55 protein-coding genes and 1 riboswitch (1 of these 56 only partly in view) are annotated in these 55,914 nt (G+C 64.0%); of the genes, 19 read left to right on the top strand and 36 right to left on the bottom strand.

The genetic code is table 11. The features are described from left to right. Positions 1–216 precede the first annotated feature (216 nt). The 4 genes from AC1DPX_RS07295 (at position 217) to AC1DPX_RS07280 (ending at position 5,655) form a co-directional block, all read left to right on the top strand. Positions 217–3,651, top strand: a complete 3,435-nt coding sequence (locus tag AC1DPX_RS07295; RefSeq protein WP_477235498.1) for a helicase-related protein — start codon at positions 217–219, stop codon at positions 3,649–3,651. 78 nt (positions 3,652–3,729) lie between these two features. Next, a complete protein-coding gene (locus AC1DPX_RS07290) occupies positions 3,730–4,116 on the top strand; it encodes an RNA-binding S4 domain-containing protein (protein WP_202359277.1) in 387 nt (128 codons plus the stop codon). A 249-nt stretch (positions 4,117–4,365) separates the two neighbouring features. After that, on the top strand, positions 4,366–4,704 hold the full coding sequence (gene fdxA / locus AC1DPX_RS07285; RefSeq protein ID WP_008873823.1) for a ferredoxin FdxA: 339 nt from the start codon (positions 4,366–4,368) through the stop codon (positions 4,702–4,704). Between the two features lie 369 nt (positions 4,705–5,073). Beyond that, positions 5,074–5,655 (top strand): CarD family transcriptional regulator, encoded by a 582-nt coding sequence (locus AC1DPX_RS07280; RefSeq protein ID WP_010911999.1) that lies wholly within the window; start codon positions 5,074–5,076, stop codon positions 5,653–5,655. 79 nt (positions 5,656–5,734) lie between these two features. On the opposite strand, the gene AC1DPX_RS07275 is transcribed toward AC1DPX_RS07280, so the two are convergent. The 3 genes from AC1DPX_RS07275 to AC1DPX_RS07265 all read right to left on the bottom strand — a co-directional run bounded on the left by AC1DPX_RS07275 (position 5,735) and on the right by AC1DPX_RS07265 (position 8,098). Then, complete coding sequence (locus AC1DPX_RS07275) at positions 5,735–6,508, bottom strand: amino acid ABC transporter ATP-binding protein (RefSeq protein WP_477235496.1); 774 nt, start codon at positions 6,506–6,508, stop codon at positions 5,735–5,737. Further along, positions 6,505–7,185 carry an amino acid ABC transporter permease gene (locus AC1DPX_RS07270; RefSeq protein ID WP_477235494.1) on the bottom strand — a complete coding sequence of 227 codons (681 nt, stop codon included), beginning with the start codon at positions 7,183–7,185 and terminating at the stop codon, positions 6,505–6,507. Before AC1DPX_RS07270 ends, AC1DPX_RS07275 begins: the two co-directional genes overlap by 4 nt. 139 nt (positions 7,186–7,324) lie before the next feature. After that, a complete protein-coding gene (locus AC1DPX_RS07265) occupies positions 7,325–8,098 on the bottom strand; it encodes an amino acid ABC transporter substrate-binding protein (protein WP_202357473.1) in 774 nt (257 codons plus the stop codon). Positions 8,099–8,421: 323 nt separating this feature from the next. Here AC1DPX_RS07265 and AC1DPX_RS07260 point away from each other — a divergent pair, with 323 nt between their 5' ends. After that, positions 8,422–9,285, top strand: coding sequence for an RNA polymerase factor sigma-32 (locus tag AC1DPX_RS07260; RefSeq protein WP_477235492.1), 864 nt, complete (start codon positions 8,422–8,424; stop codon positions 9,283–9,285). A gap of 16 nt (positions 9,286–9,301) precedes the next feature. Here the strand turns inward: AC1DPX_RS07260 and AC1DPX_RS07255 are convergent, their stop codons facing one another. The 4 genes from AC1DPX_RS07255 to thiB all read right to left on the bottom strand — a co-directional run bounded on the left by AC1DPX_RS07255 (position 9,302) and on the right by thiB (position 14,576). Beyond that, positions 9,302–10,771: a M48 family metalloprotease gene (locus tag AC1DPX_RS07255; protein ID WP_477235490.1), complete on the bottom strand. Its 1,470-nt coding sequence runs from the start codon at positions 10,769–10,771 to the stop codon at positions 9,302–9,304. Positions 10,772–11,031: 260 nt separating this feature from the next. Then, positions 11,032–11,808, bottom strand: coding sequence for a thiamine ABC transporter ATP-binding protein (thiQ, locus tag AC1DPX_RS07250; RefSeq protein ID WP_477235488.1), 777 nt, complete (start codon positions 11,806–11,808; stop codon positions 11,032–11,034). Next, positions 11,801–13,465, bottom strand: coding sequence for a thiamine/thiamine pyrophosphate ABC transporter permease (gene thiP, locus AC1DPX_RS07245; protein ID WP_477235486.1), 1,665 nt, complete (start codon positions 13,463–13,465; stop codon positions 11,801–11,803). The genes thiQ and thiP overlap by 8 nt, the downstream gene beginning before the upstream one ends. A gap of 112 nt (positions 13,466–13,577) precedes the next feature. Next, the gene (thiB, locus tag AC1DPX_RS07240; protein ID WP_477235484.1) at positions 13,578–14,576 is read right to left on the bottom strand and encodes a thiamine ABC transporter substrate binding subunit; all 999 of its coding nucleotides are present in this window, start codon (positions 14,574–14,576) and stop codon (positions 13,578–13,580) included. 43 nt (positions 14,577–14,619) lie between these two features. Further along, positions 14,620–14,734: riboswitch (TPP riboswitch) on the bottom strand. Between the two features lie 88 nt (positions 14,735–14,822). Between thiB and AC1DPX_RS07235 the strand changes: the two genes are divergently transcribed. The 4 genes from AC1DPX_RS07235 to AC1DPX_RS07220 all read left to right on the top strand — a co-directional run bounded on the left by AC1DPX_RS07235 (position 14,823) and on the right by AC1DPX_RS07220 (position 18,104). Further along, positions 14,823–15,482 carry a thiamine diphosphokinase gene (locus AC1DPX_RS07235; RefSeq protein WP_477235483.1) on the top strand — a complete coding sequence of 220 codons (660 nt, stop codon included), beginning with the start codon at positions 14,823–14,825 and terminating at the stop codon, positions 15,480–15,482. A gap of 1 nt (position 15,483) precedes the next feature. After that, positions 15,484–17,304 carry an ABC-F family ATP-binding cassette domain-containing protein gene (locus AC1DPX_RS07230; RefSeq protein ID WP_477235481.1) on the top strand — a complete coding sequence of 607 codons (1,821 nt, stop codon included), beginning with the start codon at positions 15,484–15,486 and terminating at the stop codon, positions 17,302–17,304. 144 nt (positions 17,305–17,448) lie between these two features. Then, entirely contained in the window at positions 17,449–17,691 is a 243-nt protein-coding gene (locus tag AC1DPX_RS07225; protein WP_096451168.1) for a type II toxin-antitoxin system CcdA family antitoxin, read from the top strand. Next, positions 17,691–18,104, top strand: coding sequence for a CcdB family protein (locus tag AC1DPX_RS07220; protein ID WP_477235479.1), 414 nt, complete (start codon positions 17,691–17,693; stop codon positions 18,102–18,104). The genes AC1DPX_RS07225 and AC1DPX_RS07220 overlap by 1 nt, the downstream gene beginning before the upstream one ends. On the opposite strand, the gene AC1DPX_RS07215 is transcribed toward AC1DPX_RS07220, so the two are convergent. Together AC1DPX_RS07215 and AC1DPX_RS07210 are read right to left on the bottom strand one after the other, a co-directional pair. Beyond that, positions 18,073–19,788, bottom strand: a complete 1,716-nt coding sequence (locus AC1DPX_RS07215; RefSeq protein WP_477235477.1) for a hypothetical protein — start codon at positions 19,786–19,788, stop codon at positions 18,073–18,075. The two genes, AC1DPX_RS07220 and AC1DPX_RS07215, sit on opposite strands and share 32 nt — an antisense overlap. 75 nt (positions 19,789–19,863) lie before the next feature. After that, the gene (locus AC1DPX_RS07210) at positions 19,864–21,162 is read right to left on the bottom strand and encodes an adenylosuccinate synthase (protein WP_202357463.1); all 1,299 of its coding nucleotides are present in this window, start codon (positions 21,160–21,162) and stop codon (positions 19,864–19,866) included. Between the two features lie 213 nt (positions 21,163–21,375). Between AC1DPX_RS07210 and AC1DPX_RS07205 the strand changes: the two genes are divergently transcribed. Further along, positions 21,376–22,287, top strand: a complete 912-nt coding sequence (locus AC1DPX_RS07205) for a DMT family transporter (RefSeq protein ID WP_202357462.1) — start codon at positions 21,376–21,378, stop codon at positions 22,285–22,287. Between the two features lie 54 nt (positions 22,288–22,341). Here the strand turns inward: AC1DPX_RS07205 and serA are convergent, their stop codons facing one another. The 5 genes from serA to glmM form a co-directional block, all read right to left on the bottom strand. After that, positions 22,342–23,943, bottom strand: coding sequence for a phosphoglycerate dehydrogenase (gene serA / locus AC1DPX_RS07200; protein WP_202357461.1), 1,602 nt, complete (start codon positions 23,941–23,943; stop codon positions 22,342–22,344). A 64-nt stretch (positions 23,944–24,007) separates the two neighbouring features. After that, a complete protein-coding gene (locus AC1DPX_RS07195; protein WP_477235475.1) occupies positions 24,008–25,183 on the bottom strand; it encodes a phosphoserine transaminase in 1,176 nt (391 codons plus the stop codon). 201 nt (positions 25,184–25,384) lie between these two features. Next, positions 25,385–26,245: an outer membrane protein gene (locus tag AC1DPX_RS07190; RefSeq protein ID WP_202357459.1), complete on the bottom strand. Its 861-nt coding sequence runs from the start codon at positions 26,243–26,245 to the stop codon at positions 25,385–25,387. A 252-nt stretch (positions 26,246–26,497) separates the two neighbouring features. Further along, positions 26,498–27,340, bottom strand: coding sequence for an outer membrane protein (locus tag AC1DPX_RS07185; RefSeq protein WP_202357458.1), 843 nt, complete (start codon positions 27,338–27,340; stop codon positions 26,498–26,500). 250 nt (positions 27,341–27,590) lie between these two features. Further along, positions 27,591–28,943: a phosphoglucosamine mutase gene (glmM, locus tag AC1DPX_RS07180; protein ID WP_095772060.1), complete on the bottom strand. Its 1,353-nt coding sequence runs from the start codon at positions 28,941–28,943 to the stop codon at positions 27,591–27,593. Between the two features lie 368 nt (positions 28,944–29,311). On the opposite strand from glmM, the gene AC1DPX_RS07175 reads away from it, so the two are divergent. Continuing rightward, complete coding sequence (locus tag AC1DPX_RS07175) at positions 29,312–30,148, top strand: hypothetical protein (protein WP_477235473.1); 837 nt, start codon at positions 29,312–29,314, stop codon at positions 30,146–30,148. Between the two features lie 250 nt (positions 30,149–30,398). Beyond that, positions 30,399–30,857: a hypothetical protein gene (locus AC1DPX_RS07170; RefSeq protein WP_477235777.1), complete on the top strand. Its 459-nt coding sequence runs from the start codon at positions 30,399–30,401 to the stop codon at positions 30,855–30,857. A gap of 304 nt (positions 30,858–31,161) precedes the next feature. On the opposite strand, the gene ftsH is transcribed toward AC1DPX_RS07170, so the two are convergent. The 9 genes from ftsH to ybgC all read right to left on the bottom strand — a co-directional run bounded on the left by ftsH (position 31,162) and on the right by ybgC (position 41,077). Next, positions 31,162–33,090 (bottom strand): ATP-dependent zinc metalloprotease FtsH, encoded by a 1,929-nt coding sequence (ftsH, locus tag AC1DPX_RS07165; RefSeq protein WP_019861731.1) that lies wholly within the window; start codon positions 33,088–33,090, stop codon positions 31,162–31,164. 123 nt (positions 33,091–33,213) lie between these two features. Further along, entirely contained in the window at positions 33,214–34,587 is a 1,374-nt protein-coding gene (gene tilS, locus AC1DPX_RS07160) for a tRNA lysidine(34) synthetase TilS (RefSeq protein ID WP_477235471.1), read from the bottom strand. After that, a complete protein-coding gene (gene ybgF, locus AC1DPX_RS07155; protein ID WP_477235469.1) occupies positions 34,587–35,702 on the bottom strand; it encodes a tol-pal system protein YbgF in 1,116 nt (371 codons plus the stop codon). Before ybgF ends, tilS begins: the two co-directional genes overlap by 1 nt. A 177-nt stretch (positions 35,703–35,879) precedes the next feature. Continuing rightward, on the bottom strand, positions 35,880–36,386 hold the full coding sequence (gene pal, locus AC1DPX_RS07150; protein WP_095201157.1) for a peptidoglycan-associated lipoprotein Pal: 507 nt from the start codon (positions 36,384–36,386) through the stop codon (positions 35,880–35,882). Between the two features lie 260 nt (positions 36,387–36,646). After that, a complete protein-coding gene (gene tolB, locus AC1DPX_RS07145) occupies positions 36,647–37,951 on the bottom strand; it encodes a Tol-Pal system beta propeller repeat protein TolB (RefSeq protein WP_477235467.1) in 1,305 nt (434 codons plus the stop codon). 38 nt (positions 37,952–37,989) lie between these two features. Further along, entirely contained in the window at positions 37,990–39,147 is a 1,158-nt protein-coding gene (locus AC1DPX_RS07140) for an energy transducer TonB family protein (protein ID WP_202357453.1), read from the bottom strand. A 7-nt stretch (positions 39,148–39,154) separates the two neighbouring features. Next, entirely contained in the window at positions 39,155–39,607 is a 453-nt protein-coding gene (tolR, locus tag AC1DPX_RS07135; protein WP_096451199.1) for a protein TolR, read from the bottom strand. 10 nt (positions 39,608–39,617) lie between these two features. Continuing rightward, a complete protein-coding gene (tolQ, locus tag AC1DPX_RS07130) occupies positions 39,618–40,328 on the bottom strand; it encodes a protein TolQ (protein ID WP_019861737.1) in 711 nt (236 codons plus the stop codon). Between the two features lie 266 nt (positions 40,329–40,594). Next, entirely contained in the window at positions 40,595–41,077 is a 483-nt protein-coding gene (gene ybgC / locus AC1DPX_RS07125) for a tol-pal system-associated acyl-CoA thioesterase (RefSeq protein WP_477235465.1), read from the bottom strand. Between the two features lie 57 nt (positions 41,078–41,134). On the opposite strand from ybgC, the gene AC1DPX_RS07120 reads away from it, so the two are divergent. Further along, on the top strand, positions 41,135–42,385 hold the full coding sequence (locus AC1DPX_RS07120) for a glycoside hydrolase family 5 protein (RefSeq protein ID WP_477235463.1): 1,251 nt from the start codon (positions 41,135–41,137) through the stop codon (positions 42,383–42,385). 14 nt (positions 42,386–42,399) lie between these two features. Here the strand turns inward: AC1DPX_RS07120 and AC1DPX_RS07115 are convergent, their stop codons facing one another. The 9 genes from AC1DPX_RS07115 to AC1DPX_RS07075 form a co-directional block, all read right to left on the bottom strand. Then, a complete protein-coding gene (locus AC1DPX_RS07115) occupies positions 42,400–43,296 on the bottom strand; it encodes a metallophosphoesterase (protein WP_477235461.1) in 897 nt (298 codons plus the stop codon). A gap of 158 nt (positions 43,297–43,454) precedes the next feature. Beyond that, the gene (gene ruvB / locus AC1DPX_RS07110) at positions 43,455–44,492 is read right to left on the bottom strand and encodes a Holliday junction branch migration DNA helicase RuvB (protein ID WP_010912034.1); all 1,038 of its coding nucleotides are present in this window, start codon (positions 44,490–44,492) and stop codon (positions 43,455–43,457) included. A gap of 43 nt (positions 44,493–44,535) precedes the next feature. Next, positions 44,536–45,156 carry a Holliday junction branch migration protein RuvA gene (gene ruvA / locus AC1DPX_RS07105; protein ID WP_202357449.1) on the bottom strand — a complete coding sequence of 207 codons (621 nt, stop codon included), beginning with the start codon at positions 45,154–45,156 and terminating at the stop codon, positions 44,536–44,538. Positions 45,157–45,183: 27 nt separating this feature from the next. Then, complete coding sequence (locus tag AC1DPX_RS07100; RefSeq protein WP_477235459.1) at positions 45,184–45,603, bottom strand: type II toxin-antitoxin system VapC family toxin; 420 nt, start codon at positions 45,601–45,603, stop codon at positions 45,184–45,186. After that, the gene (locus AC1DPX_RS07095) at positions 45,581–45,850 is read right to left on the bottom strand and encodes an AbrB/MazE/SpoVT family DNA-binding domain-containing protein (RefSeq protein ID WP_202357447.1); all 270 of its coding nucleotides are present in this window, start codon (positions 45,848–45,850) and stop codon (positions 45,581–45,583) included. Before AC1DPX_RS07095 ends, AC1DPX_RS07100 begins: the two co-directional genes overlap by 23 nt. A 56-nt stretch (positions 45,851–45,906) precedes the next feature. Next, entirely contained in the window at positions 45,907–46,416 is a 510-nt protein-coding gene (gene ruvC / locus AC1DPX_RS07090; RefSeq protein ID WP_010912038.1) for a crossover junction endodeoxyribonuclease RuvC, read from the bottom strand. Positions 46,417–46,643: 227 nt separating this feature from the next. Further along, a complete protein-coding gene (gene rcdA, locus AC1DPX_RS07085) occupies positions 46,644–47,177 on the bottom strand; it encodes a protease adaptor protein RcdA (protein ID WP_096451211.1) in 534 nt (177 codons plus the stop codon). 383 nt (positions 47,178–47,560) lie between these two features. Further along, the gene (locus AC1DPX_RS07080; RefSeq protein ID WP_477235457.1) at positions 47,561–47,941 is read right to left on the bottom strand and encodes a hypothetical protein; all 381 of its coding nucleotides are present in this window, start codon (positions 47,939–47,941) and stop codon (positions 47,561–47,563) included. A 93-nt stretch (positions 47,942–48,034) separates the two neighbouring features. Then, entirely contained in the window at positions 48,035–48,226 is a 192-nt protein-coding gene (locus AC1DPX_RS07075; protein ID WP_477235455.1) for a hypothetical protein, read from the bottom strand. Between the two features lie 39 nt (positions 48,227–48,265). Here AC1DPX_RS07075 and AC1DPX_RS07070 point away from each other — a divergent pair, with 39 nt between their 5' ends. Beyond that, positions 48,266–48,817: a DUF2269 family protein gene (locus AC1DPX_RS07070; protein WP_477235453.1), complete on the top strand. Its 552-nt coding sequence runs from the start codon at positions 48,266–48,268 to the stop codon at positions 48,815–48,817. A gap of 42 nt (positions 48,818–48,859) precedes the next feature. On the opposite strand, the gene AC1DPX_RS07065 is transcribed toward AC1DPX_RS07070, so the two are convergent. The 3 genes from AC1DPX_RS07065 to AC1DPX_RS07055 all read right to left on the bottom strand — a co-directional run bounded on the left by AC1DPX_RS07065 (position 48,860) and on the right by AC1DPX_RS07055 (position 51,017). Then, entirely contained in the window at positions 48,860–49,630 is a 771-nt protein-coding gene (locus AC1DPX_RS07065; RefSeq protein WP_477235451.1) for a sulfite exporter TauE/SafE family protein, read from the bottom strand. A 117-nt stretch (positions 49,631–49,747) separates the two neighbouring features. Continuing rightward, on the bottom strand, positions 49,748–50,476 hold the full coding sequence (locus AC1DPX_RS07060) for a class I SAM-dependent methyltransferase (RefSeq protein ID WP_477235449.1): 729 nt from the start codon (positions 50,474–50,476) through the stop codon (positions 49,748–49,750). Positions 50,477–50,558: 82 nt separating this feature from the next. Further along, positions 50,559–51,017, bottom strand: coding sequence for an Lrp/AsnC family transcriptional regulator (locus AC1DPX_RS07055; RefSeq protein WP_477235447.1), 459 nt, complete (start codon positions 51,015–51,017; stop codon positions 50,559–50,561). 132 nt (positions 51,018–51,149) lie between these two features. Between AC1DPX_RS07055 and AC1DPX_RS07050 the strand changes: the two genes are divergently transcribed. From AC1DPX_RS07050 to AC1DPX_RS07035, 4 genes are all read left to right on the top strand, one after another. Then, positions 51,150–52,034: a DMT family transporter gene (locus AC1DPX_RS07050; protein ID WP_477235445.1), complete on the top strand. Its 885-nt coding sequence runs from the start codon at positions 51,150–51,152 to the stop codon at positions 52,032–52,034. Positions 52,035–52,215: 181 nt separating this feature from the next. Beyond that, positions 52,216–52,749 carry a PH domain-containing protein gene (locus AC1DPX_RS07045; protein ID WP_477235443.1) on the top strand — a complete coding sequence of 178 codons (534 nt, stop codon included), beginning with the start codon at positions 52,216–52,218 and terminating at the stop codon, positions 52,747–52,749. A gap of 101 nt (positions 52,750–52,850) precedes the next feature. Next, positions 52,851–53,498, top strand: a complete 648-nt coding sequence (locus AC1DPX_RS07040) for a thiamine phosphate synthase (protein ID WP_202357438.1) — start codon at positions 52,851–52,853, stop codon at positions 53,496–53,498. 46 nt (positions 53,499–53,544) lie between these two features. Next, entirely contained in the window at positions 53,545–54,540 is a 996-nt protein-coding gene (locus tag AC1DPX_RS07035) for a tetratricopeptide repeat protein (protein ID WP_477235441.1), read from the top strand. Between the two features lie 14 nt (positions 54,541–54,554). Here AC1DPX_RS07035 and AC1DPX_RS07030 read toward each other — a convergent pair whose 3' ends face one another. Continuing rightward, positions 54,555–55,571, bottom strand: coding sequence for a zinc-dependent alcohol dehydrogenase family protein (locus AC1DPX_RS07030; RefSeq protein ID WP_477235439.1), 1,017 nt, complete (start codon positions 55,569–55,571; stop codon positions 54,555–54,557). A gap of 106 nt (positions 55,572–55,677) precedes the next feature. Between AC1DPX_RS07030 and AC1DPX_RS07025 the strand changes: the two genes are divergently transcribed. Then, positions 55,678–55,914: the 5' portion of a LysR family transcriptional regulator gene (locus AC1DPX_RS07025; protein ID WP_477235437.1), read on the top strand. It continues 615 nt past the right edge of the window; only the first 237 of its 852 coding nucleotides appear in the window; the start codon lies at positions 55,678–55,680; its stop codon lies beyond the right edge, outside the window.

Here is a 55,914-nt window from a genome sequence, read left to right as displayed (position 1 = left end):
TCTGAGCGAGTCGCCGATTCGTCGCTGATTCGTTCCAGACTCGTTCCATCAGTTAAGCAGCAGCCAAATTAGCGCCAGACAGAGTTGCTGTTCGAGCCACCGGTGGAACATTCCGCTTTCGCTTCGCGCCCGAAATCCCTATGTGTCGCCTGTCATACGCGCCATCCAGGGTGCGCTCCCGACAACAAGAGGCCAGAAAGCCTTATTTCCGAGCCGATGAACATCCAGCCGAAACACACTGAGCCGCTGATCCTGTCGGGCCGCGACGTGACCGCCGTGCTTGGGCCGACCAACACCGGCAAGACCCATCTCGCCATCGAGCGCATGGTGGCGCACGAGACAGGCGTCATCGGCCTGCCGCTCAGGTTGCTGGCCCGGGAGGTCTATACGCGCGTCTGCGAAAAGGTCGGCGCCCACAAGGTCGCGCTGATCACCGGCGAGGAGAAGATCCAGCCGCCGGGCGCCAAATATTCGGTCTGCACGGTCGAAGCCATGCCGCGCGAGACCGACGCCGCCTTCGTCGCCATCGACGAGGTGCAGCTCGCCGGCGACCTCGAGCGCGGCCACATCTTCACCGACCGTATCCTGCACCTGCGCGGCCGCCAGGAAACGCTGCTGCTGGGTGCCGCCACCATGCACGGCATCCTGCAGCGCCTGCTGAAGGGCGTCTCGGTGGTGACGCGGCCTAGGCTGTCGCATCTGGCCTATGCCGGCTCGAAGAAACTGACCCGCCTGCCGCGCCGCACCGCGATCGTCGCCTTCTCCGCCGATGAGGTCTACGCCATCGCCGAGCTGATCCGTCGGCAGCAGGGCGGCGCCGCCGTCGTGCTCGGCGCGCTCTCGCCGCGCACCCGCAACGCCCAGGTGGCGCTGTTCCAGTCGGGCGATGTCGACTATCTCGTCGCCACCGACGCCATCGGCATGGGCCTCAACCTCGATCTCGACCATGTCGCCTTCGCCCAGAACCGCAAATTCGACGGCTACCAGTACCGCAACCTGACGGCGGCCGAACTCGGCCAGATCGCCGGCCGCGCCGGCCGGCATCTGCGCGACGGCACCTTCGGCGTTACCGGCCAGGTCGACCCGCTCGACGACGACCTCGTCAAGAAGATCGAGAGCCACGACTTCGATCCGGTGAAGGTTCTGCAGTGGCGCACCGCGCATTTCGACTTCGCCAGCCTCGATGCGCTGAAGCGCTCGATCGAGACCAACGCGCCGGTCGAGGGCCTGACGCGCGCGCTCCCGGCGGTCGACGCACAGGCGCTCGAATATCTCTCCCGCGACGAGGACATCCGCGCGCTCGCCACCGATGCCAAGCGCGTGGCGCTGCTGTGGGAAGCCTGCGCGCTGCCAGACTACAGGAAGATCGCGCCGGCCCAGCATGCCGACCTCATCGCCTCGATCTACATGGACCTCGCCCGCCACGGCCATGTCGACGAGAACTACATGGCCGAGCAGGTGCGCCGCGCCGACACAACCGAGGGCGACATCGACACGCTGTCCCACCGCATTGCCCAGATCCGCACCTGGACATTCGTGTCGAACCGGCCCGGCTGGCTGGCCGATCAGGCACACTGGCAAGAAAAGACGCGCGAAATCGAAGACAGATTGTCGGATGCGCTGCATGAGCGGTTGACGAAACGCTTCGTAGACCGCAGGACTTCCGTCCTCATGCGGCGCCTTAGAGAAAATACCATGCCTGAAGCCGAAATCAGTCCTACCGGAACCGTCCTTGTCGAAGGCCATCATGTCGGCGAGTTGCAAGGGTTCCGCTTCACCGCCGACCAGACCGCCGGCGGCGAAGACGCCAAGGCCGTGCGCACGGCCGCGCAAAAGGCGCTGGCCGCCGAATTCGAGGCGCGTGCCGAGCGCTTTGGCGCCTGCGCCAATGGCGACCTCGCGCTTGGCTCGGACGGCACGTTGCGCTGGATCGGCGCGCCGATCGGCACGCTGGTTTCGGGCGAGGACGCGCTGAAGCCGCGCCTCGTGCTGCTGGCCGACGAACAGCTGACCGGCCCGGCCCGCGACAAGGTCGCCGCGCGCGCCGAACGCTTCGTCAATTTCCAGATTGAGTCGCTGCTGAAGCCGCTGGTCGATTTGAAGAACGCCGACCAGATTTCCGGCATCGGCCGTGGCATCGCCTTCCAGCTGGTCGAGAATTTCGGCCTCATCAACCGCCGCGACATCGCCGAAGAGATGAAGTCGCTCGACCAGGAAGGCCGTGCCGCCCTGCGTCGGCTCGGCGTGCGCTTCGGCGCCTATCACGTCTTCGTGCCCGCGCTGATCAAGCCGGCCCCCGCCGGACTGGTGACCTTGCTATGGGCGCTGCAGAATGACGGCAAGGACAAGCCGGGTTTCGGCGACGTCGTCCACGCGCTGGCGTCGGGCCGCACCTCGGTGGTCATCGATCCTGCCTTCGACAAGGCCTTCTACAAGCTGGCCGGCTACCGCAATCTCGGCCGCCGCGCCGTGCGCATCGACATTCTGGAACGGCTGGCGGACCTCATCCGTCCGGCGACCAACTGGAAGCCCGGCCTCGGTCAGCGCCCGGACGGCGCCTATGACGGCCAGTCCTTCATGGTGACGCCGCCGATGATGTCGATCCTCGGCGCCACCGCCGACGACATGGAAGAAATCCTCAAGGGCCTGGGCTATCGCGCCGAGCCGAAGCCGGCGGCGGAGGTCAAGGCGCGGCTCGAGGCGCAGGACAACGCTGCGCGTGAAGCCGCCGGGGCCAAGCTTGCGGCGGAAGAAGCCGCGCGCGCCGAGCAGGCCAAGGCTGCGGAAGCCGCGGCAACGGATGCAGCCGCCGAGGCGGCGGTCGAGGGTTCGGAGCCGGCTGTTGCCGAGACCGCCATCGAAGCGCCGGCCGAGACCATCGCGGAAGTGGCGGCGGAGCCGGTCGCGGAAGCGCAACCGGAAACTCCGGCCGAGGCCGTGGAAGAGCCCACAACAGAGCCTGTCGCCGAAGCGGCTGCTGAACCTGCTGCCGAGCCAGAGGCGGAAGCCATCGCTGACGTCATCGTCGCCCAAAGCGCCGACGCCCTTACCTCCCCCTCGATGGGGGAGGTCGCGGCGCGAAGCGACGCGGGTGGGGGTGATGGCGCTGACGGTGCAGATGTAACTGCCGAAGCCAGCGCGGCCCCCACCCCGGCGCTGCGCGCCGACCCTCCCCATGAGGGGGAGGGTGAAGTGGCCGAGGCGCCCAAGCCGATCCTGTTGTGGCGTCAGGGCCGTTTCGAACAGCGCCCGCGTCATCACGAGGGCCGCAACAACCGCCAGCGCAACGGGCAAGCCCGTGGACGCGGCAATGCGTCCGCCGATGCCGCCGGCGCACCGGCCACGGCTGCACCAGGAGAACGTCCCGCCCAGGAAGGGCGGCGCGATGGCGCCGGCAAGCCGCGCTTCGACCGTTCGAAGTTCAAACCCAAGCCGCAGGGTGAAGGCGAACAGCGTCGTGACGGCCGCCCGCAGGGCGATCGTCCCGAGCGCCGCGAAGGCCGGCCCGAGGGCAAGGGTGGTCCCGATCGCGGCAAAGGCGGCGCAAAGCCCGCATTCCAGCCGAAGCCGCGCGAGGAACGTCCGGTGCGCTTTGATCCGGATTCGCCCTTCGCCAAGCTCGCCGCCTTGCGCGACCAGTTGAAGAAGTAGGCTCGGAGCATGATCCCGAAAAGTGGGAACCGGTTTTCGGAACAAGGTCATGCTCCAACAGAGAGATAGCTCGTGGTGATGGTTGCCGAAGGCCGCCAGCGCATCGACAAATGGCTATTCTTCTCGCGCGCGGTGAAATCGCGCTCGCTGGCCGCCAAGCTGGTCGTCGCCGGACGCGTGCGCATCAATCGCGACAAAGCAGCGCAGGCCTCCGATCTGGTCAAGCCGGGCGACGTGCTGACCATCACGCTCGACCGGCGCATTTTCGTCTGGAAGGTGCTCGGCGCCGGTGTACGGCGCGGCCCGGCCGAGGAAGCCCGCACCCTCTATGAGGACATGTCGCCGCCACCCACTCCGAAGGGCGAGGCGCTCCCCGACGCCATACCGGCGCTGCGCGAGGCCGGCAGCGGCCGCCCGACCAAGAGAGAGCGCCGCCAGACCGACCGCTTGCTTGGCGAAGATTGAGGCTTGCCGGCAAGATCGCGGACCGCGATCCCGGCGCAACGGCGGACGCAGGAAAGGACCGAACCCGGCAAACAGGACGCTCTCCGGCGCATCAGCCGCCTCGCCGCGCCTACCGCCTGGAATTCCATTCCACAAACACCGAAGCAGCCGGGCAATCGCAACCCTTGCAAGCGGGAGACAAAGGCGTTACCTCACGGAAAAAGCCCAAGAAAACTGGCCCATTAAGCTGGGACCTCCCGGAGCCGACCGATGACCTATGTCGTGACCGACAATTGCATCAAGTGCAAATATATGGACTGCATCGAGGTCTGTCCGGTCGACTGCTTCTACGAAGGCGAGAACATGCTCGTCATTCATCCCGACGAATGCATCGACTGCGGCGTCTGCGAGCCCGAATGCCCGGCCGACGCGATCAAGCCCGACACCGAGCCAGGTCTCGACAAATGGCTGCAGATCAACACCGAATATGCCGAGAAATGGCCCAACATCACCGCCAAGAAGGAACCGCCGGCCGACGCCAAGACCTTCGACGGCGAGGCCGGCAAGTTCGAGAAATACTTCTCCGCCGAGCCCGGCGAAGGCGATTGACAAGTCGGCCGTAAAGGCTTGTATGACGCAGCGTAACAGGCACGTCGGATTAACCGCCTTGACAGGCGGCGATTGGTTGTGGCCTTCGCTTATGCAGCAAAACCTTGATTCTTCCGACTTTTTGTGTTACATCAGCGAAACATGCCGGTGACACAACGTCGATTTATGGCGCAGACGCCCCAAATCACTGAAAGGTGAAAATCCCATTCCGGACCAGAGCGATCTGGGTCAGGCGGTCGCAGTTCGTGCGGTTTGCCGGTCCCGGCCTTTCCGGTGGGTTCATCTGTTGTGCGGCTAACGATCGGTTTCCCCGGTCGCACGAGTTCAGCCGGCACCGCCGCCGGCCCACAACAAGGAGTTCAGGGCGTAATGGCAACGATCACCCCGCAGAAGAAGTCCACTGGTGCGCGTCACGGTTTCAAGACCGGCGAATACATCGTCTATCCGGCGCATGGTGTCGGCCAGATCGTATCGATCGACGAGCAGGAAGTGGCCGGCCATAAGCTGGAACTGTTCGTCATCGACTTCCAGAAGGACAAGATGCGCCTGAAGGTGCCGGTCGCCAAGGCGACCTCGATCGGCATGCGCAAGCTGTCGGAAGAGGATTATGTCGAGCGCGCGCTGAAGGTCGTGCAGGGCCGCGCCCGCGTCAAGCGCACCATGTGGTCGCGCCGCGCCCAGGAATATGATGCCAAGATCAATTCGGGCGACCTGATCTCGATCTCGGAAGTCGTGCGCGACCTCTACCGCGCCGACAACCAGCCGGAGCAGTCCTATTCCGAGCGCCAGCTCTATGAAGCGGCGCTCGACCGCATGGCCCGCGAGATCGCGGCCGTCAACCGCATGTCGGAAACCGAAGCCGTGCGCCTGATCGAGGTCAACCTCAACAAGGGCCCCAAGCGCGGCGCCAAGGCCGACAATGAGGAAGCCGAGCAGGAAGAAGCTGCCTGAGCTCCTGAGCCCTTAAGTTCACGAAAAACCCGGCCTCGCGCCGGGTTTTTTGTTTCTCGGACGGGGCAAGGGGCCAAGCCTACGCCGGACCGCCGCCTTCCTTCTCCGCCTCCTGCTTCAGCGTCGCGATGAACCGCTTGGTCCGTTCGCGCTCGGGGTTGCCGAACAGCACGGCGGACGGCCCCTGCTCGACAATGACGCCGGCATCGAGGAATACCGCTTCCTCAGCGATCTTGGAGGCAAGCCGCAGATCATGCGTCGCTATCACCATGGTTGTGCCTTCGCTGGCGAGCTTGCCAAGCACGTCGACCACCTCTTGCGCCAGTTCCGGATCGAGCGCCGAAGTCGGCTCGTCGCACAGCAGCACTTTCGGTGACGGCGCGAGCGCCCGGGCGATCGCCACGCGCTGCTGCTGGCCGCCCGACAGCGTCGCCGGCCAGGCATCGGCCTTGTGCGCCATCCCGACCTTTTCCAGCAAAGCGAGCGCCCGCTCGCGCGCCTTCTCCGTCGGCCATTTCAGCACTGTCACCAGCCCTTCCATGACATTCTCGATGGCGGTGCGATGCGGGAACAGCTGGAAGTTCTGGAACACCATGCCGGTCTGCAGGCGCAGGCGCCTGATGTCGGCGGCAGGCACCTTGATGCCCGGGCGAAACGCCAGCGTCTCGTCGCCGATGCGCACCGTGCCCGAGGTCGGGATTTCCAGGAGGTTGATGCAGCGCAGGAGCGTGCTTTTTCCCCCGCCCGACGGGCCGACAAGGGCCGTGACGCTGCCTTCGGCGATGGCGACGGTCACGCCCTTCAGCACCAGATTGTCGCCGAAGCGCTTTTCGATGTCGGTGAGGCCGATCATGCGCGCGCCTCCAGGAAGCCGCCATAACGGTTGAGCCGCCCCTCCAGCCGCGTCTGCAAGGCCGACAGCACCGAGCTCATCGCCAGATAGAGGATCGCCGCCTCGACATAGAGGATCAGCGGCTCATAGGTGGTGGCGACGATGCGCTGCGCCGCCTGGAACATCTCCGGCACGGTGATGGCGGCGGCCAGCGACGTGTCCTTGACCAGCGAGATGAAGGTGTTGGAGAGCGGCGGCACAGCGACCCGTCCGGCCTGCGGCAGGATGGTGCGCCGCATCGCCTGGCTCCAGGTCATGCCGATCGAATAGGCGGCTTCCCATTGGCCTTTCGGCACCGAGCCGATGGCCGCGCGGATGATCTCCGACGTGTACGCGCCGATATTCAGCGTGAAGCCGATCAGCGCAGCGGTAAAAGCGTCAAGCAGGATGCCGACCGACGGCAGACCGTAGAAGATCAGGAACAGCTGCACCAGAAGCGGCGTGCCGCGGAAGATCCAGACATAGAAGCGCACGAGCATGACCAGCGGCTTCGGCCCGAACAGCCGGCCAAGTGCCGCGCCGAGGCCAACCGTCAGGCCAAGGACGAAGGACAACAGCGTCAACGGCACGGTGAAGATCAGGGCGGCCCACAGCAGCGAAGGCAGCGACTCCAGCATCAGTTGCAGCCAGTGCGGCACGAAAGACCTCCAGAATGGTCGAGATGGCTTCATCGAAGCGCGAATGCGTCAGCCATATCACGACAAAAGCGGCGAGCCGTCAAAGACGGCCCGCCGCTGGATGCATTGCAGGAGCGACAAACTCGCCCCCCACTCAAACCTATTTGGAAACGTCCTGGCCGAAATAGGTGTCGGCGATCTTCTTGTAGGTGCCGTCGGCCTTGATGTCGGCCAGCGCCTTGTTGATGGCGCCAACCAGTTCCGGATCGCCCTTGCGCACGATGACGCCGGAATAGTCGGCGTTTTCCTCTTGCGCGGCGATCTTCACATTGGCGTCGGGCTTGTGCTTCTTGAAGTCGAGGAACGACAGGCTGTCATTGATCGTGGCGTCGGCGCGGCCGGTCAAAAGCAGCTGGATCGACTGGTCGAAGCCATCGGTGCCGACCAGTTCGGCGCCGTTCGCCTCGGCCAGCTTGCCGAAGTTCGACGTCAGCGACTGCGCCGACTTCTTGCCCTTGAGATCGGCGAAGGTCTTGATGTCGGTGTTGTCGCCTCGCACGATCAGCACTGCCTTGGAGGCGATGTAGGGGTCGGAGAAATCATACTTCGCCTTGCGCGCGTCGGTGATGCCGACTTCGTTGATGACGGCGTCGTAGCGCTTGACGTCGAGACCGGCGATCAGCCCGTCCCATTTGCCCTCGAGGAATTCGACCTTGACGCCGAGCTTGTCGGCGATCGCCTTGGCGATCTCGACGTCGAAGCCGACCAGCGCGCCGGACGCGTCATGGTAGGTGAAGGGCGCGTAGGTACCTTCCGTGCCGACCTTGATGACGCCAGCCTGTTTGATCTGATCGAGATTGGCGCCGGCGTGACCCGCGGTGACCGCCAGGGCCTGCAGGGTTCCGGCGACGATAAGCGACTTGAGCCATTTCATTTTTTTGTGATCCCGTCCTTAGCCTGACATCAGGTCTGTTGTGAGGGCTGGAAAATGACAGATGCGAGCCGAAAGAATAAGGAACCAGATTTCAAAAACAAAGAAGTTCCGAAACCAATTTCTCCAAAAGCGATTTTCTGCAGCGTCTGGCGTCCCCGGCAACCGCGTCGAAATCGCCCGGACAGCATCCCTCTCCCGCCCGCGCCAGCGGAACCTTTCTCGCACGCCGCAGTTTTGGCTGTTCTAGGGCGCGACGCCGCGATTTCAACCGGTGCCCTGCCAAGTTCGTAACGTCGGCTATCGGTTCAGCCAGGGAGCGCCTCATGATGGAAGACACGGCAGGACGGATCATGGTCCGCGCGGCGATGCGGGCTCCCTATCTCGAACGCGACGAGGAGCATCGGCTGGCCCTGCTCTGGAAGCAAGGCAACGACCAAAACGCCCTGCACAGCATTACCGTCGCTCATATGCGGCTGGTCATTTCCATGGCCTCGAAATTCCGCCATTACGGCCTGCCGCTCGGCGACCTGATCCAGGAAGGCCATGTCGGCCTGCTTGAGGCCGCCGCCCGTTTCGAGCCCGAGCGTGAAGTGCGGTTTTCGACCTATGCGACGTGGTGGATCCGCGCCTCGATGCAGGATTACATCCTGCGCAACTGGTCGATCGTGCGCGGCGGCACGAGCTCGGCGCAGAAAGCCCTGTTCTTCAACCTGCGACGTCTGCGCGCCCGGCTGGCGAACGGCGCCGAGCCGCTTTCCAACGCAACCCTCTACCGCGAGGTGTCGGTTGCGCTCGGCGTCTCTGAGGCTGACGTGGCGATGATGGATTCACGGYTGTCGGCGCCCGACTCCTCGCTCAATGTACCGCTCGCCGACGATGCTGGCGCGACCGAGCGGATGGACTTCCTGGTTTCCGACGATCCCCTGCCCGACGAGATCGTCGGCGACAAGATCGATGTCGCACGCCGCTCGCTTTGGCTGAAGGAGGCGCTCCATGCGTTGAACGCGCGGGAACTCAGGATCATCGAGGAACGCCGACTGAACGACGAGGGCGCCACGCTCGAGGCGCTCGGCGAGACGCTCGGCATTTCCAAGGAGCGCGTCCGCCAGATCGAGGCCCGCGCCATGGAAAAGCTGAAGGTGGCGCTGGTGAAGCAGAACCCGGAATTTCTGGCGACGGCCGCCTGATCTCGCTCGACAACTCTTATTTGTCGGTGACGATCTTGACCTTGTCGCCGGCCGAAACCGCGGCACCCGGCGACAGCGCGTTGAGCACCCGGAACAGGTCGAGCTTGCGGTCGACGCCGACCATCTGCGCGGCGAGCGAGCCCATCGTCTGGCCCGGCTGCACCGTGAGCACGCGGATATGCAGCGGCTTCAGGGCCGCCTTCTCAGCAGCACTCAGGATACGGAACGACCCGCTGACCGAGCGCGCCACCGTCTCCAGCGAGGTGCTGGCCGAGGGCGCCGCGGTCAGCAGCCGGTAGACCTGGCCGCCGGCACGGATCACCGCGATATCGAACTGCCAGCCCTCGGCGCTGGCATGCGCGGTCGCGGCTTCGTTGCCGTTGATGGTTTCCTGCTTGACGCTGCTGTCGTCGAGACCTGCCACCCAGCCGCTTCTGATGTAGTCGGTCAGGGCGCGGTTCTTGTCGATCGAGACGCCGTCGAAGCGGATCGCGATGTCGCCCGGCCCGGTCGCCGTCACAGCCGCCGCCGAATTGTCGATGATGAAACCGTCCGGCACCGTGAACGACACGCCGAGGCCCGGATGAAGGAACGTCTCGCCGCGCACATAACCTTCCTCCGGCGTGTCGCCATAGAGCAGGCCGTCTATGCCGGCGAGGAAGGAATCGCGGTCGCGCGTGCCGACGCCGGGCGCGCCGAACTGGCGGGCATGGCGCTGCGCCAGATCAATGCGCTGCGGCGTGTTGGGGTGCGTGGCCAGGAAGTCGAGGCTGGCGTCGGTGGCGCCGCTGATCGAGCGGAAGTCGGTGTAGGCCGACATCGACTGCAGGAAGCGGCCGGCGGCATAGGGATCATAACCGGCTTCACCGATCGACTTGATACCGATGGCGTCGGCTTCCAGCTCCTGGTTACGCGAGAACTGCGCCAGCCGGAGCTTGCCGCGGATCAGCGCCGCCTTGGCGGTCGGGCTGTCGCCGAGGACGTCCGAAACCACTTTGGTTGCCAGGCCTTCCTCGGCTTCCAACTGCTGGCGCTGCAGGCCGTGATTGGCGGTGACGTGGCCCATCTCATGCGCGATGACGGCGGCAAGCTCGGACGAATCATTGGCCAGCGCCAAAAGGCCGCGCGTGATGTAGAGATAGCCGCCGGGCAGTGCGAAGGCGTTGACGTTGGGCGAATTGAGGATGGTGATGCGATAGGTCTGTGTCGGGTTGGCCGAGACAACGGTCAAATTGCCGACGACCTTGGCGACCATGCGCTCGAGCTTGGGAYCGGAATATTCGCCGCCATAGGTCGCCAGGATGCGCGGATGCTGCGCCTTGGCGAGTTCGGCCAGCTTGTTGTTGGCGCCGACATTGTCGACGGTGATCGGCCTGTCGGACGGCTGGAAGCCGGATTCCTGGACCTCCGGAGGCGTGAACATCTGGCAGCTTGCCAGCGCCACGGCAAAGCCGGCCAGCGCCAGAAAGCGCACCAGCGGATTCATTCGCAGCTTGTCGACGCCGATCGCCAGAGCGGCTTCCTTTCAGGTCCCGGCGCATGAACAGGAAAATCGGGGGCGATCTTCGGAACCTGTCATGCGCAAAAAAACAAATTTCTACGGCACCCGTCACACGTCCCTCGGGGCATGTGACGGGTGCAGTAGGCAAATCACGGCCTGTGCCGGACCAGTAGGGCGGACCTAGCCACACTACTTCTGCCATGGCAAGCAAGCGTCCCATCGCCTGAGATCGGTTTGACCGTAAATTATGTCCGCTTCCGGGCAATATCTCGTGATACGGCATTGCCGGCACTTGTGCCGATATAGCGCCGGAACGCCTCCGGACCAGCCCCGGCAAAGAAATCGTCCGCGCTGCCGATGGCCGCGATGGCGCCATCGTCCAGAAACACCACATTCTGGCCGATTCGGCGGGCATCCTCAGGCTGATGCGTGACGAACAGCACGGTCATGCCGCGTTCGGCGTGCACACCGGCGACCAGATCGAGCATATCATCGCGCAAGGCCGGACCCAACGAGGCAAAGGGTTCGTCGAGCAGCAGCACCGGCCGATCGCGCACCAGCACCCGCGCAAGCGCGACGCGCTGGCGTTCGCCGCCTGAGAGTTCGCGCGGCAAGCGCTTTTCCTTGCCGCCAAGGCCAGTGCGCGCAAGCGCGCCGGCGATCGCCTCGCGGTCGGTCTCGGTCAGCCGCAGCGACGGCGAGCGGCCGAGCCCGACATTCTGCTCGACGGAGAGATGGCCAAAAAGGTTGTTTTCCTGAAACACCATCGACACCGGCCGCGCGGCCGGAGGATCGGCGCCGACATCGGCCCCGCCGATCAGCACGCGGCCCGACTGCGGCGCCTCGAAGCCGGCAACCAGATTGAGCAGCGTCGACTTGCCCGAACCGCTCGGCCCCATAATGGCGGTGATTTCGGCAGCCGCGAAAGCGACATCGAAGGCGAGCGGCGCCTCGCCATAGCTGAACGAGACCTTGTCCAGCCGCACCGGAACACCCTTCCCTCTCATCGCCCCGTCAGACATTGCCGGCCTTTTCCCTCCCCAGCCAATCCGCCGCCAGCACCAAGGCAAGGCAGACCAGGCCGAGCAACAGCGCCAGGCCGGCGGCGTCCTCGGTGCGGTAGCTGCCCATGCGCGAAAGCAGAAGGTAGGGCAAGGTCTGCACGGAATCACTGCCGAACAGCGCGATGACGCCGAGATCGCCGAGCGACAGCGCCATGGCGAAAGCGAAGGCCGTGGCGAGCGGACGCCGCAATGACGGCCAGTCGACCAGCCGCAGCCTCGCCCAGCCGGCAATGCCGAGCTGCGCGCAGAGCCGTTCGTGACGCTCGCTCGCCGCATCATAGGCGGGGCGGACGGCACGCAGCGCGAAGGGCATCGCCATGACGGCGTTGACGGTGACGACCATGACCGGTGCGATGGCAAAGACATCGCCGGCATGGCGCAGCAGCAGGAACCAGCCGGCGCCGATGACGATCGGCGGCACGACCAGCACAAAACCCGCGCCGGTATCCGTGGCATGTTCGAGCAGCGCTCTTGGACCGGCGCGACGGTTCAACGCGAGTGCCCGGCGCGCCATGGTCAGCGCCAGCGACAGCATCACCGAAAGCAGCGCCGACAGGAAGGCCAGCAACGCACTGGTCAGCGTCGCCTGCCGGACAGCGGCCTCGCCCGCCAGCCGGCCGAGATCGGCACCCAACCCTGCAATCACCGTGGCAGCCATCGGCCCGATAACGAACAGCAGCGCCAGCACGATGAGCGCGGCGTTCAGCATGGTCTCGGTGCCGTTGACGGAGAGATAGCGGCGCGGCGCGACCGGCAGGTTGGTGTCGCCGACGACATTGGCGCCAAGCCGCGTCAGCGCCAGCACCACGATGAAGGTCAACGCGATCTGCAGCAATGTCAGCGCGACCGCTCGCGCCGGATCGAAATCGAAGCGCAGCGCCTGGTAGATGCCGACCTCCAGCGTCGTCGCGGCCGGCCCACCGCCCAGCGTCAGCACGATGGTGAAGGATGTGATGCACAGCATGAAGACCAGCCCGGCGACACCCGGCAGAGCGGCGCGCAGCGTCGGCCATTCGATCAGCCGGAAGGCCGGCCGCGCCGCCATGCCGAGCTGGCTTGCCAGCCGCCATTGGTCGGCGGGAATGGTCTGCAGCGCCTCGAGGAACAGCCGCGTCGCCAACGGCAGATTGAAGAAGACATGGGCGACGAGAATGCCGGACAGGCCGTATATGCCTGGCCAGCCCTGGCCGCCGACGGCGCTGAACAGCCCGGCGAAATAGCCGGCGCGGCCGTAGAGCGCCAGGATACCGAGCGCCGCGACGATCGCCGGCAGCGCCAGCGGCACGGCGAAAAGCTGCAGGATGAAGGCGCGGCCGAAGAAGCGCGGATGCCGCGACAGCGCGCGCGCCACGAACAGGGCCGGGCCGACAGAAAGCAGCGTCGATAGGGCGGCCTGCCAGAGCGTGAAGCGCACGACGCGCAGCAGGTAGGGATCGAAGGCCGCCCAGGCGCCCGAAAAGTCATGGGCGCCTTCGACGAGCAGACCGGCAAACGCGCCGCCGATCAGCAGTGTGATCGCGGCGAGCGCGAGGATGCCGGCGCGAACGCGGGAGTCAGAGGACGCGCGCCTTCCACCCTCCCCCTTGCGGGGAGGGTCGGATCGCGGATGCCGCAAAGCGGTGTCCGCGATCCGGGGTGGGGGTGAGTCTGGGCTCAGCGTCGGCACCCCCACCCCGCTCCGCTTCGCGGATCGACCCTCCCCACAAGGGGGAGGGTGAAGCGCGCGCTCATTTGCTCATCACCGCCAGCCATTCATCGACCCAGGCCTTACGGTTAGCGGCGACCTCCTCGGGGCTGAACAGCAAGGTCTTGGTCGGCTTGACCAGTTTGTCGAAGGCCGGGTTGAGCGGCTTGTCGGTCTTCCCGGCCGGGAACATCCAGTTGGTCTCGGGGATCGCGTCCTGGAATTTCGGGCCGGTCATGAAAGCGATGAACTTTGCCGCCAGCGGGTTCTTCGCCCCCGTGGTGGTGATGCCGGCGACCTCGATCTGCAGATACTCGCCTTCCTCGAAGGAAGCCGCCTGGTAGCGCTGCGTGTTCTCGGCGACCATGTGGTAGGCTGGCGACGTCGTATAGGACAGCACCATCGGCGCTTCGCCCTTGGTGAACAGGCCATAGGCCTCGCTCCAGCCCGGCGTCACGGTCAGCACCTTCGTCTTGAGCTTGGCCCAAGCTTCCGGCGCCTTGTCGCCATAGACCGACTTCACCCACAACAGCAGCCCGAGGCCCGGCGTCGAGGTGCGCGGATCCTGGATGACGATCTTGTCGTCGGCGCTGCCTTCGACCAGCTCCTTCAGGCTCTTGGGAGGCGTCTTCAGCTTTTCGGTGTCGTAGACGACAGCGAAATAGCCGTAGTCGAAGGGAACAAAAGTATCGTCGCTCCAGCCACCCGGCACGTTCACGTCGCTCACCACGCCATGCGGCGCAAACAACCCGCTGGCCTTGGCATCGGCGGTGAGATTGGTGTCGAGGCCGAGCACGATATCGGCCTTGGTCGAGGCGCCTTCGAGCTTGACGCGGTTGAGCAGCGCGACGCCGTCAGCAACCGAGACGAACTCGACGTCGCAGCCGCATTGGGCTTCGAAATCCTTCTTCACCACGGGGCCTGGACCCCAGTCGGCGGTGAAGCTTTCATAGGTGTAGACGGTGAGCTTGTCCTTGGCCAAGGCCGGCCCGGACAACACCACAGCCAGGGCTGAGACAAGAGCGGATAAAAGCGTGCGCATCGGCGCCTCCTTCGTTCGAATTGAAAGGAATTGAGGCGTCGGACTGTCCGAAACGTCTAATCCCTCCGCCGGTACAAACCGGATCAGGTTCAGCGGGTTGGCGAGATTGCCTCTCAGCCGGTCCGCGAAGATCGCGTCCGGCACCCCGTTAGAGCGTTTCGACACATAGGCCCGGCCGAGGAACCGCGCAAGTGGCAGTTTGCCGGCCTTCCGTTTCCGGTGCCGGGCTGGTACAGGCCACACGATATGAGCACATTCACCATCCTGCTTGGCGGCGATCTCATCCGCACGCCCCGGCTCGACCGCCATGTCGAGGGCACGCGCGTGATCGCCGCGGATGCCGGCATCGGCCATGCACGGCTGCTCGGCCTCGTGCCGGAACTGTGGGTAGGCGATTTCGATTCGGTGCCGGCCGATCTGCCGGAGGAGCTCGCCGCCGTCCCCCGCCGGACCTTCCCGGCGGAAAAGGACAAGACCGATGGCGAACTGGCCATCGCCGCGGCCCTCGAGCGCGGCGCGACCCGCCTTGTGCTGGCAGGTGCGTTCGGCGGCAAGCGCGCCGACCATGCCTTCCTGCATCTGGCGCTTGCCCTGCGCCTGGCTGAGACCGGGACGGAGGTGCTGCTGACCAGCGGTGCCCAGGAAGGCGTGCCCCTGCTGTTGGGAAAGGCCGGCTTCGACTATGCCGACGGCACGCTGTTTTCCATCCTCGGCTTCTCCGAACTTGCCGGCCTGACCGTCACCGGCGCCAAATGGCCGTTGAACCAGGTCGAGGTGGCCTTCGGTTCGTCACTGACCATCTCCAACGAGGTCAAGTTCGACAAGACCGGAGGCCGCCTCGAAATCGCGCTCGGCCACGGCCGCGCGTTGCTGCTTGCGCATCCGTATCCATTACCTGAAAGCTGACATGGCTCCGCCTCTTCTCAATCTCGACGGGATAAAACTGACCTTCGGCGGCACGCCGCTGCTCGATGGCGCCGCCCTGACAGCCTCGGCCGGCGACAAGATCGCTTTGGTCGGCCGCAATGGATCCGGCAAGTCGACGCTGCTCAAGATCGCCGCCGGCCTGATCGAGCCACAGGACGGCGAGGTGTTCCGCCAGCCTTCGGCGACCGTCCGCTATCTGCCGCAGATGCCCGACATGGAGGGCTTTGCCACCGTGCGCGCCTATGTCGAGGCGGGACTTGGTCCGGCAGATGATCCCTACCGCGCCTCCTATCTGATGGAGCATCTCGGCCTGTCGGGCGAGGAACGGCCGGGCGATCTCTCGGGCGGCGAGGCCAGGCGCGCTGCCCTTGCCCGTGTCATGGCGCCGGAACCCGACATTCTGCTGCTCGATGAGCCGACCAACCATCTCGACCTGTCCGTCATCGAATGGCTGGAAGAGGAGCTCGTGCGCACCTCCTCGGCGCTCATCGTCATTTCGCACGACCGCCGTTTCCTCGAGCGCGTGTCGCGCGCCACTGTCTGGCTCGACCGTGGCCAGACCCGCAGGCTGGACAAGGGTTTTGGCCATTTCGAGGAATGGCGCGACCTGGTGCTGGAAGAGGAAGAGCGCGAGCAGCACAAGCTCGGCCGCCAGATCGTGCGCGAGGAGCATTGGCTGCGCTATGGCGTGACGGCGCGCCGCAAGCGCAACATGCGCCGGCTGGGCGAGTTGCAGACCATGCGCCAGCGTTTTCGCGGCCATCGCGGCGCCGAAGGCACCGCGAACATGGTGGCGAGCGACGCCGCCGAGTCCGGCAAGCTGGTGATCGAAGCCAAGAACATCGAGAAGAGCTTTGGCGATCTCAATGTGGTCAAGGGCTTCTCGACGCGGATCCAGCGTGGCGACCGCGTCGGTCTCGTCGGGCCGAACGGCGCCGGCAAGACGACGCTTCTGAAGATGCTGACCGGCGAATTGGCGCCGGACGCCGGCTCGGTCCGGCTCGGCACCAACCTGGAAATCGCCACGCTCGACCAGAAGCGCGAGGCGGTCGATCCGCAGGAGACGCTCGCGCAATACCTCACCGACGGGCGCGGCGAAAACCTCGTCATCAATGGCGAGCAACGCCATGTCGTCTCCTACATGAAGGATTTCCTGTTCAAGCCGGAGCAGGCGCGCACGCCGGTGCGAGAATTGTCCGGTGGCGAGCGGGCGCGGCTGATCCTGGCGCGCGTGCTGGCGCGGCCGGCGAACCTCCTCGTGCTCGATGAGCCGACCAACGATCTCGACATGGAGACGCTGGAATTGCTGCAGGAACTGGTTGCCGGCTTCGCCGGCACCGTCATCCTGGTCAGCCACGACCGCGATTTCCTCGACCGAACCGTGACCAGCATCATAGCGCCGGACGGCGGCGGCCGCTGGGTCGAATATGCCGGCGGCTATTCCGACATGCTGGCGCAGCGCGGCGGCACCAGGCTCGACGACCGCAAGGCGCGCGCCAAGGCTGAAGCCGCCGATGCGCCGGCGCCGGGCAAGAGCGAACCGGCAGCCCCGAAAGGGCCGGCAAAGAAACTGTCCTTCAAGCAGAAATTCGCCCTGGAATCGCTCCCCAAGAAGATCGAGGCGGTGACCGCATCGATCTCGCGGCTGGAGAACAATATCGCCGACCCCGCCTATTACGAGCGCGATCCGGCGTCGTTCCAGAAGACCATCGCCGCCCTCGACAAGGAACGCGCGACGCTAGCCGCGCTCGAGGAAGAGTGGCTGGAACTGGAAATGCTGCGCGAGGAGATCGAGGGGTGAGGAGCGTTCGGCCGTAGGCCGATCAATCGACAACAGTTTGTCGATTGAAGCGACGAACCCCCGGAGCCCACCCGCAGCCAGGCGCTCGATTATTGCACCAGCACGATAATGCGCATACATTATGCGCATGTTGCGGAGGCCATTATGCGTAAGATTGCCTTGAATGCGATCCGTCAGCCAGCCAATCTGTCGATCGACTCGAACCTGATGAGGGAAGCCAAGGGGCTGGACGTGAATGTCTCGCGCGCCGCGGAAGCCGGCATCGCGGAGGCGGTGGCTGCCGAAAAGACACGGCTTTGGAAGCTTGAGAACCGGGCCACGATGGATGCCTGGAACGATTATGTCGAAAAGAACGGCATCCCCTTGGAAGAGCACCGGCAGTTCTGATGCCCCGCTATGATGTCTTCGCCGGTCGGATCGAAGGCAACTATCTGCTCGACGTTCAATCCGACCTGCTCGACAATTTCAAGACGCGGGTAGTCGTCCCGCTGCTGCCGGTCGCTGCGGTGCCGCCGCCGATGCGAAAGCTTCACCCGATCTTCGAGATCAACGGCCGGAAGCTGGTCATGGCGACACACCTGATTGCCACCGTCCCGGCGAGCGAACTGGGTGAAAGTCGGCTGAACCTGACAAAGTACCACGACGACATCGTCGCCGCGCTCGACATGCTGTTCCGGGTTTCTGAGCAATTCCAGGAAAAGTGTGACGCGATTTTCCGTCCGGAATTGCGTCAAGACAAAGAACGAAGGCGACCGTTACTCCGCCTTCTCAGCCCGCCGTCTTCGCCTGCCAGGCCTTGATCGCCTCGTCGAACACCTTCTCGCCGGGAATGCCCTTTTCCATCGTCAGCAGCGCCCGCCGTCCGGTCTTGTAGACGACAGGCACGTCGATCCAGTCCTGGCCACGCAGCAGGGTCATGTTGGCGTCCTCGTCGGCCTTGGTGTCGTTCAGCGCGACGAGGAAGAAGCCGTCGGCGATCTTGGCCGGAATGCCGATCAGCGGGCTGCCGGCATCCTGCTCGGAGCTCTTCATGGCAACGCGCAGGATGTTGTCGACACCGCCGCCCTCGAAACCGTCAGGCGTCAGGAAGATCATCTCGATGATATGGCTGGCCGGCAGCGTCTGGTCGGTGTTGCGGCGGATGGTCATGCGCAGCTGGATGTCCTTGCCGGGGATCGTCGCCTCGGCGCGGATCGCCGGCTCGGGCGGCAGATCGCCGCCGGGCGATTCCTGCACCAGCGACCAGACGATGCTGCCGGGCTCGGCCGAGCCCTGCGCGGTGCTCGTGCGCTCCTCATAGAAGATCGCCTTCTGGCCGACCGGCACCGAGGTCTGCGTCGCCGGGGCAGCCGCCGGTGCCGCGGGCGTGGCGCCCGCCGGAGCGGGCGGCGGTGTGGCGGCGGCATCGGCCGGCGCCGCGGGAGCGGTTCCGTTGGCGGGCGGTGTTGCCGCGGGCGCGGTGCCTGCCGCAGGTGCGGTCGCAGCAGGCGTCGCCGCGGCTGGCGCTGCCGGGGGCGCGGCTGCAGCCGGGGGCGGATTGGCCGGCGCATTCGTTGCCGAGGGCGGCGTCGTCAGCGCGGCGACGGATTCACCCTCGCCTATGCCGGTTTGTCCACCGGCCGGGCCGGGGTCGGTCTCGCCGCCTTCGGGCGTCAGCCGCTGCGTGAATTTCGTCCCCTCGGCACCTGCCGCGGGCGCCGGTGGCGTCGCGGCGGCATCGGTTGCAGGCTTCGTCGGCGCCGGCTTCACCGGTTCGGTCTTGGCGACGACCTTGCTACCGCCCAGGCCCAGCATCTTGCTGAAGGCGTCCTTGTTGAGCCAGATGCCATAGCCACCGCCGGCGACCACCAGCAAGGCGACGACGGCCGCGATCAGCCCGCCATAGCTGCGCCTGCGCTCGGCCGGGCGCAGGCGGAAAGTATCGGCTGCCGCCGGTTCCTCATCGTTCGGGAAGACGTCGGCGCGGTCATCGTCCTGGTCCGCATCCATGCCCGGCAAGGCATGATCGGCGAGATCCGGGGCCACCGGTTGCACCGGCGTGGGCTTCTGCCAGCTCGGCTCGGTCTTGGCGGCGGGCGGCGCGGGCCGGTATGGTTCCGGCTTGGCGGCTGGCGGCGGCGCGGGACGGGTGGACTCCGGCTTCGCGACTGGCGGCGCCGGCCACGCCGACTCGGCCTTCACCGGCTGGCGCGCGTGGCTTGGCTGGTTCTTGTTGCGGTCGATCGAGGAAAAGATGTGTTCCAGCTCGGCGAGCGGATCCGTTTCCGGCACGCTCTTGGCATACTCGCGCTCAACGCTCGTAATAGCGTTTTCCAGTGAGCGCTTTTGCGCGCTTATGGCCTCGGTGGCAAGCGGCGGCGAATATTCCGCAAGCTTCTTGGCCAGCATGGAACGAACGCTCTCATAGATGCGCGTACGCTTTTCGGGCGTCTCGTCGCCGTGCTTGTCGAGCGCCTTTTTCAGAACAGCAACAAAATCTGCCATGCTTCAGTCGACCTGTATTTTGCTTCCGCGCCGGCCCCCGCAAATCAGCCGCGATGCCCGGAAAGGCTCCAGAAACTAGTCTTGAAACGGATCGGTCACAAGTATCGTATCGTCCCGTTCCGGGCTGGTAGAGAGGAGTGCCACCGGCGCGCCGATCAACTCCTCTATGTATCGGACATATTTGACGGCCTGGGCCGGAAGATCGTTCCAGCTGCGCGCGCCGGCAGTGGTGCCTTTCCACCCTTCCAGCGTCTCGTAGACCGGTTCGACACGGGCTTGCGCGCCCTGGCTGGCCGGCAAATAGTCGATCATCTCGCCGTCGAGGCGATAGCCGGTGCAGACCTTGATCTCGTCCAGCCCGTCGAGCACGTCGAGCTTGGTCAATGCGATGCCCTTGATGCCGTTGACGGCGACAGCCTGGCGCACCAGCACCGCGTCGAACCAGCCGCAGCGGCGCTTGCGCCCGGTGACGACGCCGAATTCATGGCCGCGCGTGCCGAGGAATTCGCCGATCTCGTTCTTCTGTTCGGTCGGGAACGGACCTTCGCCGACGCGCGTCGTGTAGGCCTTGGTGATGCCCAAGACATAGCCGATGGCGCCCGGACCGACGCCCGAACCGGCGGCGGCCTGGCCGGCCACCGTGTTCGACGAGGTGACGAACGGATAGGTGCCGTGGTCGATATCGAGCAGCGTGCCTTGCGCGCCCTCGAACAGGATGCGTTCGCCGGCGCGGCGCTTGTCGTCGAGTATCTTCCAGACACGGTCCATATAGGGCAGGATCTCGTCGGCGACCGAGGTCAATTCGGTCATGATCGCGTCATGCGTGACTTCGCCATGGCCAAGCCCGCGGCGCAGCGCATTGTGGTGCGTCAGCAGCCTGTCGACCTTCAGGGGAAGCGTTTCCAAATCCGCCAGATCCATCACCCGCACCGCGCGCCGACCCACCTTGTCCTCATAGGCCGGACCAATGCCCCGGCGGGTCGTGCCAATCTTCGTCCCGGAATTTGACGCGGCGTCCTCGCGGAATCCGTCCAGCTCCCGGTGCAGCGACAGGATAAGCGCTGTGTTTTCGGCTATTTTCAGGCGCTCGGGCGTCACCTCGACGCCTTGCGCCTTGAGCTTCGCCACTTCGGCCACGAAAGCATGCGGGTCGAAGACCACGCCATTGCCGATGATGGACAGCTTGCCCTGCCGCACGACGCCTGACGGCAACAGCGACAGCTTGTAGACCTTGCCGTCGACGACCAGCGTGTGGCCGGCATTGTGGCCGCCCTGGAAACGCACCACGACATCGGCGCGCTCCGACAGCCAGTCGACGATCTTGCCCTTGCCTTCGTCGCCCCACTGCGAGCCGACGACCACCACATTGGCCATGTTTCTTTTCCCTTGAGACGCCGCCGAGCGGCTTGGATATGGTTCGAAACGACAGGCCTCTATAGCGTCAAGACCTCGCGAGTGCGACCTTTCTTTGCCGCCGAAAATGCCCTGAGGCACAACAATTTTCGGCTTTGACATCATTTACTTGGGCTGAGAGGGGCAATAGGCCGGCAAACACCGCGACGCATCCGTCGCGGCCGGAATCCCGCGATGCATCGACACGCCTACTTATTCCTGCTGCTCACCACCTTGCTGTGGGGTGGCAATTCGGTGGCCGGCAAGCTCGCGGTCGATCATGTCTCGCCGATGATGCTGGTCTTCCTGCGCTGGGTGCTGGCGGTGGCGATCCTGCTGCCGATCGGCTGGCGCACGATCCAACAGGACTGGCCCGTGGTGCGCAGGCACTGGCTCATTCTGGCGGCACTGGGCGCCAGCGGCTTCACGCTGTTCAACGTGATCTTCTACACGGCGCTCAACTACACGACGGCGATCAACGTCTCGATCGAACAGGCGGCGATGCCGATCTTGATCATGACAGCCAATTTCATCTTCTTCCGGCTGCGTGTGAACTGGGCGCAGATCGCCGGCGTCGTACTGACCATTGCCGGCGTGATCCTGACCGCTTGCCACGGCGATCCCCGCCGGTTGCTGACGCTGGAACTCAATTTCGGCGACGCCATCATGCTGGTGGCGGTCGTCCTCTACAGCGGCTATTCGGTCGGGCTGCGGCTGAAGCCGGCGATGCGCTGGCAGAGCCTGATGCTGGCCATGTCGATCGCGGCACTCATCACCTCGCTGCCCTTCTTGCTGTGGGAGGTCGCCGCCGGCAAGGCCATCGTCCCCGACGCGCGCGGCTGGACGGTCATCGTCTATACCGCGATCGGCGCCTCGGTCGTCTCGCAGATAACTTATATCAGGGGCAACGAGCTGATCGGCGCCAACCGCGCCGGCCTGTTCATCAACCTGGTGCCGATCTTCGGCACGTTGCTTTCGGTGCTGATCGTCGGCGAGACGTTCCAGCTCTATCAGGCGCTGGCGCTTGTGCTCGTGCTGGGCGGCATCGGGCTTGCCGAACATAGCGGGCGCAAGATGGCGATGACCTCGCGAGCCAAGGCGCACTGAGCGGCAGGAAGGCGCGACAAACGCCGCGCCTTCCGATCTTGGCGAAAGCCGGGATCAGATCCCGCCGACGTCGAACTGCAGCCGCTTGGCCGAGTCGATCGACTTGTGCGCCCGCACCTGCTCCAGCACCTTTTCCGGGAACGGCGCATCGAGATAGAGCAGCGCGATGGCGTCGCCGCCCGGCCGGTTGCGGCCAAGCTGGAAGTTGGCGATGTTCACGCCGTTCTCGCCACATACCGTGCCAAGCAGGCCGATGATGCCGGGCGCATCGGCATTGGTGGTGTAGAGCATGTGCTGGCCGACCTCGGCGTCGAGGTTGATGCCCTTGATCTGGATGAAGCGCGGCTTGCCGTCGGAGAAGCAGGTGCCGGCGATCGAGCGCGTCCTGTGCTCGGTCTTGACCGTCAGCTTGATGTAGCCGTCGAACACGCCCGACTTGTCGCGCTTGACCTCGGCGACGATGATGCCGCGCTCCTTCACCATGATCGGCGCCGACACCATGTTGACGTCGGCGACCTGGGGCCGGATCAGCCCGGCCAGTGCGGCGCTGATCAGCGCGCGCGTGTTCATCGTCGCGGTCGAGCCGTCGAACAGGATCTCGACCTCCTTGATCGGATCCTCGGTGACCTGGCCGACAAAGGCGCCGAGCACTTCGGCGAGCTTGACGAAGGGCTTCAGCCGCGGCGCTTCTTCCGCCGTGATCGACGGCATGTTGATGGCGTTGGAGACCGCGCCCTTGATCAGATAGTCCGACATCTGCTCGGCGACCTGCAGCGCGACATTCTCCTGCGCTTCCGCCGTCGAGGCGCCGAGATGCGGTGTCGCCACCACGTTTTCCATGCCGAACAAGGCGTTCTGCTCGGCCGGCTCCACCTCGAACACGTCGATGCCGGCGCCGGCCACCTTGCCGCTCTTCAGCGCCGCGATCAGATCGGCCTCGACGACCAGCCCGCCGCGCGCGCAATTGATGATGCGCACGCCGTTTTTCATCTTGGCGATTGCCCCGGCATCGATGATGTTGCGTGTCTTGTCGGTCAGCGGCGTGTGCAGCGTGATGAAGTCCGCGCGGGCGAACAGCTCGTCGAGCTCGACCTTGTCGACGCCGAGCTCCTCGGCACGCTTGTCCGACAGGAACGGGTCGAAGGCGACGACATGCATTTTCAGGCCGACGCCGCGGGTGGCGACGATCGAGCCGATATTGCCGCAGCCGATGACGCCCAGCGTCTTGCCGGTGATTTCGACGCCCATGAAGCGGTTCTTCTCCCACTTGCCGGCATGGGTCGAGGCGTTGGCTTCCGGAATCTGCCGCGCCAGGGCGAAGATCATCGCCACGGCATGCTCGGCTGTCGTGATCGAATTGCCGAAGGGCGTGTTCATCACGATGATACCCTTGCGGCTCGCCGCCGGGATATCGACATTGTCGACGCCGATGCCGGCGCGGCCGATGACCTTGAGCTTCGTGGCGGCGCTTATCAGCTTTTCGGTGACCTTGGTCGCCGAGCGGATGGCGAGGCCGTCATACTGGCCGATCACTTCGAGCAGCTTTTCCTTGTCCTTGCCGAGATCGGGCAGATAGTCGACCTCGACGCCGCGATCCTTGAAGATCTGCACGGCGGTGGGAGAGAGTTTGTCAGAGACGAGAACGCGGGGCGCCATGGCGGCCTCCTTGAAAATGGGATTGATCCGGGAATGGGCGGCCCGCGGGCCGCCACGGAAAGTCTCAGGCCGCTGCTTTCAGCGACGCCTTCTGCGCGGCGAAAGCCCAGTCGAGCCAGGGCAGCAGCACTTCGAGATCGGATGTCTCGACCGTCGCGCCACACCAGATACGCAGGCCGGGAGGCGCATCGCGATAGGAGCCGACGTCATAGGCGACACCTTCCTTGTCGAGCGCCGAGACCAGCCCCTTGGCGAACGCCGCCTGTCCGTCGGCGTCGAGCGCCGCGATATCCGGATCGGTGAAGGACAGGCAGACCGAGGTGTTCGACCGCGTCGCCGGCTGGACGGCGAGGTGGCCCAGCCACGAGGACTTGTCGACGAATCCGTCGAGCACGGCAGCATTGGCATCCGCCCTGGCGACCAGCGCATCGAGGCCGCCGATCGACTTCGCCCAGTGCAGTGCGTCGAGATAGTCCTCGACGCACAGCATCGACGGCGTGTTGATGGTCTCGCCCTTGAAGATGCCCTCGATCAGCTTGCCGCCGGAGGTCAGCCGGAAGATCTTCGGCAGCGGCCATGCAGGCTTGTAGCTCTCCAGCCGCGCGACGGCGCGCGGCGACAGGATCAGCATGCCATGCGCGCCCTCGCCGCCCAGCACCTTCTGCCAGGAGAAGGTGACGACATCGAGCTTTTCGAAATCGAGCTTTTGCGCGAAGGCGGCGGAAGTCGCGTCGCAGATGGTCAGGCCCATGCGGTCCGCCGGGATGAAGTCACCGTTCGGCACGCGCACGCCCGACGTGGTGCCGTTCCAGGTGAAGACCACGTCGCGGTCGAAATCGATCTTGGCGAGATCCGGCAATTCGCCATAGCCGGCCTCGAGCTTGCGCACGTCGGGGAGCTTCAGCTGCTTGACCACATCGGTGACCCAGCCGGAGCCGAAGCTTTCCCAGGCGACCATGTCGACGCCGCGCTCGCCGAGCAGCGACCACAGCGCCATCTCGACGGCGCCGGTGTCCGACGCCGGCACGATGCCGATGCGGTAGTCGGCCGGAACCTTGAGGATTTCGCGCGTCAGCTCGATCGCCTGTTCGAGCTTGGTCTTGCCGATCTTGGCGCGATGGGAACGGCCGAGCGCGGCATTCTTCAGCGCCTCGACCGACCAGCCGGGGCGTTTTGCGCAGGGACCTGAGGAGAAATTGGGGTTTGCCGGACGGAGTCCGGGCTTCGTATGCGTCGTCATCGTGGTCTATCCTTCCAGATAGTGGCCCCTCGTTGGGGAGGGGTGGCCCACGGACGGCGATATGCGTTCAGGCTTCGGGCGTCAAGAGGAAAGTTTTTGTCGCTGCCGGGATACCGGCGATCCGCGATCAGGATCGCGTGATCTCAAACGCGAACGGCGGACCGCAGGGATCCGCCGCCAAAATCCTGCTCCGTCCCTGGCCTACCAGAGATCGTAGCGCAGCCCGAGCTTGACTGTCTGATAGTCAATTCCCTTGTGGATGCCGAAGGCGCCATTGTCATAGGCGACATATTTGGCATCGGGGACCGAAAAATACTCGTATCCGAGGTCAACTGAGACATTCTTGCTGACCTGATAGGAAAGCCCGGCGCCGATCGAATAAGCGAGATTGAATTTGGCTGCCGTGTCGGTTTGACCTTCATATCCTGCGGGATCATCGCAGAAGAACCCGCCTGTTCCGGCGGAATTCGCCGGTGTCTCCCTGCAATCTTTCGCGCCAATGCTCTTATAATATTTGTTGTAGGCCACGCCGATTCCACCGCCGATATAGGGGGTGATCCCCACGTAGGTGCCGAGATCGACATAGCCGTTGGCCATGAGGCTGTAGGCTTTGTTGGAGCCGTTGTCGATCTGATCGCACGTCTGCGTTGCTGCGGCGGAATTGATGGTTCCGAAGCCGTCATCTACGAGTGTCGAGCCTTTGCAGGTGGTCGCAAGCTTCTGATGATCACTGAATTTGTTCGTCGGCAGAATGCCACCATTCAGTTCCACCCGAAGATAGTCATTGATGTGGTAACCCATTCCGACGCTGCCGGTAAAAAGGCCACTGCTGGAAGTGAAGCTGTTCAGAGGCCCGCTCGAGACTTCCTCATCAGTGAAAGGATGACTGAAGGCGTAACCGACGTCACCGCGCAGGTACCAGCCTGAGCCGACCTCGACCGGCACATAATCGGGCGCCTGGTCGACGTAGATCGGTGGATCGTAGTCGGCGGCGAATGCCGGTGTCAGCGGCAAGAGGCCGAGTCCGGCAAGCGCCAGCACAATACGCGATATGAGTGTCATGGTCCCCGACTCCCGGATTTGACGACAGCTGCAACCAACACGGCAGCCATCGTTTTCAGAGAGCATTGTTAACCATAGTGGTTAAGTCGCGGTTAAGGCTAACAGAGCGTTAGCGAATTGATTTCGCTGACGCATGTCGCCCAAAATGACCTTCGTTTCGAGGCGATGCTCCAGGTCCCTCATCGGCGCCGGCTCAAACGAAAACCGCCCGGCTGAGCCGGGCGGTTCGCGACCATTCGAGGCCGGAAATTCTTACTTGGTGTAGATCGGCTCGGGTTCGGGCTGGTAGGCCACCGGTACGCTGCACCCATTGTTGCCGCCAAACTGATAGCGCAGGCCGCCACGCACTTCGTGGGTGTTGAAGCCGTGATCGAAGCCCGGGCCGGCGCTGCTCGTATCATATTCGAACATGCGGCCGCCCTGGATATGGGAGAAGCGGTAGCCCGCATCGAGTATGACCTTGTCCGTCAGGCAGTAGGACGCACCTGCCATGACCGCGTAGGCGAAGCGCCAGCTGGATACGCCGGGGTTGGTCTCGGTGGTGTTCGGGTCGTAGACGGTATCCCACTTGACCCGCGCGCCGCCAATACCGGCGCCAACATAGGGCGTGATGCCGTGCCAGGTGCCGATATCGACATAGGCATTGGCCAGCAGCAGCAGGGCGCTCATCTTCGACACTTCGGTCGAGGTCGAGACGAGATCCGAGGTTCCGCCGTTGAAGTTCGACTTGAACCAGTAGTCGGCGGTCAGGTCGGTGCGGAAACGTTCGTTGATCTTGTAGCCGACGCCGGCGCCAAGCGAGAAGCCGCCCTTGAGCTTGCCATAGTCGAAGGACTTGCTGCCAGCGACCCCGACAGGAGGTCCGCAGGGGCAAGGTGCCGCGCCGTAGGTGATGTAGTCGATGTCACCCATCTTCGACTTGTGATAGTCGATGTCGCCACGGATATACCAGCCGCCGACGTCGACCGGCTGCTCGTAGACTGGTGGTGGCGGCGCCTCTTCGACCTGCGGCTCAGGCAGGTCGGCTGCGAACACTGGCCAGGCCAGGCCCGCGAACAGCAGCGCGAACAGGGCCTTTCTTGCTGTATTGAACATGCTTGTCACCCCTAGGAACCCTCGGACCGCGATCGCGTCCGAACGAGATTGGCTTTCAGGCGTGGATAATGAATTGGAAAAGTTAAAAGGCGTTTAACCCTGTCGATTAACCACGAATCTCTAAAATTCGAGGAATCCGGCAATGATTTCGACAGTTGGGGGCCGGTCCCCGGTCAGTAAAAAGCCCGCCGGAAGGGCGGGCCTGGATGCAACCGGCGCGGCGGCGTGACGCGCTGGGGCGCGCCGGAGATCAGGCTGCGCTGCGGGTCTCCGAAATGACCTCGACAATGTCGTTGACGACGGCCTCGACCAGTTGCGGATCGTCGCCCTCGGCCATGACACGGATCAGCGGCTCGGTGCCCGACGGGCGGATAACCAGACGCCCGGCCTTGCCGAGACGGTTGCGCGCATCCTCGATCGCGGCCTTGACCGGAGCTTCCTCGAGCGGCTTGCCGCCGGCGATACGGACATTCTTCAAGAGCTGCGGCACCGGCTCGAACTTCTTCGACAGTTCGCTGACCGGGCGTCCCTGGCGCTTGATGCAGGCCAGCACCTGCAGCGCCGACACCAGACCGTCGCCGGTGGTCGAGAAATCCGACAGCACGATATGGCCGGACTGTTCGCCGCCGACATTGAGCCCATGCGCGCGCATATGCTCCACGACATAGCGGTCGCCGACCTTGGTGCGGTGCAATTGCAGCTTCATGTCGCCGAGGAAGCGCTCGAGGCCGAGATTGGACATGACCGTCGAAACCACGCCGCCGCCGGCAAGCCGTCCGCTCTGGTGCCAGGACTCGGCGATCATCGCCATGATCTGATCGCCGTCGACGATCGCGCCATTCTCGTCGACGATGACGACACGGTCCGCATCACCATCGAGCGCGATGCCGATATCGGCGCGCACTTCATGCACCTTCTTCTGCAGGCCGGCCGGATGGGTCGAGCCGCATTCCTTGTTGATGTTGAAGCCGTTGGGCTCGACATTGATGGCCACGACCTCGGCGCCGAGTTCCCACAGCGCCTCGGGCGCCACCTTGTAGGCCGCGCCATTGGCGCAATCGACGACGATCCTGAGGCCCGAAAGCGACATCGAGCGCGGCAATGTGCGCTTGGCGAACTCGATGTAGCGGTCATGCACGCCATCGACACGCTTGGCGCGGCCAAGCCCGTCGGAATCGGCGAGTGTCAGTTCGATATCCTTGTCGAGCATGCTCTCGATGCGCTCTTCGATCTCGTCGGAGAGCTTGTAGCCGTCCGGCCCGAACAGCTTGATGCCGTTGTCGTAATAGGGATTGTGCGAAGCCGAGATCATCACGCCGATATCGGCGCGCAGCGAACGCACCAGCATGGCGACGGCCGGGGTCGGGATCGGGCCGAGCAGGAACACATCCATGCCGGCGGCGCAAAGACCCGCCACCATCGCATTCTCGATCATGTAGCCGGAAAGCCTGGTGTCCTTGCCCAGAACGACGCGATGACGGTGGCTGCCGCGCTGGAACGAAAGGCCGGCGGCCATGCCGACGCGCATGGCGATTTCCGCGGTCATCGGAAACTTGTTGGCGCGCCCGCGGATGCCGTCCGTGCCGAAGTAATTCCCTGCCATGCTAGTTAAAGTCCTTGAAGGTTCTTTGCCGGCATTTCATGCCACAATTGGCCGATACGCCATGATCACATTGTGTGATTGTATGTTACCAATCCTTAGAAAACCATTGTTGTGAGCCGCGCACAACAAGGCTGCGGCCTGACGTAGTGGCATTGTGGCACCGCAATATACCATCTATGCGAGCTATTCGGCGCGGATGCACGCGGAAAATCTTGTTTTCAACCCGGTAAGGGGCAATGATTTCATCACCTTATCGGGAGGATCGGGGTTCGGGCGATATATACGCCACTTAGCATCTGGCGCAACCGACCGTTGAGCGTTATTGATTCGCAGGGACGTATAATGGGCTGCTGCAACGGAGAAACGCTATGCTCATCCACCGACTTGCCACTTTGACCGGCCTCGCCGTAGTGACGTTGTTCCTGGCCGCGCCAGCCAACGCACTGACGATGGCCGAGTGCAGCACGAAGTATAACGCCGCCAAGGACGCTGGGACACTTGCCGGGCAAACTTGGAACCAGTTCCGCAAGGCACAATGCGGCACCGACGCCGCCGCGACCACGGACACCAAGCCGGCCGACACAAAGAAGGCGGCCGAAACCAAGCCAGCCAAGCCGGCCAAGGCTGCAGCCGCCGACGACGGCGCCGCGAAAGGCCTGACGGCCAAGGAATGCAGCGCCAAGTACCAGGCGGCAAAGGCCGCCGGCACGCTGAACGGCATGAAGTGGAACGACTTCCGCAAGAGCGAATGCGCCGCCGGTGCATCCGCCGCCGCCGACACCACCAAGCCGGCAACCACCAAGGCCGCCGCGGCTCCTGCCGATGGCAAGGGCCTGACCATGGCCGAGTGCAGCACCAAGTACCAGGCTGCGAAGACGGCGAACACGCTGAAGGGCCAGAAGTGGAACGACTTCCGCAAGGCCGAATGCGGCGCCGCGGCCGCCGATGATGACAGCGTGCCTGCTCCGAGCGAAGCAAATTACACCAAGGAACCGGCAAAGCCGACGACGGTCGCGCCCAAGGGCGTCACCTTCCCGTCCGCGATCTCGCCGAAATATGCCAGCGAGACCCCCGGAAAGGGCCGCATGCACACCTGCCTCGACCAGTACTATGTGCTCAAGGACGCCAATGCGCTTGGCGGCCTGAAGTGGATCCAGAAGGGCGGCGGCTTCTACAGCCTGTGCAACGCCAAGCTGAAGGGCTGATCGCCTAGTTGTTCTCGAAGGAAGGCCCGCGCATCGTGAGATGCGCGGGCTTTTTCTTAGGCTTTTGTTGCGCGCCAAGACGCCGGCGGCTCCGCCCGCATCCGCATGTGTGGGGAGCGACCGGCATCATCAACCCGGCCCACACTCCACGGACAGGCTTACTGGCAGCTCGCAAAGATTCCAGTTGAACATATACGGAACAAACAGTATACAAACAGACATCGAACTCGTTATCAATCACGAGGGTCTGATGTCTAGTTTGAAATTGGCGGTATTGGCTGTGACGGCATTGGCTGCGTGGGGCGTCGCCCCTGCAAGCGCACTGACGATGAAGGAATGCGGCGAGACCTATCGGGCAGCCAAGGAAGGCGGCACTCTGAACGGCATGGACTGGGCCGCTTTCCGCAAGGAGAAATGCGCGACCTCCGCTACGGAGAGTGTCAGCTCGGATACCGTCAAAACCGCGACGCAGCCGAAAAAGGAAAACGACGCGGCGGTCGCCCCCACTGTAGCGCCGGCGGGCGTGACATTCCCGACCACCCTCGCCGCCGAGTTCAAGACCGAGAAGCCCGCGAAGGCGCGGATGAAGACCTGCCTGCAGGGTTACCACGGCAACAAGGAGGCGGGTACGTTGAACGGCCTTCGCTGGATCCAGAAGGGTGGCGGTTATTACAGCCTGTGCAATGCGCGGCTGAAAGCTGAATCGTAAAAATCGAATACAGAAGCAATTCACCGTTTTTCCTGCAGACGTTAAGCCGTCATCCTCGGCTTGTTCCGAGGATCTTCTGTCGGGAGATAGCAGGGCGCCGGTATGAGTTGGCAGGTCCCTCGGGACAAGCCGAGAATGACGCTCCAACGTCCGGCGCGTCGCCTGGATCCCGTCGGGGATAACGTCAAACGAAATAGTGGAGCGCTGCTACGTTCGGTGAAACGGTGAGCCGCCCAGTCTGGTCTAAACAGCAAAACGCCGCGGGTTGAAGCCGCGGCGTTTTCTTGAAATCGGTAAACTCAACTCAGCTCGACGGCTGCGGCTCCATGCCGCCTTCGGGCTCGGGGCCTTTCTTGCGGCGGCCGCCGGACTTCGGCACGGCCGAGCCACGGCTGGGCGGCGTGTCGTCGCCGAGGTCGCGCGCCGGCTTTTCGCCGGCGATCAGCTGCTTGATCTCGTCGCCCGACAGCGTCTCGTATTCGAGCAGGCCCTGCGCCAGCGCAATCCATTCCTTCTTCTTCTTGGTCAGGATGGATTTCGCCGTCGAATAGGCCTCGTCGATCAGGCGGCGCACTTCAGCGTCGATGATTTGCGCGGTCTCTTCGGAAATGTTCTGCGTGCGCGCCACCGAATGGCCGAGGAACACTTCCTCCTGGTTGTCGCCATAGGCGACATGACCGAGCTTGTCGGAGAACCCCCAGCGCGTGACCATGGCGCGCGCCAGTTTGGTCGCCTGCTCGATGTCTGAGGAAGCGCCCGAGGTGATGTTCTCCTTGCCGAACTTGAACTCCTCGGCGACGCGGCCGCCCATCATGATGGCGAGGCGCGAGATCATGTACTTGTAGCTCATCGAATAGCGGTCGCCTTCCGGCAACTGCATGACCATGCCGAGCGCGCGGCCACGCGGGATGATGGTGGCCTTGTGCAGCGGATCGGCCGACGGCACGTTGAGCGCCAGTATGGCGTGGCCGGCTTCGTGATAGGCGGTCAGCTCCTTCTCGGCCTGGGTCATGGCCGACGAGCGGCGCTCCGCGCCCATCATGATCTTGTCCTTGGCGTCCTCGAACTCGGCCATGGTGACGAGGCGCTTGTTGCGCCGCGCCGCCATCAGCGCGGATTCGTTGACGAGGTTCATGAGGTCGGCGCCGGAGAAGCCCGGCGTGCCGCGCGCGACGACCTTGAGGTCGACATTGGGCGCCAGCGGCACGTTGCGCACATGCACCTTGAGGATCTTCTCGCGGCCGACGATGTCGGGGTTCGGCACCACCACCTGGCGGTCGAAACGGCCCGGACGCAGCAGCGCCGGATCGAGCACGTCGGGACGGTTGGTGGCGGCGATCAGGATGATGCTTTCGTTGGATTCGAAGCCGTCCATCTCGACCAGCAGCTGGTTCAGCGTCTGCTCGCGCTCGTCGTTGCCGCCGCCAAGGCCGGCGCCGCGATGGCGCCCGACCGCGTCGATTTCGTCGATGAAGATGATGCAGGGCGCGTTCTTCTTGGCCTGGTCGAACATGTCACGCACGCGGCTCGCGCCGACGCCGACGAACATCTCGACGAAGTCCGAACCCGAAATGGTGAAGAACGGCACGTTGGCTTCGCCGGCGACCGAGCGGGCGAGCAGCGTCTTGCCGGTGCCGGGAGGGCCGACCAGAAGCACGCCGCGCGGAATCTTGCCGCCGAGGCGCTGGAACTTCTGCGGGTCGCGCAGGAACTCGACGATCTCCTCCAGATCTTCCTTGGCTTCGTCGACGCCGGCGACGTCCTGGAAGGTGACGCGGCCATGCGCCTCGGTCAGAAGCTTGGCCTTCGACTTGCCAAAACCCATGGCCCTTCCGGATCCGGACTGCATCTGGCGCATGAAGAATATCCAGACTCCGAGGATCAGGATCATTGGCAGCCACGAGATCAGGTAGCCGAACAGCGAATTGGAACCGTCGGTCTCGGGCCGCGCATTGATGGTGACGTTCTTGTCCTGCAGCCGCGAAACCAGCTGGGGATCGCCGGGCGAATAGGTCTGGAAGCCGGTGGAATTGTCGGTGTAGGTGCCGGTGATGCGGGCGCCCGCAATGGTCACCGTCTTGACCCGGCCGGCCGCGACATCCTGCAGGAACTGCGAATAAGGCACATCGCTCGAAGCCCCGCGCGTCTGCGGTGTCTGGAACAGATTGAAGAGAGCGATGAGCAGGACCGCTATGATCGCCCAGAGCGCGAGGTTGCGATAGTTCGGATTCATCAATTGTCCCGTTGGCGTCCGCGCACGGACAGCATCATGAGAGGAAACTTGGGCCTAACATAGGGAGAGCGTCTCCCCTTGCCAAGCAGAACAGCACGTCTGGGTTAAGCTTTCGAACCACCATCAATCGGCACTGTGGCCGCCCAATGGCGAAGCGGGAAGCGGTGACGCGCCCATCAGTTCGGCGACGGCCCGCGCCGGCGCCAGATCGAAGGACGGCAGGAAGCGGGCAAAAGGCGACACTACCGGTCGCGCCGCGAACGCAGGCGACCCCGGATGCGCCTGCGGCAAACCAGGGGTTTCAAGGACTTGCCGCAATGTCGGTTCCGCAGCCAACGCCGCGCGCATCAGGCTTGCCGGGGTTTCTCCATCATCGATCGTCAGCCGCTTCGCCGCTGCGGTCCCCAACGGTGCGATCAACAATGCGCCGGACCTGTCGTTCAATGTGATGTGGCGGCGGCCGTCCCAGATGGTGTTGTCGACAGCCGTGGCGGCGGGCGGCAAGCCCCGCGCCTCCCGGCACAGGAAGACGCCGGCGCGCCGGAAATCGACCACCGTCCGCGACAATGTGGCGCAAAGAAATCCAGCCTTCAGCCGGCCGAACAGCGCCTCGCTGCGCGCCTGGTCCGGCAGGAAGGCAACGCCTCCGGCGGTGGCCAGCAGGATACGCAGCGCGTAGAGGGCCGCCCGGTCGTCGCCTGCCGAAACTAGGCGCGGGTCGAGGCGGATGAGACCGATCGCCGGCCGGCTGGCGAAGCGACGGATCAGATCGGCGGCGCCGGCGCCAAGCTGCCTGCGCTCGACGGCGGCCTGGCCGGCGAGCAGCAGTGCATTCTCCATATGCCCGGCACCTTCGCCGGCAAGTGCCGCGCGCACGCGCGGCCGCTCGAAGGCTTCGTCGATATTGGTCGGGTCATCGGCCCAGCCAACTCCTTCACGCCGCAGGAAATCGCGAAGCACCGAGCGCCGTGTGCCCAGAAGCGGACGGACGATCCACTCGCGCCAGTCATAGAGGGTGCCAGGCGCCATGCCGGCAAGCCCACGGCCCGTCAATTCGGCAAACGCTCGGCCGTCATCCCGCGCATGCCGCATCAGCACCGTCTCGGCCTGGTCGTCGGCGGTATGACCGGTGACGATCAGGCCGATGCCTTCCGCGCGCGCCGCCTCGGCCAGCAGATGATAGCGCGCTTCACGCGCCGCCGCCGGCAGGCCGGTCGACGGCTTGCGCCCGGACCACGTCAGGGTGCGGTGGGCAATGCCGCGTTCCGCACATAGTTTCGCCACGGCTTGCGCCTCGGCCTCCGAACCCTGACGCAAGCCATGGTCGATCGTCACCGCCAGCAGCTTCGCGGACGACGCGGTTCGGTCGAGATGCTGTTTGAGAAGGAGAAGCAGGGCGGTCGAGTCGCTGCCGCCGGACACGGCCGCGACGGCGCCGTGGGTGAAATCGATATGCGAAAAAATTCCGGTCGAAAAATCTGGCTCGGTCGCGAGCATCAGCAGGCGGCCAGGGCCTTCTCCTGCTTGACGCGTTCCTTGAGTGCGTTGGAAATGTCGGGGTAGCGCTTGCCGACCTCGCTGAAGGTTGCGCAGGCGACATCGTGCTGCTTGAGGCCGACCAGCGACACGCCGAGCTTCAACAGCATGTCGGGCGCCTTCTTGGCCTTCGGATAGTCCTTGCTCGCGGAGAGGAAGACCTCGGCCGCGTCACGATATTTCTGCTGGCCAAGCAGCGATTCACCCAGCCAGTAATGCGCGTCCGCCGTCTTGGCATCGCGCGGGAAGCGCGAGATGTGATCGCGAAAACCCTGTTCGGCGGTGCTGTAATCGCCCGACAGGATGAACTGATAGGAGTTGCGGTAAAGCTCCTCCGGGTCCTTGGTGGAAGGCAGCGCCGCGACGATCGTGCCATTGGACTTGCCGGCCTTGGCCGGAGCGCCGGCGGCCGGGGCGGTATCTTGCACCGGCGCGGTCGACTGGGTGTTGCCTCCGGCATCGATCACATTGCCGTTCTTGTCGACGGTGATGGAGCCAAAGGTCTTTTCCGGCGCTCCCGTACCCGGGATCACCTTGCCGGGGTCGCCGTCGGGTGATTCGACGATGACGTCCTCGACCGTCTTGCCGCCTGCGGACTGATTCCCGCCGGGCGCGGCACCGGCATCGACCGGAGCCTGCGTTGCCGGGGCGGCCGCCACATCGGTGTTGGTGTCGGTGGTGGCGTCGGACTTTTTCTTCGGTGCCGCCGGTGTCTGTCCGCCCTGCGAGCCGCCTTCCAGCTGCTGGAAGCGGAACTCGTTGTCTTCCTGCTGCTTGCGCATCTGCTCCTGCATCTGCAGGACCTGGAAGTTGAGTTCCTCGATCTTGCCGTTCATCTGCCGCAGCTGGTCTTCCAGGCTGGTGACGGCAGTAGGATCGGACTGCGCCAGTTGAACCTGGTCCGGTTTCTTCTTTTCTCCGAAAAGCTTGGGCAACTCGATGCTGGGCAGGTGGAAGGAAAAGCCGCTGTCGGTCGATTGCCCTGTGCCGCTGGCCCCCAAGCCACTAGCCAGCGCGGTGAAGCCTGATAGGAGCAGCGCCGCAAGCGTGCCGCTCAGAACCGATCTCAAATGCATGTGCCTCTCGCCGTGTCGTTAGTCTGTTTCGCGCCTTCCAATCAGGGTGGGACCAGCCAAGCGCCCTCGGCTCATAGCAGGGCGCGAGACTTCGGCCAAATTTTGTTTCGGGCATCCGGACATGAAAAAGGCGGCCCGGAGGCCGCCTTTCCCAAAGCAGTGTTGTATTTTTGCCGATCAGGAACCGGCGCCACTGAGCGTGGTGACCGCACGGCGGTTCTGCGACCAGCAGGAGATGTCATCGCAGACCGCGACAGGACGTTCCTTGCCGTAGGAAATGGTCTTCAGGCGGCTGGAGGCGACACCCTTGGACACGAGGAAGTCGCGGGTGGCTGCGGCGCGGCGGGCGCCAAGCGCCAGATTGTATTCGCGCGTGCCGCGCTCGTCGGCATGACCTTCGACGACGATGGCATACTGCTTGTACTGGTTCAGCCACTGCGCCTGGCGCGAAAGCGTCTGCTGTGCGTCAGCCCGGATCGAGGTCGAGTCCGTGTCGAAGAAGATGCGGTCGCCGATATTGACGGTGAAGTCCTGCGCCGAACCCGGCGTTGCAGCGCCCGCGCCATTGAGGCCAAGGTCAGCGGCGTTGTTCGGCGTCTTCTTCGAGGCGCAACCGGTGATGGCGAGCATCGCCACCAGTGCGATCATGGCCGGGTTTCTGGTAAGTGCTGCGATACGGCCCATGCCGCCTCTCCTTCGTATTTCGAGTGATCGTATTTGAGTGATTTCGTTGATCACCCAGTAACCACGTTTGGGTTAACCGGCATTCAAGAAACACGGTTAAAATTTGGTTAGCTGCCCGTCCACAGCCATTACGCCCAACGCTGAACCAGGGGCGACATTGCGTGCGGACCCTAGGCGGAAATGCGGCCAAAACGCGACCAATGCATGGAAAAGGGGCCGAAACGTCCCCTTTTCAGCATGTGTGGCAATTCGGCCGAACCCTATTCCAGCAGCGGCGACCAGGCCGGATCGGACGCGAAGTTCGCGGTCGGGATCGGCTGCTCGTTGCGGCCGGTGAGGTCGACCGAAACCAGTTTCGGGCCGCCACTGGAGTCGCGGAAGAACATCAAGACGCGGCCGTTCGGCGCCCAGGTCGGTCCTTCCTGCTGGAAACCGGACGACAGGATGCGCTCGCCCGAACCGTCGGTCTTCATGACGCCGATCTGGAACTCGCCGCCGGTCTGCTTGGTGAAGGCGATGAGGTCGCCGCGCGGCGACCACACCGGCGTCGAATAGACGCCGTCGCCGAAGGAGATGCGGGTCTGGCCCGAGCCGTCGGCACCCATCACATAAATCTGCGCGCGGCCGCCACGGTCGGAGGTGAACACCACCTTGCTGCCGTCGGGCGAATAGGAGGGCGAGGTGTCGATGGCGGTCGAATTGGTCAGCCGCGTCGTCGAGCGGCTGCGCAGGTCCATGGCGAAGATGTTGGAATTGCCGTCGTCGCGCAGCAGGCTCATGATCACCTTCTGGCCGTCAGGCGAGAAGCGCGGCGCAAAGGTCATGCCGGGGAAATTGCCGACCAGTTCGCGCTGCCCGGTCTCGATCTGCAGGAGATAGACGCGCGGCTGGCCACTCTCATAGGACATGTAGGTGATTTCCTGCCGGTTCGGCGAGAAACGCGGCGTCAGCACGATCGAGCGCCCGTCCGAGAGATAGCGGACATTGGCGCCGTCCTGGTCCATGATGGCGAGGCGCTTCTTGCGCGCGTTCTTGGCGCCGGACTCGTCGATGAACACCACCCGCGTGTCGAAATAGCCCTTCTCGCCGGTGATCTTCTCATAGATCGCATCTGCGATTATGTGGGCGACGCGGCGTTGATTGGCGTCGTTTGCGAAAAACTGCTCGCCAGCCAACTGCGTGTTGCCAAAAATATCCCACAGCCGGTACTGGGCGCGGATGCGGCCATCCGCTTCCTTGCTGACGCTTCCGGTCACCAGTGCCTGCGCGTTGATGACCTTCCAGTCTTCATAGCGGGGGGGCGCGTCCGGATTCGTGATCTTTTCGACAAAGGCTGCCTTGTCGATCGGCGCGAACAGTCCTGACCGTTTCAGATCGGCTGTGACGATTGCCGATATCTGCGCTCCGAGCTCGCCTTGAAAGTCGGGGATGGCGATCGGCATCGGCTCGACATTGCCTTTGTTGACGTTGAGCTCAAGGGTTGCCCGAGCAGGCAAGGTGGCGACCGAAATTATGCCCATCGCCATCGCGGCGACCATCAGGAGCGGCTTGAGGATGGATTTCATGTCTTCTCGCTTCTCTTGCTGATTTTTGGGTGCTCAGGCTAAAGGCCAAGCATCGCTCTTGGATCGAAATTGACGCGGACGTCAGACCATATGTCCTGCTTCCCCGCGGGAACCTGCAATCCGGCAACGTCACATTTCTGCACGGCGCGAACCGCGCTGGCGTCGAATTGAGGGTTGCCGCTGGACTTTTCGACAGTCGGGCGGCCCGTCAACTTGCCCGAGGCGTCCAGGTTGAAGCGGATAACCACAGTGAAATCCTCGGACCCTTCGAGGCCGACCGGAAGGGTCCAGCAATGACCTAGCTGATCTTCCAGCGCCCCCTGCTCCGACTTCGACAGCTTCTGGCCCTGATCCTTGTCGCCACCGAGCGACGCCTGCTGCGTCGAACGCTTGGCGCCGCCGCCGGATGGCTTCTGCTTGTCGAGCAGCGCGGAAATCTCGTTCGCATTGAATTGCTTGTCGTCCGACTTCGGCTTCGATGAAGCTTCCTTGACCGGCTTGTCGGCATCCTTGCGTTCAGGCGCCTTGGCGCTTTCAGCCGGAGCCGGCTGCGGCTTCGGCCGCGCTTCAGGTGCTGGCGCCGAGCTCGGCAATTGCGTCTCTTCGGTCGGCGGGTCCTTGGCTATGGCCTCGGCGACGGCATCCGGCTTGACCTCGGGCGTCGGATCGATAGCAGCGGTCTTGTCCTGCGGCGGCGGGGTCGGCGCCGGCTTGGCCGGAGTCGGCTTGGGTTCCGTTTGCTTGACCGGCTCGGGCTTGACCTCTTCCTTGGGCGTCGGCGCGGGCGCCACTTCCGTCGCGGGTATGGGCTTGGGCTTTTCCTGCGGCTTCGGCACGTCCTCGGTCTTCGGCTTTTCTTTCGGGGTCGGCGCGGGCGGCGGGGCCGAGGTCATGTCGACGGGCTTCGGCTTGGCTTCCGGCGTTATCGGCTTGTCGGTGTCGACGCTGTTTTCACCGACCTTCTGCGAAGCCGGCACGATGTCGGGACGCTGCGTCGGCAGCGGCGCCGGCTTTTCATGCATCACGGCCTTCTTGTCGCCCTGCAAGGTCTGCGCGATGGCTTCCATCGGCACGATGTCGACCGCGACCGACTCGACATCGGCGGACGGCAGCGCGGCCGGCGCCGACAGCGTGAACAGGCCGAAGGCCAGTACCGCCGTGTGCAAGATCACCGATGTGGTGAGGCCGGTCTTCATCTCGCGTCTATTGATCCTGTTCCTGCAGCGAAACCAGGCCGATATTCTTGTAGCCGGCGGCCGAAATGCGGGCCATCACCTTCATCGCCGTGCCATAGTCGGTGGACTTGTCGCCACGGATAAAGATGCGCTCCTCGTAGCCGGTCTTCGAAATCGCCTGCAGCTTGGCCACCAGTTCTTCGATCGGGATCTCGGTTTCCTGCAGAAAGATCTTGCCCGTGGCATCGATCGAGACGGTGATCGGCTGCGTGTCGGCATTCATCGCCTTGGCCTGCGTGTCGGGCAGGTCGATCGGCACGCCGACGGTCAGCATCGGTGCGGCGACCATGAAGATAATCAGCAGCACCAGCATGACGTCGACCATTGGCGTGACGTTGATTTCGGACATCAGCGCATGGTGACGGCCGCGCCGCCTGTGGCCGCGCCCGCCGCGTCCCGCCATGCCTACGGACATACCCATCAGCTACTCCTCAGGCCTTCGGCGCGACTTTTTCATCGATTTGGCGCGAGAGTATGGCGGAGAACTCGTCGGAGAACCCTTCCATGCGCACCGCGAGCTTGCTCGCATCCGATGACAGCTTGTTGTAGGCGATGACCGCCGGGATGGCGGCGAGCAGGCCGATGGCGGTCGCCAGCAGCGCCTCGGCGATACCGGGCGCAACCACCGCGAGGCTGGTGTTCTTGGAGCCGGCAATGGCCTGGAACGAGGTCATGATGCCGATGACCGTGCCGAACAGACCGATGAACGGAGCCGCCGAGCCCGTGGTGGCGAGAAAGCCGAGGCGGCCCTCCAGCTTCTCCATCTCGCGGGTCAGCGCCAGGTCCATCGCCTTGTCGATGCGGGTCTGCAGCCCGAGCGGCGTCTTGGCGCCCTTCTCGAAACTCTTCTTCCACTCGCGCATGGCGGCGACGAAAATGGCGCCCATCCCTGATGTCTTGCGGTCGGCGAGCGTGCGGTAGAGCTCTTCCAGCGACTGCCCGGACCAGAAGACCTGCTCGAAGCGGTTCAGCGCCAGCCGCATGCGGCCATAGGCGACCAGCTTGTCGATGATGATCGCCCAGGTCCACACCGAGGCGCAGAGCAGCCCGATCATGACCAGCTTGACCACCCAGCTGGCCTGCATGAACAGCGCCCAAATCGACAATTGCGCGCCCGGTTCGGCGAGTGCGATATTTTCCATCATTACGTCCTTAAGATTTCCGGGCGAAGCTGGCGGCTGGCCCTGGCATCCCTTGTGGTCGGTTCGCACGAAGCTACCGGACGCCCCAAACCGTGCCGTTAGCGGCCTTTTCAGGGCAAATATTGGTGAAAGGAAGGCGTTGGATAACGCCAATCTTCACCAATCTCTTCATGAACCGTTATGGTTAAGGATGGGTTAGTGAATAAGGCGCGGCGCATTGCCGCGCCCGATTGGGGACAAGCACAGTCGCCTGCGGCGTAATTCGCCTAATCGGCTGTCGGCAGCGCCTTGGGCATGAAGGCCGCGACCCATTCCTTGGGAAACCGCCTCGGCCGGCCGTTCTCGCCGATGATCGCCGCCTCGACCTTGGCTTCGACCAGCACTTCGTCGCCGCGCTTGAGCTGCTGCGCCATGAAGATGCGCGCGCCGGAAATGGTGTCGGTGCGCGTGTCGACGGTCAGGATGTCGTCGATGCGGGCGGGGCTGCGGAAGTCGATCTCCATGCGGCGCACCACCCAGACGATCTTCTCGCCGTGCTTGCCGTCGGCGAGTTCCGTGTGATGCACGCCGGTGAGCCTGAGATAGTCGGAGCGGCCTCGCTCGAGGAATTCGAGATAGCGCGCGTGGTAGACGACGCCGGAGAAATCGGTGTCGGCATAATAGACCCGCGCCATCAGCCGGTGGCCGAACGCCGTCAGCGCGCCGGAAAGCCCCGCCAGCAGCGCTGCCGATTCACCATGATCGCCCATTGCGCTTCCTTTTTCAGTCGCGGCGAGGCACCTGTTCTTCGCACGACAAAGCATCGGATGGCACTGTTGACGGCGATGATCAAGAGTTTGATGGCGGCGCTGTTCGTGCTGGCGGCCTTGGCGCTGCCCGGCCAGGCGGCGACTTTCACGATGAAGCGCGGCCTCAATCTCGACCAGTGGGTGACCTGGCCCGGCGAGGATCAGTGGGGTGATCGCAAAGCCATCCTGCCCTATCCGGAATGGCGCAAATTCCTCAAAGACGATGACCTCAAGGCGCTGAAGGAGGCTGGCTTCGACTTCCTGCGCATGCCGGTCGATCCCTCACCGTTCCTGTCCGACCAGACGACGGCGTTGCGTGACGAGCTCTATGCCAGCGTGCTGGACTCGGTGCGCCTGATCAACCGTGCCGGCCTGAAGGTGATTGTTGACATGCACCTGATCCCGGCCGGCCGCAGCCGCAAAATCGGCATGGCTGAGGTGATGGACGATCCCCAGACCTTCGACCGCTATGTCGACATGGTGCGAAAGATGGCCCGAACCCTGGCCGGCGAGGATCCTGAAAAGGTCGCGTTCGAATTGATGAACGAACCGATCGTCGACTGTGACAGCGACGGCACCAGCCTGTGGCCGGACCGCCAGCGCCAGCTGTTCGCGGCAGCTCGATCCTCGGCGACGAAACTGACGCTGGTGCTGACCGGCGCCTGTTATTCCGCCGCCTCGTCCCTGGAGAAGATCGATCCCAAGGCGATCCCCGACGACAATGTCGTCTGGACTTTCCACTCCTATGATCCCTTCCTGCTCACCCACCAGGGCGCGACCTGGGCCGGCGATTTCATCCCCTATGTGACCGGCCTGCCATATCCGCTCGACGCCGTGCCCAAGGCGCGGCTCGACGTGACGCTGGACACCATCCGCGCCCGGATAAAGGCCGAGGCCCCATGGACACGGCAGAGCGGCCTGCTAGCCTATCTCGACGAACAGGTCGCCAGCATGGACAGCCCCGGCAAGCTGCTTGGGCTGATRGATGCGCCGTTCAAAAAGGTCGAGGCGTGGGCGAAGGCCAACGGCATCAAGCCGGAAAACATCACGCTGGGCGAGTTCGGCATGATCCGCCAGGAATATGGCAATGCCTATGTGATGCCGGCGCAGTACCGCGCCGCCTATGTCAAGGACATGATCGCGCACGCCGAGGCGCATGGCTTCTCATGGTCGGTGTGGAGCTATGGCGGCGCCTTCGGCATTGTCGACGCCTTCAATGGCGACAAGGCCGAGCCGGATGTGATGGACGCGATCCGCTCGCTTCACTGAGAACTGCCCTCAGATCAGCCGAGGTCGATCTGCAGGATCTCCGGCCGCACGCCAAAACGCACCGGCATGATGCTGAAGCCGAGCCCGCCGGAGACGATCAGATTGCGATCGTTCTCGACGACATGGCCATAGGCGTAGCGATTGCCAAAACGCGACGGCACGACAGGCGAATAGCCGAACAGCCGCACCTGCCCGCCATGGGTGTGGCCCGACAGGGTCAGCGAAACCCGCCACGGCACGGTCGGGAAAATGTCAGGCTCATGGGCAAGCAGGATGATCGGCGCGGTGTCACCTACCTTGGCCAGCGTGCCGTCGAGATCGTCGAGCCCCTTGCAGTCATCGCCCCTCCTGGCCGGCAGCAGCGCCAGCTGATCGGCCAGGCCAGCGATCCAGACGCCATGCCCATCTTTCTCCAGGCGCACGACATCGTTCTCCAGCACCGGGATGCCGACCTTCTCCAGGGCCTTGCGCGCGATGATCGGGCCGGCTCCGGCGCGCTGCGCGAAGCCATCGCTCCACCAATCGTGATTGCCGAGGATCGACAGGACGCCGAGCGGCGCCTTGAGGCCCGACAGGGCGGATGCCCATTGCGATGGCGTCACCGGCCCCGTCACCATGGGCATGCCGACAATGTAATCGCCCAGCAACACGATGACGTCCGGCTGCAACGCATTCGCGTCTTCGCACAGCGAGGCAATGTGCTCCTGCGTCATCCAGGGCCGGCAGGCATGGATATCGGCGAGCGCGACGACGCGCAGCTTCAGGCCATCAGGCCAGTGCGGCGGCGTCAGCGCATAGCGCTTCACATGCGTCAACAGCATCGGCTCGATGCCGACCGCATAGGCGCCGAGCGCGGCGGCGGTCAGGAACGACCCGCCGACAAAGCGCAGCAACCCGCGTCTGGTTATCATGGATTGGCTCCCAGCCCTTCGATCGCAGCGGTTGCCCGCATGCATTCGATAAAATCCAGGATTACGCCGGCAAATCGGCAAAGACGCGCAGATTTTGCGCAGGACGGGTCACATATCCTTGATCACTGGTCTGAGAACCCGCGTCCGACGCTGCGCCGCTATTCTTCCTGGAACAGGTTGATCTGCTGCTGCGCCAGGTCCTTTGGCGCGTCGAGGCCGAGATGGCGCCAGGCATTGGCCGTCAGCATGCGGCCGCGCGGCGTGCGCTGGATGAAGCCCTGCTGGATGAGATAGGGCTCGATGATGTCCTCGATGGCGTCGCGCGGCTCGGAAAGGCCGGCCGCGATCGTCTCGATGCCCACCGGCCCGCCGCCGAAATTGCGGGCGATCATCGACAGATAGCGGCGGTCGAGCGCGTCGAGGCCGAGCGCGTCGACTTCGAGCCGGGTCAGCGCCTCGTCGGCGATGAGACGGTCGACATGGCCGTCGCCTGCGACCGATGCGAAATCGCGCACGCGGCGCAACAGCCGGCCGGCGATGCGCGGTGTGCCGCGGGCGCGCCGCGCAATCTCCAGCGCGCCATCGTCGCCCAGCGGCATCTGCAGGATGCGCGCACCGCGACGGACGATCTGCTCCAGCTCCTCGACCGTGTAGAAATTGAGCCGCACCGGAATGCCGAACCGGTCGCGCAGCGGATTGGTGAGCAGGCCAAGCCGCGTGGTGGCGGCGACCAGCGTAAAGCGGGCGAGATCGATCTTGACCGAGCGCGCCGCCGGTCCCTCGCCGATGATCAGGTCGAGCTGGAAATCCTCCATCGCCGGATAGAGGATTTCCTCCACCGCCGGATTGAGCCGGTGGATCTCGTCGATGAACAGCACGTCGCCTTCTTCGAGATTGGTGAGCAGCGCGGCGAGATCGCCGGCCTTGGCGATGACTGGTCCGGAAGTCGAGCGGAAATTGACGCCGAGTTCGCGCGCCATGATCTGCGCCAGCGTCGTCTTGCCCAGCCCCGGCGGCCCGACGAACAGCACATGGTCGAGCGCCTCGTTGCGGCCCTTGGCGGCCTCGATGAAGACCTTGAGGTTGGCCCGCACCGCCGCCTGGCCGACGAAGTCGGCAAGCGTCTGCGGCCGCAAGGTCTGATCGGCATCCTCGCCGCGTTTTTCGGGAGCAATGAGGCGGGGCGACAGGCTCATGCCGTCTTCCTTGCACATGGCAGGCAAACCGACAAGCGAGCCCTCACCGCGCCAGTTCCTTCAATCCGAAGCGGATCAGCTTCGAGGCGTCCGCGTCCTCGCCTGCCGTCTTCAACGCCGCGGCAACCGCATTGGCGGCGGTGTCGCGCGAATAGCCGAGATTGACCAGCGCCGAGACCGCGTCGGTGATCGGCGCCGGAGCCACGCCTTCGCCGAGCTCCTGCTTCAGGCCGATGGTGCCGGAGGCGGTACCCGCATAGGCCGGCGCCTTGTTCTTCAATTCGGTAACGATGCGCTCGGCCACCTTTTTGCCGACGCCGGGGGCTCGGCTGACCATGGCGATGTCGCGCAGCGCGATCGCATTGGCGAGGTCGGCCGGCGCCAGCGTCGACAGGATGGCCAGCGCCACCTTGGCGCCGACACCCGGCACATTGTTCATCAGCAACCGAAACCACTCGCGCTCAAGCTGCGACTGGAAGCCGTAAAGCCGGATCATGTCCTCGCGCACATAGGTCTCGATGAACAGCACCACCGCTTCGCCGGGCGAAGGCAGTGCGGCAAGCGTGCGCGCCGAACAGTAGGCGACATAGCCAACGCCATGGATGTCGACGAGGCAATGATCCTCATCGATCTCGTCCAGCGTCCCTTTGAGCTTGCCGATCATGCCAGATTTTTCATGGAATATGGGCCCTCATGGGTGGGTTTCCGGAGAAATGATGTCGAGATCGGGAAAGTAACTGCGATACCGCGCGGCGTCGCGTGTCAAAAGACGATGCCCGGCAACGGTCGCATGAGCGCCGATAAAGAAATCGGGCAAGGTCCTTTCCCTGACGCCGCCGGCCCGGCGATAGCGGGAATGCGTGACGCCGGCCAGGAATGCCGCGTCCCAAGGCACAAGTTCGCGATCCATCTCGAGCATGTCGACGGCTTTTCGAAGCGCCCCCTCTGTCGCGATCAGCGGCGCCAGCTCCGACCAGATGATCGTATTGACGACCAATGCGCCATCGCGACGGCAGGAAGCGATCGCCGATGCCGACCATTCTTTCATCGGCCCCGCCGGTCCCCAAACGTCGATCAGGACATTTGTGTCAATCAACGTCGAGATCTTCACGAGGCCCCCTCAACCACTCCATGTACTGATCGGCCGTCATGCCCCCCAGATCCAACGTCCCCTCCATCCGGTCGAGGACATCGTGGAACCTGCGCAATTTCTCCTCCTGCGAGAGGTTCTCGTTGACGGGAACAAGCTGAACGCCCCCGTCTGTCGCCACGAATTCCACCTCCGAGCCCGGACCGATGCCCAGATGGTCCCTTATCGGCTTGGGGATTGTGACTTGCCCCTTGGTGGTCACGCGCATGGTAATACCTCTAAGGTATTACTTATCCCCAAGACGTGAACAAGTCAAGAACATCGTTACCCGGCAAGCGCCATCCGGTAGGCGGCGCTCTGGCGGTGATGCGCGTGGCAAATCGCGATCGCCAGCGCGTCGGCGGCATGTTCGGTGTCGAAGGTCGCCTTGGGCAGCAGCACTTTCACCATCATATGGATCTGCTTCTTGTCGCCATGGCCAACGCCGATCACCGCCTTCTTCACCGCATTGGGCGCATATTCGGCGACGACGAGCCCGGCACGCGCCGGCACCAGCATGGCGATGCCGCGCGCCTGGCCGAGCTTCAGCGTCGCCACGGCATCCTTGTTGACAAAGGTCTGTTCGACGGCCGCCTCATGCGGCATTGCCGCATGCAGGACTTCGGCGAGCCCGTCATGCAATTGGCAGAGCCGCGTCGCCAGCGCTGCCTTGTCCTCGGAGCGCACGGTGCCGGACGCGACGAAGCGCAAGGAATTGCCGAGGCTCTCGACGATGCCCCAGCCGGTGCGCCTGAGCCCCGGATCGATGCCAATGATGCGAATCGCGTCCCCCATCCGGTCACTCTACCTCCCGCCGACAGCGATGCCAGCGAAATGTGAACAAACCGGAAACGACCACGCTCGAAACAGCCATGGGCTGTTTGAGAACTCGCTCCGACGAGACAGATGGGGAGGTTTTCGGGGTCGCCCCGCGACGAGCGGAGCGTACTAAAGTATGTGAGCACCGGAAGCGCAAAAAACCGCCTCGGGTGTCCGTCAAAGTAGAGTTATCAAGCAGGCTATCAGTTGCGGGCGAAAGCCGTGTTCAGCAGGCTGATCTGGTCGGAAACCGGATTGGGTCGGCGGCCCATCGGCTGCATGTCGACCACGGCGCCGGCGCCGTAGATCTCGTCGTCCATGCGGCGCACCAGTGCCTGCAGGCGAAGCGAGCGGTTGACGAGGTCGAGGAAATCCTCGGGCAGTTCGGCCCAGCCGGCGGCTTCGTCATGCGCGGAAGCGGTGTCGAGACGCACCTTGGACTTTTCCGAAGCAACCTGGTCGCGGGTCATCTCGCCGGAATTGGCCGCGCGCTGCAAAAGCAGCCAGGAGGCGACCTGCATCAGCCTGGTCGTCAGCCGCATCGATTCGGCCGCGTAGAGCGTGGCCGCCAGCCGCGACAGCTTCTTGGCCTCGGCGCGGCCCTTGCCGTCAAGATACTCGGCCGCCTGTTCGACCAGCCCCATGCCTTCCTGGTAGAGCGGTTTGAAGGAGTGCGAAAAAACCCGACGCTCCGCCAGTTTGACGGTTTTCGCACTGCCCTTCGAAGGCTCGTTCATTGATACGCCCCTGCACTTGCAACCGGCCGATTCGGTTCACTGCCGATACACCCGGCACCCTATATGACTGAAGCTTGAAAATGCGCTTTGCACGGGGTGAAGGCAAGCACATGTTTAACAGAAGGTTAACGGCGGGCCGCTGCCCTGGGGTCCCCGGAATGCGGACAAAAAAAGAGCCGCGGATAAGGCGGCTCTCAGGAGTTTAACAGGGAGGCGTCAAACAAAGTGGCTCCAACCACTCGGTAAGAATCCAGATCACTGGATGCGCATAGTAAACGCCTGTAAAGCTTAATGAACCTTTAACGGCACCGATGTTTTTTGACCGAACGCCGCATGCCTGTGCCGTAACAGCACAGCCCCAATAACCCTCTCGGACCTTCGGTTCAGGCCTTTTTCCAAACAACCGGCAAAGCGATGAAGGCAAACAGCAGCATTCCCGCATAGAAGCCGATCGAGGCAATCCCCAGCACCGGCTCTATGGCCGGATTGCCCGCAAGCAGGAAGAAGAGGCCGATCATCAGCCCGATCCCGCTGATTGCCGTCAGCCAGAAATGGACGACGGCGATTGACTTTTGCCCGGTGGCCGGAAACAGATGGTAGAAGAAGGCGAAGACCGCCGACATCAGCCAGCCGGCCACCATGATATGGGCGTGGGTTGGCATCTGGCCGTGGTCTTCGCTGATCGCCATGTGGATGCCGAGCGCCATGCCGCACAGCGCGTAGATGATGGCCAGGGTGAAGAAATTCCGTGCTACCCCTTGCATAATGTTCCCCCTGGTTGCCTCTTCCCGTTTCCCGGGAATGGGTTGATCGTCCGGCGACTGCTGTCGCCACCGGGCCTTGGCGCACTAGCATCGCTACTGTTTCCGCACGATGTCGTCGCCAACCCCTCCCGACGCATGCAGCAATAGCAGAAAATCGGGCAGCACGTTCGCCGTCGTTGCAAGCGACATCGATTTTGACCGCGCCGAAACAGAGCCGGCTTTTTCGCGGCATCGTTCCGAAACAGCCACGGCGCTAAACGCCCGCTTCTCTGACGGCTGGCGCATATCCGCTCCACCGTAACCCAATTGAACCGGAGCAAAACCATGGACTGGTATTCGATCGTCAAATTCCTCCACATCGTCTCGGCCACCTTGTGGGTCGGCGGCGGCTTCGTGCTGTTCCTGCTCGGCATGCTTGCCGAGCGCGCCGGCAACATCGAGGACAAGCTTCAGGCAATGCGTGCCAGCGGGCAACTGGGCGGGCGTTTCTTCGCGCCGATGTCGATGCTGACCCTGCTCTTCGGCCTCATCATGTGCGCCTTCTGGGTCGGCTTCTCCGACCTGTGGATCATCATCGGCCTGGCCGGCTACGCCACGACCTTCTCGATCGGCATGTTCGTCTTCAAGCCGACCGGCGAGCGCATGGGCGCGATGATCGCCAAGGACGGTGTGACACCTTCCGTGCTTGTCATCGGCCAGCGCATGATGAGCGCGGCGCGCTTCGACTACGCGGTGATGCTGGTGATCGTCGCCGACATGGTGCTCAAGCCGACCACGCATGACATCGGCATCCTCGCCGGCATGATGCTGGTCCTGGCGGCAGGCGCCACGCTGGCCATCGGCGGAAGCCGCCGGCTGGTGGAAAGCGCCGCCTGATTCCCCTGAGGGCGAGAGCGGCTGAGCAGCCGCCTCGCCTGCTTACATGAGGCCGGCGAGGCCGTCCCACAGCAGTTTGACGGCCACGACAGCCACGGTCGCATAGGTGAAGGGATAAAAGATCTCGGGCCGCATGCGCCGCACCAGCCAGGCGCCGGCGATGGTCGACAGCGGTGCCAGCGGCATCAGCACGGCGGATGCCGTCAGATTGGCGGTGTCGAATTGGCCGAGTGCGAAATAGGGGATGAGCTTCAACGCATTGGTCGCGGCAAAGAAGATCGCGGCGGTGCCCGACAGGACCTTGGGATCGAGCCGGATCGGCAAGGCATAGACCTGGAAGGGCGGGCCGCCGACATGGGCGACGAAGCTGGTGAAGCCGGCGACCGTGCCCCAGACAGCGGCGGCCACGCGGTTGGGTTCGGCGGCATGATCGGAACCATGACGGAACTGCAGATAAAGCCAGCGCAGCACGAAGATGATCGCGACAGCGCCGACGATCAGCCGCACCGCCTCTTCGGTGACCAGCGCGGCCGTCAGCCAGCCGAGGCCGATGCCGATGACGGCGCCCGGCATCATGTCGACCAGCATCTTGCGGTCATACACGCCCCACCACGTCCAGACAGAGACGATGTCCATCAGGCACAGGATCGGCAAGAGGATGGCAGCCGCCTGCACCGGCGGAATGGTCAGCGCCATCAGCGGCACGCCGACGAAACCGACAGCGCCGCCAAACCCGCCCTTGGACAGGCCGACCAGAATGACCGCCGGAATGGCGGCCGCGTAGAACCACGGATCGAGAAGCAGGCCTGACATGGGGAGGGGAACTGGTCTGGAGGGAAAGCGTCAACGCCTGAATAGCCCAGAATTGTGCTTTGGGCGACTGCAAATCCGGACCGATTGCCGAACGCCCGCCAATGTCCGGCTCGTGCCCTACCGCCGGGCCGAGACCAGCAGGAACATCGGCCGCTCAAGCTCTTCCGCCAGTTCCGGCCTGGCCGCGATCTGCGCGCTCGTCGGACAGAATTCCTCGACATGCCCGATGGTGAAACCGGACCGGATCAGCGCGTTCAGCGTGGTGCCGATGGTGCGGTGGTGTTTCACCACGCCCTTGGCCAGCCAGTCGGTCTTGCGCGGGCCTTCCACCAGATAGCGGTCGACAGGCCATGTCCTGTGGCCTTCGGCATCGACCGCCCAGCCGGGCCTGGCCGGGGCCATGTAGATCGGATGTTCCGTCGAGAAGACGAAATGTCCGCCGGGCGACAGGGCTTTATGCACCGTCCTGAACAGCCGCGCGACGTCCTCGACATAGTGCAAGGCAAGCGAACTGTAGGCGAGATCGAAGCTGTCTTGGGGCAGGCTGAGCTGGTCGAGGTCGGCACGCTCGTAGGCGATACCGGCGTCCGGGCCGGCGGCCCTCGCCCGGGACAGCATCTTCTCCGACAGGTCCAGCCCCAGGACGTGGCGCGCCCCATGCGCATGCGCCCAGCGGCAGAACCAGCCGAAACCGCAGCCGAGGTCGACGATCCGCAAGCCGCCGATGTCAGGCAACATGGCGCGCAGCGCCGGCCACTCGGCGGCACCTTCAAGGCCTTCGATCGACCGGCCAAGCTGGCTGTAGCCGGCGAAGAAATCCGGCTGGTCATAGATATTCTGCGCCATGTCTTCCTCGTCTCCCGGCCCATCGCCTGGCGGACTGACATTTAGGGGGCTGGCCGCGCCTGTCCACCACGGCCATGGGGCCTCAAGACGAAGATGAAGATGGCGCCCCGAGCGGCGGCGGCCGTCGCCGTATCGGCTGCGCCTTGATGATGGCGGTGCTGGTCTCGGCCTTGTCGGCGATGCGGTCGAGAATGCCGTCGAGGTCGCCGATCGAGCGCACGAACAGCCGGGCGACGAAACAGTCGTCACCCGTCACCTTGTCGCATTCACCGAACTCGGCGATCTCCTCGATCAGCTTCTGGACGATGTGCAGCTTGCCCGGCAAAGGCTTGATGCGCACGATCGCCTGCAAGGTGTAGCCTAGCGCCAGCGGGTCGATCTCGACGGTGAACGCCCGGATGACGCCGCGCTCCTCGAGCCGCCGAAGCCGCTCCGAAACGCTCGGCGACGACAGTCCGACCTGGGCAGCCAGCTCCTTCAGCGAGGTCCGCGCATCCCTGACCAGGATTTCGAGGAGGCTTCGGTCGAGATCATCCAGCATTTCAGATTTCTCACGATTTCCACGCAATTGCCTATTATAATTAGGCCATCTCCTCATACAGCCTTTTCCATATGATGGAAAGCGGTCACCTCACATGAGATTATGTCACCTCAACGGGCTCAGAGGTCTATCATGAACGATACGGTACGCGGCACAGTCGAAATGTCGGGCGCAATGGCGATCCTTGGGACGATCGGTTGGTTCGTCATCATGTCCGGCCAGCCGATCATGGATGTGGTGTTCTGGCGCTGCGCGTTCGGCGCGGTGACGCTGCTCGTCATCTGTGCTTGCCTGGGCCTGTTTCGCAACAGGCTGTCCTTGCGCGTCATCGGTCTGGCCGCGCTTGGCGGTGCGGCCATTGTCATCAACTGGGTTCTGCTGTTCAGCGCCTTTTCCCGCGCGTCGATCTCCATCGCCACCGCCGTCTACAACACCCAGCCCTTCATGCTGGTCGCCTTCGGCGCGCTCTTCTTCGCCGAGCGGTTGACGCTGACCAAGCTGACATGGCTGGCCATAGCCTTCGCCGGCATGGTCTTGATCATCGAGGCCGCGCCTGATGCCGGCGATGTCGGCACCAACTATTTTGCCGGCATCCTCATGGCGCTGGCCGCGGCCTTCTTCTGGGCGGTCGCTGCCATCGTCACCAAGAAGCTCAAGGGCACGCCGCCGCATCTGATCGCGCTCATCCAGGTCTGCGTCGGCGTCGTCATGCTGGCGCCCCTCGCCAATCTCTCGCATCTTCCCCCCGACGCGTGGAGCTGGGCCATGCTGGCGACGCTGGGCATCGTCCATACCGGGCTGATGTACATATTGATGTACGGCGCCATCCAGAAGCTGCCGACGCATCTGCAGGGATCGCTGTCCTTCATCTATCCGGTGGTTGCCATACTGGTCGATGTCGTGGCTTTCGGCCATCGGCTGCATCTCAGCCAGGTCGTCGGCGCCGCTTTGATCCTGACGGCTGCGGCCGGCATGAATCTTGGCTGGTCGCTGTGGAAGTCGAAAGTGCCGGCATAGAGTGCTCAAGGTTGGATAGATGCTGCGATACTTTCGACCGCATGACGTTGTGGGCGGATAACGTGTTGCTGATTTGCACAGCGATCATAGTCCATGCGATGTGGGTGCGGGCACAAAGCAACGGGGCAAAGGCGTGGCGAGCGGATCTTTCCAGGGACGGCTATTGCCCCGCGAACACATCATGTGGAGCGGTATTCCCACGCAAGGCCTGTTCTTCACCAGCCGGGATATGTTTCTCATTCCGTTCAGCCTGCTCTGGTGCGGCTTTGCGATTTTCTGGACCTATAACGCGGCAAGGCAAGGCGCACCACTTTTCTTCGACGCATGGGGAGTAATGTTCATTTGCATTGGTCTCTTCTTCGTCTTTGGCAGGTTTGCAGTCGACGCGTGGTTGAGACGGCGTATCTCCTATGCGGTCACGGACAAACGCATTCTCATCATGCGCACCGCGCCTTTCGCCAACTTCACGTCGATCGATCTGGAGCGTCTTCCCGACATCCAGGTGACCGGCGAGGGCGAAAAGCGTGGCACTTTGCGCTTCGGCGTGGGGACATCGTTCTTCGGAAGTCCGGGCGGCTGGCCTCAGTCGCGCTATCAGAATTTTGCCAGCTGGTCGCCGGCTCTCGACCCCGTCCCGCAGTTCCTTGGCATCGAGGACCCGTCGAAAGTCTTCGACATCGTCATGAAAGCCCGCAATGCCCTTCGTTCCGCCTGATGCCGCCTGATAGCTGATGTCTGTTCAATCCCGGCAGTTTGCTCTATGCCGCAATCCAACCATCTTCGCCCGGCATAGGCGAAACCCGGGATCGAAGAACCATGAACGACGCCACACCTCCCAATCGTTGCCGCATCGTGCTGATCGCGCCGCAAGGCGTGCCGGCCGCCCGCATCGCCACCGCATTCGAGGGCGGCGACGTCGCCTCGCTGATCCTGCCCGAGAACGGCATGGACGAGGCCTCTTTCCAGGCCTTTGCCGAACAGATCGTGCCGACGGCACAGGCAGCCGGCGTCGCTGTGATCATCGCCGGCGACACCCGCATCGCGGGCCGTGTCCAGGCGGACGGCATCCACGTCGAGGCGTCCAAGGCCGAGCTCGCCGAAACGATCGAACATTTTCAGGCGAAGATGATGGTCGGCGCCGGCGGCGCCAAGAAGCGCGACGACGCGCTCGAGCTTGGCGAGACGCGGCCCGACTACATCTTCTTCGGCCGCTTCGGTTACGACAACAAACCGGAGCCGCATCCGCGCAACCTGGCGCTGGGCGAATGGTGGGCGCAGATGATCCAGATCCCCTGCATCGTCATGGCCGGATCCGATCTGGCTTCCGTCGAGGAAGTGGCCGCCACCGGCGCCGAGTTCGTCGCGCTGTCGAGCGCGGTGTTCGCCGACGGTGTCGATCCGAAAACCGCCGTGGCCCGGGCCAACGCGCTGCTCGACGAAACCGCGCCGCGCTTCGAGGACTGATGTGGCTCCGGTAAGGCTACCCCTTCAGGCCTTGCTTGCAGCGGTCATGATCCAGGCCGCCGCCGCCGAAACCGTACCTTTGCCGCAGCCCAAGCCTGAAACCGGCGTGCACACCGACAAGCCGATCGAAAAGCAGCTGCCGCAGCCCGCCACCACGGCGCAGCCCGCACCGCTGCCCTCGGCGGACAACATCAATCCCGACCGCTTCGGCGCCAAGCCGGCGGACGCGGCCTATGGCGCCTTCCAGCGCGGGCTCTACAAGACGGCCTATAATCTGGCGCTGACCCGTGCCCAGAACGGCGACCCGGCGGCGCAGACATTGGTGGCCGAGATTCTGTCGCGCGGGCTCGGCGTGCCGTTGAATGCGGCAGAAGCCTCGAAATGGTATGCACTTGCCGCCGAACAAGGTGTGCCTGAAGCGCAGTTCCAGTACGCGCTGATGCTGCTCGACGGCCGTTACGTCAAGAAGGACACCAAGGCGGCCTACGCGCTGATGCAGGCCGCCGCCGAAGCCGGCAACCAGCTGGCGCAATTCAATTTCGCGCAGATGCTGGTCCAGCAGGATCCCGGCGACGCGGGCCTGGCCAGGGCGGTCTCCTATTATGAGCGCGCCGCCGCGACCGGCCTCGCCGACGCGCAATACGCCATGTCCCAGATCTATGCCAATGGCGTCGGCGGCAAGCCGCACGACGATGCGCAGGCAAGACGCTTCCTGGCCCAGGCCGCGCGGCAGAACTACGACACCGCGCAGATCGATCTCGCTGCCTGGATGATCGAAGGCCGCGGCGGCGCCCGCGACCTGAAATCGGCTTTCGGCTGGACGAAGCAGGCAGCCGAGGGCGGCAACGTCGCCGCGCAGAACCGCCTGGCAAAGCTCTATATGCAAGGCATCGGCACCGATCCGGACCTGGTGCTGGCCGGCGCCTGGTACATCGTTGCCCGCCGTGCCGGCCTCATCGACCCCGACATGGACGATTTCCTGCAAGGGCTGAGCGACGACCAGACCAAACAGGCCCTGCAGAAGGCAAACCGCCTGCCCTGACGGCGGCCGCTCGACTACTGCATATGATCGAGGACGACCTTGCCGAAGGGCGAACCGTGTTCGAGGTGCCGGAAGGCTGCAGCCGCGTCCTTCCAGGCAAATACCTTCTCGATCACGGGTCCTATCCGGTTGACTGTCAGGCCCCGGTTCATCGCCTCGAAGGATTCGCGTGAGCCCACCGGTATGCCGCGCGCCCTGACCTGGCGGCGGAAGATGTCGAGGGGGTTGATCGACCCTTCGCTGCCGCCGAGATAGCCGATGACGTTGATCTGGGCGCCACGTGCCGAAGCCTTCAGCGACTGGGCGAAGCTTTGCGGCCCGCCGACCTCGATAATGTGGTCGGCGCCGCGGCCGTCGGTCAGCGCCAGCACGGCTGACCACCAATCGGGATTGTCGCGATAGTTGATGCCGTGATGCGCGCCAAGCGCCTTTGCCCGCGCGAGCTTGTCGTCGCTGCTCGACGTGACGATGACATGCGCGCCGGCCGCCGCGGCGAACTGCACCGCAAACAGCGAGACGCCGCCAGTGCCCAGGCTGAGCACCGTCTCGCCCGGCTTCAACTGGCCTTCGGTGAACAGCGCATGCCAGGCCGTGACCCCCGCGCAAGGCAATGTCGCCGCTTCGATATCGCTCAGATGCGGCGGTGCGAGCACGGCCGCCTGTTCGTCCAGCCGCGCGAATTCGCTGAGCAGGCCATCGATGGGGCCGCCACGCTGATAGGAGGGCTCGGCCATGGCGAAGCCGCCGCCGACCCAGCGCTGCCAGAACGTGCCGCAGACGCGGTCACCAACTTTGAAACGGGTCACTTCGGCGCCGACCGCGACAACTTCGCCTACACCGTCCGAAAGCGGTATCAGCGGCAGCGAAAAAGCGGTGTGGTAGCTGCCACGGGCGATCTCGACGTCGCGGTAATTGAGCGCCGTTGCCTTGACCTTGATGATCATCTCCTGGCGGCCCGGTTCCGGCATCGGCCGCTCGACCGACCTGAGATTGTCGATGCCGCCGGGAGCCTGCAATTCGATCGCCTGCATTGTCTTTCCTTCCTTTGAGAAATCCGTCGAAAGGAAAATCGCTTGCCGGCATTCTGATTTCAAATTCATAATAGTCAGAATGATTATGCATTTGGAGGATCAAATCATGCTGGAGGAACTGCGCACGCTTGTCCTGTTCGCCGAGGAAGGCTCGATCCAGAATGTGGCCCGCCGCCTGCCTTTGACGCAGCCAGCCGTCACAAGGCAGATGCAGCGGCTGGAGGATATGCTCGCGACAACGCTTCTCGATCGTCGGCAGAAGCCGCCGCGCCTGACCTCGGCGGGACTGGAGGTGCYGGCGCGCGCAAAGGACATACTGGCTTCGGTCGAGGCTCTGAAAGAA

The sequence above is a fragment of the Mesorhizobium sp. 01N446 genome (assembly GCF_056399285.1).
Note: the sequence above shows the minus strand (reverse complement) of the source record. Positions and strands in the feature narration are given on the sequence as shown.

Excerpts from the sequence above, each read along its gene's own strand:
- ruvA (WP_202357449.1), bottom strand. The coding sequence starts at position 45,156 with ATGATCGGCAAGCTCAAAGGGACGCTGGACGAGATCGATGAGGATCAT.
- serA (WP_202357461.1), bottom strand. The coding sequence starts at position 23,943 with ATGGCGCCCCGCGTTCTCGTCTCTGACAAACTCTCTCCCACCGCCGTG.
- thiQ (WP_477235488.1), bottom strand. The coding sequence starts at position 11,808 with ATGTCTGACGGGGCGATGAGAGGGAAGGGTGTTCCGGTGCGGCTGGAC.
- AC1DPX_RS07050 (WP_477235445.1), top strand. The coding sequence starts at position 51,150 with ATGAACGATACGGTACGCGGCACAGTCGAAATGTCGGGCGCAATGGCG.
- AC1DPX_RS07195 (WP_477235475.1), bottom strand. The coding sequence starts at position 25,183 with ATGACGACGCATACGAAGCCCGGACTCCGTCCGGCAAACCCCAATTTC.
- AC1DPX_RS07030 (WP_477235439.1), bottom strand. The coding sequence starts at position 55,571 with ATGCAGGCGATCGAATTGCAGGCTCCCGGCGGCATCGACAATCTCAGG.
- AC1DPX_RS07065 (WP_477235451.1), bottom strand. The coding sequence starts at position 49,630 with ATGTCAGGCCTGCTTCTCGATCCGTGGTTCTACGCGGCCGCCATTCCG.
- AC1DPX_RS07115 (WP_477235461.1), bottom strand. The coding sequence starts at position 43,296 with ATGATAACCAGACGCGGGTTGCTGCGCTTTGTCGGCGGGTCGTTCCTG.
- pal (WP_095201157.1), bottom strand. The coding sequence starts at position 36,386 with ATGGGCCGTATCGCAGCACTTACCAGAAACCCGGCCATGATCGCACTG.
- AC1DPX_RS07280 (WP_010911999.1), top strand. The coding sequence starts at position 5,074 with ATGGCAACGATCACCCCGCAGAAGAAGTCCACTGGTGCGCGTCACGGT.
- AC1DPX_RS07045 (WP_477235443.1), top strand. The coding sequence starts at position 52,216 with ATGTGGAGCGGTATTCCCACGCAAGGCCTGTTCTTCACCAGCCGGGAT.
- AC1DPX_RS07230 (WP_477235481.1), top strand. The coding sequence starts at position 15,484 with ATGGCTCCGCCTCTTCTCAATCTCGACGGGATAAAACTGACCTTCGGC.
- AC1DPX_RS07040 (WP_202357438.1), top strand. The coding sequence starts at position 52,851 with ATGAACGACGCCACACCTCCCAATCGTTGCCGCATCGTGCTGATCGCG.
- tolB (WP_477235467.1), bottom strand. The coding sequence starts at position 37,951 with ATGAAATCCATCCTCAAGCCGCTCCTGATGGTCGCCGCGATGGCGATG.
- AC1DPX_RS07220 (WP_477235479.1), top strand. The coding sequence starts at position 17,691 with ATGCCCCGCTATGATGTCTTCGCCGGTCGGATCGAAGGCAACTATCTG.
- glmM (WP_095772060.1), bottom strand. The coding sequence starts at position 28,943 with ATGGCAGGGAATTACTTCGGCACGGACGGCATCCGCGGGCGCGCCAAC.
- AC1DPX_RS07070 (WP_477235453.1), top strand. The coding sequence starts at position 48,266 with ATGGACTGGTATTCGATCGTCAAATTCCTCCACATCGTCTCGGCCACC.
- AC1DPX_RS07190 (WP_202357459.1), bottom strand. The coding sequence starts at position 26,245 with ATGACACTCATATCGCGTATTGTGCTGGCGCTTGCCGGACTCGGCCTC.
- ftsH (WP_019861731.1), bottom strand. The coding sequence starts at position 33,090 with ATGAATCCGAACTATCGCAACCTCGCGCTCTGGGCGATCATAGCGGTC.
- AC1DPX_RS07170 (WP_477235777.1), top strand. The coding sequence starts at position 30,399 with ATGTCTAGTTTGAAATTGGCGGTATTGGCTGTGACGGCATTGGCTGCG.
- AC1DPX_RS07265 (WP_202357473.1), bottom strand. The coding sequence starts at position 8,098 with ATGAAATGGCTCAAGTCGCTTATCGTCGCCGGAACCCTGCAGGCCCTG.
- ruvC (WP_010912038.1), bottom strand. The coding sequence starts at position 46,416 with ATGGGGGACGCGATTCGCATCATTGGCATCGATCCGGGGCTCAGGCGC.
- AC1DPX_RS07035 (WP_477235441.1), top strand. The coding sequence starts at position 53,545 with ATGATCCAGGCCGCCGCCGCCGAAACCGTACCTTTGCCGCAGCCCAAG.
- ruvB (WP_010912034.1), bottom strand. The coding sequence starts at position 44,492 with ATGAGCCTGTCGCCCCGCCTCATTGCTCCCGAAAAACGCGGCGAGGAT.
- ybgF (WP_477235469.1), bottom strand. The coding sequence starts at position 35,702 with ATGCATTTGAGATCGGTTCTGAGCGGCACGCTTGCGGCGCTGCTCCTA.
- tilS (WP_477235471.1), bottom strand. The coding sequence starts at position 34,587 with ATGCTCGCGACCGAGCCAGATTTTTCGACCGGAATTTTTTCGCATATC.
- AC1DPX_RS07275 (WP_477235496.1), bottom strand. The coding sequence starts at position 6,508 with ATGATCGGCCTCACCGACATCGAAAAGCGCTTCGGCGACAATCTGGTG.
- AC1DPX_RS07290 (WP_202359277.1), top strand. The coding sequence starts at position 3,730 with ATGGTTGCCGAAGGCCGCCAGCGCATCGACAAATGGCTATTCTTCTCG.
- tolR (WP_096451199.1), bottom strand. The coding sequence starts at position 39,607 with ATGGGTATGTCCGTAGGCATGGCGGGACGCGGCGGGCGCGGCCACAGG.
- AC1DPX_RS07055 (WP_477235447.1), bottom strand. The coding sequence starts at position 51,017 with ATGCTGGATGATCTCGACCGAAGCCTCCTCGAAATCCTGGTCAGGGAT.
- AC1DPX_RS07205 (WP_202357462.1), top strand. The coding sequence starts at position 21,376 with ATGCATCGACACGCCTACTTATTCCTGCTGCTCACCACCTTGCTGTGG.
- AC1DPX_RS07210 (WP_202357463.1), bottom strand. The coding sequence starts at position 21,162 with ATGGCCAATGTGGTGGTCGTCGGCTCGCAGTGGGGCGACGAAGGCAAG.
- AC1DPX_RS07075 (WP_477235455.1), bottom strand. The coding sequence starts at position 48,226 with ATGCGCCAGCCGTCAGAGAAGCGGGCGTTTAGCGCCGTGGCTGTTTCG.
- AC1DPX_RS07175 (WP_477235473.1), top strand. The coding sequence starts at position 29,312 with ATGCTCATCCACCGACTTGCCACTTTGACCGGCCTCGCCGTAGTGACG.
- rcdA (WP_096451211.1), bottom strand. The coding sequence starts at position 47,177 with ATGAACGAGCCTTCGAAGGGCAGTGCGAAAACCGTCAAACTGGCGGAG.
- AC1DPX_RS07225 (WP_096451168.1), top strand. The coding sequence starts at position 17,449 with ATGCGTAAGATTGCCTTGAATGCGATCCGTCAGCCAGCCAATCTGTCG.
- tolQ (WP_019861737.1), bottom strand. The coding sequence starts at position 40,328 with ATGGAAAATATCGCACTCGCCGAACCGGGCGCGCAATTGTCGATTTGG.
- thiB (WP_477235484.1), bottom strand. The coding sequence starts at position 14,576 with ATGCGCACGCTTTTATCCGCTCTTGTCTCAGCCCTGGCTGTGGTGTTG.
- AC1DPX_RS07185 (WP_202357458.1), bottom strand. The coding sequence starts at position 27,340 with ATGTTCAATACAGCAAGAAAGGCCCTGTTCGCGCTGCTGTTCGCGGGC.
- AC1DPX_RS07215 (WP_477235477.1), bottom strand. The coding sequence starts at position 19,788 with ATGGCAGATTTTGTTGCTGTTCTGAAAAAGGCGCTCGACAAGCACGGC.
- AC1DPX_RS07060 (WP_477235449.1), bottom strand. The coding sequence starts at position 50,476 with ATGGCGCAGAATATCTATGACCAGCCGGATTTCTTCGCCGGCTACAGC.
- fdxA (WP_008873823.1), top strand. The coding sequence starts at position 4,366 with ATGACCTATGTCGTGACCGACAATTGCATCAAGTGCAAATATATGGAC.
- AC1DPX_RS07080 (WP_477235457.1), bottom strand. The coding sequence starts at position 47,941 with ATGCAAGGGGTAGCACGGAATTTCTTCACCCTGGCCATCATCTACGCG.
- AC1DPX_RS07295 (WP_477235498.1), top strand. The coding sequence starts at position 217 with ATGAACATCCAGCCGAAACACACTGAGCCGCTGATCCTGTCGGGCCGC.
- AC1DPX_RS07140 (WP_202357453.1), bottom strand. The coding sequence starts at position 39,147 with ATGAAGACCGGCCTCACCACATCGGTGATCTTGCACACGGCGGTACTG.
- AC1DPX_RS07095 (WP_202357447.1), bottom strand. The coding sequence starts at position 45,850 with ATGCGCGTGACCACCAAGGGGCAAGTCACAATCCCCAAGCCGATAAGG.
- ybgC (WP_477235465.1), bottom strand. The coding sequence starts at position 41,077 with ATGGGCGATCATGGTGAATCGGCAGCGCTGCTGGCGGGGCTTTCCGGC.
- AC1DPX_RS07235 (WP_477235483.1), top strand. The coding sequence starts at position 14,823 with ATGAGCACATTCACCATCCTGCTTGGCGGCGATCTCATCCGCACGCCC.